Annotated in this window: 48 protein-coding genes, 1 tRNA gene and 1 pseudogene (1 of these 50 only partly in view); 34 read left to right on the forward strand and 16 right to left on the reverse strand. The window is 37.6% G+C overall.

Going from position 1 to position 57,671, the window contains the following annotated elements:
• The 4 genes from G631_RS18765 to surE form a co-directional block, all read right to left on the reverse strand.
• Nucleotides 1-583 carry the start of an endo-1,4-beta-xylanase gene (locus G631_RS18765; protein ID WP_051197106.1) on the reverse strand. The gene continues 3,089 nt to the left of window position 1, outside the view, so the window shows 583 of its 3,672 coding nt (coding positions 1-583); its start codon is at nt 581-583; its stop codon lies beyond the left edge, outside the window.
• Between the two features lie 177 nt (nt 584-760).
• Nucleotides 761-2,209, reverse strand: a complete 1,449-nt coding sequence (locus G631_RS20250; RefSeq protein WP_026489242.1) for a CapA family protein — start codon at nt 2,207-2,209, stop codon at nt 761-763.
• Nucleotides 2,206-4,470, reverse strand: coding sequence for a DUF3160 domain-containing protein (locus tag G631_RS18775; RefSeq protein WP_051197108.1), 2,265 nt, complete (start codon nt 4,468-4,470; stop codon nt 2,206-2,208). The genes G631_RS20250 and G631_RS18775 overlap by 4 nt, the downstream gene beginning before the upstream one ends.
• 53 nt (nt 4,471-4,523) lie before the next feature.
• Nucleotides 4,524-5,234 carry a 5'/3'-nucleotidase SurE gene (surE, locus tag G631_RS0109555; protein ID WP_026489243.1) on the reverse strand — a complete coding sequence of 237 codons (711 nt, stop codon included), beginning with the start codon at nt 5,232-5,234 and terminating at the stop codon, nt 4,524-4,526.
• 34 nt (nt 5,235-5,268) lie between these two features.
• Between surE and G631_RS0109560 the strand changes: the two genes are divergently transcribed.
• Complete coding sequence (locus G631_RS0109560) at nt 5,269-6,813, forward strand: Y-family DNA polymerase (protein ID WP_026489244.1); 1,545 nt, start codon at nt 5,269-5,271, stop codon at nt 6,811-6,813.
• 20 nt (nt 6,814-6,833) lie between these two features.
• Nucleotides 6,834-7,253, forward strand: coding sequence for a hypothetical protein (locus tag G631_RS0109565; protein ID WP_035789605.1), 420 nt, complete (start codon nt 6,834-6,836; stop codon nt 7,251-7,253).
• Here G631_RS0109565 and G631_RS0109570 read toward each other — a convergent pair whose 3' ends face one another.
• Nucleotides 7,254-8,603, reverse strand: a complete 1,350-nt coding sequence (locus G631_RS0109570; protein WP_035789606.1) for an MATE family efflux transporter — start codon at nt 8,601-8,603, stop codon at nt 7,254-7,256.
• 125 nt (nt 8,604-8,728) lie between these two features.
• Between G631_RS0109570 and G631_RS20665 the strand changes: the two genes are divergently transcribed.
• On the forward strand, nt 8,729-9,304 hold the full coding sequence (locus G631_RS20665; protein WP_035789607.1) for a DUF4234 domain-containing protein: 576 nt from the start codon (nt 8,729-8,731) through the stop codon (nt 9,302-9,304).
• 73 nt (nt 9,305-9,377) lie between these two features.
• On the opposite strand, the gene G631_RS0109580 is transcribed toward G631_RS20665, so the two are convergent.
• Complete coding sequence (locus G631_RS0109580; protein ID WP_026489248.1) at nt 9,378-10,559, reverse strand: aldo/keto reductase; 1,182 nt, start codon at nt 10,557-10,559, stop codon at nt 9,378-9,380.
• A gap of 239 nt (nt 10,560-10,798) precedes the next feature.
• Nucleotides 10,799-12,316: an arabinosylfuranosidase ArfA gene (arfA, locus tag G631_RS0109585; protein WP_026489249.1), complete on the reverse strand. Its 1,518-nt coding sequence runs from the start codon at nt 12,314-12,316 to the stop codon at nt 10,799-10,801.
• A gap of 140 nt (nt 12,317-12,456) precedes the next feature.
• Here arfA and G631_RS0109590 point away from each other — a divergent pair, with 140 nt between their 5' ends.
• Nucleotides 12,457-13,383 carry an alpha/beta hydrolase gene (locus G631_RS0109590; RefSeq protein WP_026489250.1) on the forward strand — a complete coding sequence of 309 codons (927 nt, stop codon included), beginning with the start codon at nt 12,457-12,459 and terminating at the stop codon, nt 13,381-13,383.
• 54 nt (nt 13,384-13,437) lie between these two features.
• Here G631_RS0109590 and G631_RS0109595 read toward each other — a convergent pair whose 3' ends face one another.
• A complete protein-coding gene (locus tag G631_RS0109595; RefSeq protein WP_026489251.1) occupies nt 13,438-14,430 on the reverse strand; it encodes an AEC family transporter in 993 nt (330 codons plus the stop codon).
• A 496-nt stretch (nt 14,431-14,926) separates the two neighbouring features.
• On the opposite strand from G631_RS0109595, the gene G631_RS0109600 reads away from it, so the two are divergent.
• The 7 genes from G631_RS0109600 (at nt 14,927) to trpA (ending at nt 23,515) form a co-directional block, all read left to right on the forward strand.
• Nucleotides 14,927-16,660: an ABC transporter ATP-binding protein gene (locus tag G631_RS0109600; protein ID WP_026489252.1), complete on the forward strand. Its 1,734-nt coding sequence runs from the start codon at nt 14,927-14,929 to the stop codon at nt 16,658-16,660.
• Nucleotides 16,660-18,441, forward strand: a complete 1,782-nt coding sequence (locus G631_RS0109605) for an ABC transporter ATP-binding protein (protein WP_026489253.1) — start codon at nt 16,660-16,662, stop codon at nt 18,439-18,441. Before G631_RS0109600 ends, G631_RS0109605 begins: the two co-directional genes overlap by 1 nt.
• 445 nt (nt 18,442-18,886) lie before the next feature.
• Nucleotides 18,887-19,924, forward strand: a complete 1,038-nt coding sequence (gene trpD / locus G631_RS0109610; protein WP_026489254.1) for an anthranilate phosphoribosyltransferase — start codon at nt 18,887-18,889, stop codon at nt 19,922-19,924.
• A 71-nt stretch (nt 19,925-19,995) separates the two neighbouring features.
• On the forward strand, nt 19,996-20,775 hold the full coding sequence (trpC, locus tag G631_RS0109615; protein ID WP_026489255.1) for an indole-3-glycerol phosphate synthase TrpC: 780 nt from the start codon (nt 19,996-19,998) through the stop codon (nt 20,773-20,775).
• A gap of 29 nt (nt 20,776-20,804) precedes the next feature.
• On the forward strand, nt 20,805-21,455 hold the full coding sequence (locus tag G631_RS0109620) for a phosphoribosylanthranilate isomerase (RefSeq protein WP_026489256.1): 651 nt from the start codon (nt 20,805-20,807) through the stop codon (nt 21,453-21,455).
• 45 nt (nt 21,456-21,500) lie between these two features.
• Nucleotides 21,501-22,691 (forward strand): tryptophan synthase subunit beta, encoded by a 1,191-nt coding sequence (trpB, locus tag G631_RS0109625; RefSeq protein ID WP_026489257.1) that lies wholly within the window; start codon nt 21,501-21,503, stop codon nt 22,689-22,691.
• Between the two features lie 56 nt (nt 22,692-22,747).
• Nucleotides 22,748-23,515 carry a tryptophan synthase subunit alpha gene (gene trpA / locus G631_RS0109630; RefSeq protein WP_026489258.1) on the forward strand — a complete coding sequence of 256 codons (768 nt, stop codon included), beginning with the start codon at nt 22,748-22,750 and terminating at the stop codon, nt 23,513-23,515.
• 47 nt (nt 23,516-23,562) lie between these two features.
• Here the strand turns inward: trpA and G631_RS0109635 are convergent, their stop codons facing one another.
• The 7 genes from G631_RS0109635 to dnaA form a co-directional block, all read right to left on the reverse strand.
• Nucleotides 23,563-25,014: a GGDEF domain-containing protein gene (locus G631_RS0109635; RefSeq protein ID WP_026489259.1), complete on the reverse strand. Its 1,452-nt coding sequence runs from the start codon at nt 25,012-25,014 to the stop codon at nt 23,563-23,565.
• A gap of 33 nt (nt 25,015-25,047) precedes the next feature.
• Nucleotides 25,048-27,600: a DNA gyrase subunit A gene (gene gyrA, locus G631_RS0109640; RefSeq protein WP_035789629.1), complete on the reverse strand. Its 2,553-nt coding sequence runs from the start codon at nt 27,598-27,600 to the stop codon at nt 25,048-25,050.
• Nucleotides 27,601-27,700: 100 nt separating this feature from the next.
• Nucleotides 27,701-29,641 carry a DNA topoisomerase (ATP-hydrolyzing) subunit B gene (gene gyrB / locus G631_RS0109645; protein ID WP_026489261.1) on the reverse strand — a complete coding sequence of 647 codons (1,941 nt, stop codon included), beginning with the start codon at nt 29,639-29,641 and terminating at the stop codon, nt 27,701-27,703.
• Nucleotides 29,642-29,695: 54 nt separating this feature from the next.
• Nucleotides 29,696-30,814 carry a DNA replication/repair protein RecF gene (recF, locus tag G631_RS0109650; RefSeq protein ID WP_026489262.1) on the reverse strand — a complete coding sequence of 373 codons (1,119 nt, stop codon included), beginning with the start codon at nt 30,812-30,814 and terminating at the stop codon, nt 29,696-29,698.
• Complete coding sequence (locus G631_RS0109655) at nt 30,811-31,026, reverse strand: RNA-binding S4 domain-containing protein (RefSeq protein ID WP_026489263.1); 216 nt, start codon at nt 31,024-31,026, stop codon at nt 30,811-30,813. The genes recF and G631_RS0109655 overlap by 4 nt, the downstream gene beginning before the upstream one ends.
• 40 nt (nt 31,027-31,066) lie before the next feature.
• The gene (dnaN, locus tag G631_RS0109660) at nt 31,067-32,176 is read right to left on the reverse strand and encodes a DNA polymerase III subunit beta (protein WP_026489264.1); all 1,110 of its coding nucleotides are present in this window, start codon (nt 32,174-32,176) and stop codon (nt 31,067-31,069) included.
• A gap of 316 nt (nt 32,177-32,492) precedes the next feature.
• On the reverse strand, nt 32,493-33,893 hold the full coding sequence (dnaA, locus tag G631_RS0109665; protein ID WP_026489265.1) for a chromosomal replication initiator protein DnaA: 1,401 nt from the start codon (nt 33,891-33,893) through the stop codon (nt 32,493-32,495).
• A gap of 572 nt (nt 33,894-34,465) precedes the next feature.
• On the opposite strand from dnaA, the gene rpmH reads away from it, so the two are divergent.
• The 23 genes and pseudogenes from rpmH to G631_RS0109780 all read left to right on the forward strand — a co-directional run bounded on the left by rpmH (nt 34,466) and on the right by G631_RS0109780 (nt 57,103).
• On the forward strand, nt 34,466-34,600 hold the full coding sequence (gene rpmH / locus G631_RS0109670; RefSeq protein ID WP_013282343.1) for a 50S ribosomal protein L34: 135 nt from the start codon (nt 34,466-34,468) through the stop codon (nt 34,598-34,600).
• A gap of 57 nt (nt 34,601-34,657) precedes the next feature.
• The gene (gene rnpA / locus G631_RS0109675) at nt 34,658-35,008 is read left to right on the forward strand and encodes a ribonuclease P protein component (RefSeq protein WP_026489266.1); all 351 of its coding nucleotides are present in this window, start codon (nt 34,658-34,660) and stop codon (nt 35,006-35,008) included.
• Entirely contained in the window at nt 35,005-35,214 is a 210-nt protein-coding gene (yidD, locus tag G631_RS0109680; RefSeq protein WP_026489267.1) for a membrane protein insertion efficiency factor YidD, read from the forward strand. Before rnpA ends, yidD begins: the two co-directional genes overlap by 4 nt.
• A 20-nt stretch (nt 35,215-35,234) precedes the next feature.
• Nucleotides 35,235-36,548 (forward strand): YidC/Oxa1 family membrane protein insertase, encoded by a 1,314-nt coding sequence (locus G631_RS0109685; RefSeq protein WP_026489268.1) that lies wholly within the window; start codon nt 35,235-35,237, stop codon nt 36,546-36,548.
• 15 nt (nt 36,549-36,563) lie between these two features.
• Nucleotides 36,564-37,340, forward strand: coding sequence for an RNA-binding cell elongation regulator Jag/EloR (gene jag / locus G631_RS0109690; protein WP_026489269.1), 777 nt, complete (start codon nt 36,564-36,566; stop codon nt 37,338-37,340).
• Nucleotides 37,341-37,465: 125 nt separating this feature from the next.
• On the forward strand, nt 37,466-38,902 hold the full coding sequence (gene mnmE, locus G631_RS0109695) for a tRNA uridine-5-carboxymethylaminomethyl(34) synthesis GTPase MnmE (protein ID WP_026489270.1): 1,437 nt from the start codon (nt 37,466-37,468) through the stop codon (nt 38,900-38,902).
• Nucleotides 38,903-38,905: 3 nt separating this feature from the next.
• Nucleotides 38,906-40,834: pseudogene (mnmG, locus tag G631_RS0109700) on the forward strand (tRNA uridine-5-carboxymethylaminomethyl(34) synthesis enzyme MnmG); the annotation flags it as partial.
• Nucleotides 40,824-41,561 (forward strand): 16S rRNA (guanine(527)-N(7))-methyltransferase RsmG, encoded by a 738-nt coding sequence (gene rsmG, locus G631_RS0109705; protein ID WP_026489272.1) that lies wholly within the window; start codon nt 40,824-40,826, stop codon nt 41,559-41,561. The pseudogene mnmG and the gene rsmG, both read left to right, overlap by 11 nt.
• A gap of 340 nt (nt 41,562-41,901) precedes the next feature.
• Nucleotides 41,902-42,666 carry a ParA family protein gene (locus tag G631_RS0109710; RefSeq protein ID WP_026489273.1) on the forward strand — a complete coding sequence of 255 codons (765 nt, stop codon included), beginning with the start codon at nt 41,902-41,904 and terminating at the stop codon, nt 42,664-42,666.
• Between the two features lie 49 nt (nt 42,667-42,715).
• A complete protein-coding gene (locus G631_RS0109715; protein ID WP_026489274.1) occupies nt 42,716-43,615 on the forward strand; it encodes a ParB/RepB/Spo0J family partition protein in 900 nt (299 codons plus the stop codon).
• Nucleotides 43,616-43,636: 21 nt separating this feature from the next.
• Entirely contained in the window at nt 43,637-44,158 is a 522-nt protein-coding gene (locus tag G631_RS0109720; RefSeq protein ID WP_026489275.1) for a DUF4446 family protein, read from the forward strand.
• 117 nt (nt 44,159-44,275) lie between these two features.
• Nucleotides 44,276-45,568 (forward strand): serine--tRNA ligase, encoded by a 1,293-nt coding sequence (gene serS / locus G631_RS0109725; RefSeq protein ID WP_026489276.1) that lies wholly within the window; start codon nt 44,276-44,278, stop codon nt 45,566-45,568.
• A 38-nt stretch (nt 45,569-45,606) separates the two neighbouring features.
• Complete coding sequence (locus tag G631_RS0109730) at nt 45,607-46,494, forward strand: DUF3881 family protein (protein ID WP_026489277.1); 888 nt, start codon at nt 45,607-45,609, stop codon at nt 46,492-46,494.
• Nucleotides 46,495-46,607: 113 nt separating this feature from the next.
• Nucleotides 46,608-47,318, forward strand: a complete 711-nt coding sequence (gene deoD / locus G631_RS0109735) for a purine-nucleoside phosphorylase (RefSeq protein ID WP_026489278.1) — start codon at nt 46,608-46,610, stop codon at nt 47,316-47,318.
• Between the two features lie 62 nt (nt 47,319-47,380).
• Complete coding sequence (locus tag G631_RS0109740; protein WP_026489279.1) at nt 47,381-47,971, forward strand: CDP-archaeol synthase; 591 nt, start codon at nt 47,381-47,383, stop codon at nt 47,969-47,971.
• 10 nt (nt 47,972-47,981) lie between these two features.
• Nucleotides 47,982-50,492 carry a PEP/pyruvate-binding domain-containing protein gene (locus G631_RS0109745; RefSeq protein WP_026489280.1) on the forward strand — a complete coding sequence of 837 codons (2,511 nt, stop codon included), beginning with the start codon at nt 47,982-47,984 and terminating at the stop codon, nt 50,490-50,492.
• Between the two features lie 20 nt (nt 50,493-50,512).
• Nucleotides 50,513-51,124: a CDP-alcohol phosphatidyltransferase family protein gene (locus G631_RS0109750; RefSeq protein ID WP_026489281.1), complete on the forward strand. Its 612-nt coding sequence runs from the start codon at nt 50,513-50,515 to the stop codon at nt 51,122-51,124.
• Nucleotides 51,121-51,984 (forward strand): phosphatidylserine decarboxylase, encoded by an 864-nt coding sequence (locus G631_RS0109755; RefSeq protein ID WP_026489282.1) that lies wholly within the window; start codon nt 51,121-51,123, stop codon nt 51,982-51,984. The genes G631_RS0109750 and G631_RS0109755 overlap by 4 nt, the downstream gene beginning before the upstream one ends.
• Entirely contained in the window at nt 51,978-52,877 is a 900-nt protein-coding gene (locus G631_RS0109760) for a UbiA family prenyltransferase (RefSeq protein WP_026489283.1), read from the forward strand. The genes G631_RS0109755 and G631_RS0109760 overlap by 7 nt, the downstream gene beginning before the upstream one ends.
• Nucleotides 52,878-52,884: 7 nt before the next feature.
• On the forward strand, nt 52,885-55,266 hold the full coding sequence (locus tag G631_RS18780; RefSeq protein WP_035789612.1) for a PEP/pyruvate-binding domain-containing protein: 2,382 nt from the start codon (nt 52,885-52,887) through the stop codon (nt 55,264-55,266).
• Nucleotides 55,253-56,341 (forward strand): hypothetical protein, encoded by a 1,089-nt coding sequence (locus G631_RS0109770; protein ID WP_026489284.1) that lies wholly within the window; start codon nt 55,253-55,255, stop codon nt 56,339-56,341. The genes G631_RS18780 and G631_RS0109770 overlap by 14 nt, the downstream gene beginning before the upstream one ends.
• Before the next feature lie 68 nt (nt 56,342-56,409).
• Nucleotides 56,410-56,483 (forward strand) — tRNA-Arg (locus tag G631_RS0109775).
• Nucleotides 56,484-56,692: 209 nt separating this feature from the next.
• Nucleotides 56,693-57,103, forward strand: a complete 411-nt coding sequence (locus G631_RS0109780) for a peptide deformylase (protein WP_026489285.1) — start codon at nt 56,693-56,695, stop codon at nt 57,101-57,103.
• A gap of 119 nt (nt 57,104-57,222) precedes the next feature.
• Here G631_RS0109780 and G631_RS0109785 read toward each other — a convergent pair whose 3' ends face one another.
• On the reverse strand, nt 57,223-57,597 hold the full coding sequence (locus G631_RS0109785; protein WP_026489286.1) for a YccF domain-containing protein: 375 nt from the start codon (nt 57,595-57,597) through the stop codon (nt 57,223-57,225).
• Between the last annotated feature and the right edge of the window lie 74 nt (nt 57,598-57,671).

Here is a 57,671-nt window from a genome sequence, read left to right on the forward strand (position 1 = left end):
ACATAACACCGATGTATCTTACTGTTCCATCGTATGTAGGAACCATTGTGTACTCGTTATTTCCATTGCAGCCATAATTAGCCTGCTTTTCAGTCATGTCAGCATCATAAAACTTGATGCATACATTGTTCTGCTGGTTAGAAACCTTTACTGTAACTCCCTTTACATTAGCTGAATCAAATGTGTTACCAAGGTCGTAAACAAACTCCTGATACTGCTTGGTAAATGTAAGCTTGCCAGAACTTGTAACGCTTGAATTCCATCTGTCATGGAAAACAAGATCATTCTTATCTGCCTCCTCAATTTCAGGTTCTTCAATTACAGGTGCATCGATTCCAGGTGTTTCTTCCTCTTTTGTTTCGTCGGAAGATCCTGCTGTTGCAGACTCATCAATTACCTCTTCTTCAGAAGATCCCGCTGTTGCAGCTTCTTCTGAAGCCTCTTCTGCCGCAGCTTCCACTACTGGTAATTCCCCAGGTTCAGTAGCGTAAACCGTTGTAACTCCGGCACCAACACTAGTTACTGACAACATTCCTGCCATAACAAGTGATGATAGCCCCAACCACTTTTTGTGCATACTCATGCTTCCTCCTTTTATTAGTCTTTTGTGCAATATCCCCATGCACTACTGCGCTAATATAGATTATTTAGTATTTTCGCATAGTACGCTTATCAAAAAATGCTATCCTGTTGCTAAATTTTGCAATTTTACCTATAAATTTGCATTATTTTTTGACAATTTTAGTAAGTCTAATGTTAATTATTTCCAAAAAGCGCTTATAAGCTCTAATTCATGACTCTTTATAGTAACTCCGTCCCAGGTATGGCTTATAACTACTTTTGCTTTTCCTCCAGTTCTTGTTTCCTCATTCATTCCCTGGTTTGCCCTGAAATTACCAAGAGAATAGTAAATAAGAGTTTCTCCGCCATCATCTCTTTTTATTGTCTCTGTTTCCTGTACAACATGAGGATGGCTTCCAATAACAAGGTCCGCACCTGCTTTTGCAAAAAGAGCTGCCATTTCTCTCTGCTGTTTTGTCACTTCTTTTTTGTACTCTTCTCCCCAGTGAGCAAAAACCACAATGAAGTCCGCTTCTTTTCTGGCTTTTTCAAAATCTCTCAAAAGCTCTTTTTCCTGAGCCTCGCTCTGGGGAAGGTAATGAACTGCATATGGATAAACTTTTGAAATGTCCCCTACATTAGTCCCATAGGTATAAGAAAAAACAGCAAACCTGATTCCATTCCTGCTGATAAGTTCATAAGGCCTATAGCTTGTGTCGCTACTTTTCTGAATTCCCGGACATAAAATATCTTTGGACTGATAGAAATCATAGGTATAATCAAGAGCTGATATCCCCTTATCCATAATATGGTTATTGGCGCAGGCTGCTATATCAAAGCCAGCATCAGAAATAGCTTCCCCTACTTCCTTAGGAGAGCCGAATTGAGGATATCCGCTTACCAGTTTTGCATTATCTACAAGCGGCGTCTCAGCATTAAGAGCTGCTAAATCTGCGTCTTTTATCTCATCTTTAAATGGTTCATACAGAAAATCAAATTTCCCATTTTTTTCATGTTCTGCATATTCATAAATCTCAGTGTGTATCAGGTTATCCCCAAAGGCTACGAAGCTGACATCGCTCTTTTCTCGCCTAAGCCCCCAATTATCCCATCCCCAGAGGCTTACATCTTTTTCTATAGATTCACACATTATAATGTGCGGATTTTTGTGGTATGTCTTTAGTCGATTTATTAAAATACCGGTTTCTGAGGCTCCCCACATTGACACTATATTCCCGGATTTATCAAATCTATAGATAAACAGATGCTGAGAAAAGTTCTCTTCATCTGTTTTTTTCCAGAAGGGTCTGTGTTTGCCGTATATTCCCCTTTTCCAGAGAACTGCTAGAATCTCTTCTTGACCGTCTTTATCTATATCTGCAGCTATAACATCCTGGATTTTGAAAGCTTTATCCGACCTAAATATTTCCTCGCCCTGGCTGTCATAAACTGCAAAGGCCTTTTTATCCAGGATCAGATTTGCCTTCTCATCATCACTTTTTATAATGCTGATCTGCTTATTTTGCCATTTTACCCAGGAGGGAATAGTATTTCCCCTGATTATCAATACAACGCAAATAGCTACTACTATTCCGAAGAATAGCAGTAGCCATCTAAGTTTTTTACTTTTTAGAAAAAGCTTTCTCATTTCTTTCCAATTCTGTAGCTCTGTGTCCACTCTGGCTGTGTGATTGGGTTTTCTACTTCTATCCAGTTATAGTCATCATCATAATAGCCACCTGCAAGCATGCCTCTCCACTGGCTATCAGTAAGTCTGTCTGAGATGCCTGTCTCAAACTGGTAGAAACTATATACGCTTCCCTTACCTACGTGAAGTTCTCCATCTATCGGAAATACTACGTATACCGCATCTGCTTCTCCTGTACCAACTTCCAAAACTGTTCCATTTGGATCTGTGGCAATATCTGCGATTATTGGACATGGGGCCTGATAACTATAAACAAGTGCTTCATCAAAATTCTCTTCATTTACTTCGCTCCAGAAGTGCTCTATATATCCGCCATAGCATCTGATAAACTCGTAATCTTCATCTGAAAGAGCCTCATTTTTAAGCTCTTTTTCTGAAATTGACAAAAGTGTTCCTGCAATCTCAGAGAGCTTATCCAGATCTTCCTTGCCAGAATCGCTGAGCATTCCATAGCCTTCAAGACCTTCCTTGGTTTTCTCAGAAAGGAATTTGAATCTGCTGTAGACAACAGGCTGTGGATCAACATATCCTCTATCGTCCAGAATCTCCTGTTCCCCATCACCCATTTCGGCCATTACCTGTTTTGCATAGAGAATTGTGTCATGCTTGAGCTCAGCAAAAGAGCCAGTAAAGGTCTCAAGGTTTTTCTTGGTCCACTCCTTACTAGTCATATATGATGGATATCCCTCACCCTTTTCTTCAAGAAGTGGTCTAAGTGTGTTGAGCCAGCCAGCATAAAGACTAGCATTCCAGAACTTGGGATCACTGTTATTGAACTTATCTGACACAATTGTCAGGTTGTCTGTATAGTTCTTATAATCAGTTGCTCCCTGGTCAGTTAAGATTTCAAGAGCTGTCTCTGAGCCAAGTGCGGCTGGTGTATCCAATGCATCTGGAAGATAACGCCTATCACCATTTGAATTTTCTTCTACAGAGCTGTAAACGAGCCTTTGCATGATTGCTGCATCAATAGTAAATCTCTGTCCCATGAATCTGAAGGAAGGGATGATTGGGTCATCTCCATCCTTTACAGGGATTGAATTGATTTCAGGAATCTTTAGCTCTTTTACTGCAGCAAGGACCTTATCAAAAGCATCCTTGTTATCTGCAAGCTTGGAAACATCTGCTCCTGCTCCATAACTAAGAGTTACTATATCAGACATTTCTGTGTATCCAGGATCATCAGAAGCTCCCGCAAAGAAGCTTGTTATCTTGTAGATACTCTCCCAGGAGTTTCCGCTTTCAGAAATTGCTATTGTCTGCAGAATAGCACTCTTTACCATGTCTTCATTATCAAGAGCATATGGAATTCTTCCATACCACATCATGGCTCTGAAGTATTTCTCGAGGATTTCATCTCCCTCATAGTATCCACGTGGCTTGTACTGGGAATAATCCTCATTAAGGCTAGTGAGCGAGCAGACAGCAATTCCCTCAGCACTCATAATCTTGTTGTATTCATCATTTACCACGCTGTCAAAAGAACTGTCACTTATAGGTGCTGCAACGCTCTCATCAAGCAGCTTATTTCCTATGAAGAAGAACTCCAAATTGCGAAGTGCTGCGCTTTCCCAGTCACTTCCCTTAAGAGCCTCGTATTGATTCTTGGAGTTTTCAAGCATTGCTGTACTAAGCTTTTGAAGTTCACCAGATAGGTAGTCCTTTTCTGAATGCTTCATAAGATAAGCAAAGTAAAGATGATATGTATGCATCAGGGAATCTACTGTGACAAAGCTTGGAAGCTGGCTATACCTGTTTCCTTCATATACATCAAAAAACTCACTATAGCCGCCGTCATGTACAACGGCAAAGTTTTTTTCTATAAGGGCATTTCTAAGGCTCTGCACATCATTATATTCACTTTGATATTCCAGATCCAAAGTCCACTTCTGATTATCATTGTAGACAACATTAGAAAAATCAGGATTTACACTATAACCTGGGACAGAAGGAACAAGATCAGGATCATAATAGATTACTTCCTCACCACCTAAAAGACTTGTCCTTCCTGATGTTGATACAGGTACTACCTCTGTATCTGTCTTGGTTTCGTCCTCTTTCTCATTGCCAGTAGACACATCTGTGCTGCTTACTGTCTCTGAATTCTCCGCATCAGCACTAGTATCTGGCTCTTTGGGAGTGAGACTACAGCCTGTAACCATGGTTACGGCAAGTAACATTGCTAATACTCTTTTTTTCATAACAACCTCCTATTAACGCTACAACATGATGTCACTTGTAAATGAAACTTACTTCAGCTAATGTTTTTAACTACTCCAATAGAAATATAATTATCCAGTACGGCGCCTATATCTGTACCTTCCTCAGTTGTGGGACTAAAAATGCCATCAACCATAAGGCTTACACCGCCATTTGAAAACTCCTCTACAGCCTTGTATCTATCTGTATAAAAAGATTTCCTTGAAACCTTTCTGTCTCTAAGTATTCCCTTGCACTCGCCAGCCTTACAATGAGGGAAGTTTACGTTCCATATCTGGCCAGGAACATAGGGCTTATCAATAAGCTCAGCCATTATCTCTTTAAGGTATTTATCCGTAACCTCATGGCAGCCATTCATACCCTCAGAAAACGCAATTGATAGTATTCCCTGAAACTCTCCTTCAAATGCGGCGCCGGCAGTAGCTGAATACTGGATATCTGATGCTACATTGTAGCCAAAATTAATTCCAGACATAATTATATCAGGTTTTTCTGGCATTATGTTAAGTATCCCAACTCTGACGCAATCCCCCGGAGTTCCTGTGCATGAAAAGGCACGGACTCCCTCCATAAGCTGAAAAGGATGTACGTCAATTGGATGTCTTAAGGTTATGCTGTGGGAAGCGGCGCTTCTCTGGCTCTCAGGAGCTACTACCCAGACCTCCCCAAACTCTTTTGCCATCTCAGCAAGTCTCCTTATTCCATCGGATTCTATTCCATCATCATTAGTGATTAGTATTCTCATAATGGTTCTCCTACAGTAAAATGTATATATGACAATGGTAGCAAAAAAAAATCAAAAATACTATATAGCCATAGATCTGAAGTCTTTTTATGCATCTGTTGAATGTCAGGATCTTCACAGAAATCCGCTAACTACAAACCTGGTAGTGGCTGACAGGAGCAGAACTGAAAAGACTATTTGTCTTGCAGTCTCTCCATCTCTTAAAAAGTATGGAATTCCAGGAAGAGCAAGGCTTTTCGAAGTTACTCAAAGGGTAAAAGAGGTTAATATCGAGAGGCTGCGCTATGCTCCAGGACGCAAGTTCACGGGTGAATCAGATGATGCAGAGCTCCTTTCCAAGGATCCATCTCTAAAGCTTTCCTTTATAGCTGCGGTTCCCAGGATGGCCAGATACATGGAGATCAGTACCAGTATCTATCAGATATATCTTCGCTATATTGCTCCAGAGGATATCCATGTTTATTCAATAGACGAGGTCTTCATGGATGTGACCAAGTATCTTAAGATTTATGGCAAAACGCCTAAAGAGCTTGCCATTACTATGATAAAAGATGTTATGAATGCAACTGGGATCACTGCTACCGCTGGGATTGGTACAAATCTCTATTTGGCCAAGGTTGCCATGGATATTGTGGCCAAGCATGTTGATGCAGATGAAAACGGTGTCAGGATTGCAGAACTTGATGAGTACAGATACAGAGAGCTTTTGTGGGATCATACTCCCATAACAGATTTTTGGAGAGTGGGACGGGGCTACGCTAAGAGGCTAGCTTCCATGGGCATATACACAATGGGAGATATCGCCAGATGCAGCATCGGCTCAGACAGAGATTTTTATAACGAGGAAATCCTCTACAAGGCTTTTGGAATAAATGCAGAACTGCTTATAGATCATGCCTGGGGATACGAGCCTTGCACCATGGAAATGGTAAAGGCCTATAAGCCTGATAACAATAGCGTAAGTCAGGGGCAGGTCCTTCATTGTCCATACACCTTCGATAAGGGGCGGATCATTGTAAAAGAAATGGCAGAGGCTCTGGCAATGGATCTTATGGAGGATGGAAAGGTAACTGATCAGATAGTTCTTTCTATAGGCTATGACATTGATTGCCTAAAAGATCCGGAAATCAGAAAAAAGTACAAAGGTGAAGTAACAAGAGATTACTATGGGCGCGGTCTTGTTCCTGTCCATGCCCATGGGAGCGCCAATCTTGAAGAATTTACCTGCCTTTCACGTGATATTATAGATGCAGCCCTTAGTATCTACGATTCTGAAGTCAACGAGGCCCTACTCATAAGGCGCGTCACTATCGTAGCAAATCACGTCTTATCCGAAGGGGATGCAACAAAGGCCCGGGAAGAAAACTTTGAACAGATGTCTCTTTTTGTTGATTATGAGCAAAAAGAAAAGGCAGCAAAAGAGAAAGAGAAGAAGAACGCAAAAGAAAAGGCCCTGCAAAAGGCTACATTAGAAATCCAAAAGAAGTTTGGAAAAACTGCCATAGCAAGAGGAACCTCCTTTGAAGAGGGTGCTACAGGCCTCGACAGGGCAAGGCAGATTGGCGGTCACAAGGCCTAAACGCGATATAGGATATTATTATGGGAATAGAGAAGTATCAAGACATGTTATATATGGAAAGGCCTGTATCCAAGCGGCATACACCTATGTCTCTCGAAAATAGAGCTGCTCAATTTGCGCCCTTTGCTGCACTTACAGGCTATGATGAAGCAGTAGAAGAGACGGCAAGACTTACAACAGAAAAAATCGAGCTCAGCGAAGAAAAGAAGGCTGAACTCGATCTTGCATTATCAAATCTTTTATCAGTTATTTCATCATCTGGATCAGCCAGAGTTCAAGTAACTTTTTTTGTGCCAGATAACTTAAAATCTGGTGGTGAATATGTAACCAAGGGCGTCAATGTCAAAAGAGTCGACAATATCAAAAAGGTCCTTATTCTTGAAGATAAGTCTACAATTGATATTTCAGACATTTTGAACTTAGAGATTGATCTTAACTGATCATCTCGTAAGGTCTTTTACCCACTTATATTTTCTGAAGCGGTACATTACCCATGGAATCTTTCCCACTTCATCAAGGCAGGTGCAGGCATATACTAAAAGAGGAGACCAGTGGAATACAAAGGCTCCAGCCAGAGCAAGCGGAATTGCGATACACCACATGGTCACTATAAGGCTGTACATATCAAAAAGAGTATCTCCACCTCCATCAAGCACACCATTTATAGTAACTGTGTTCACAGCCCTTCCTATCATGTAAATAGACATTATTATCATCATTCCAACAAGATAGTTTCTGGCAGCATCAGTAAGTATGACTCCATTTACAACAATTGGTGTCACTAATAAAACCAGAGCTGTAGAAGCAAATCCTATAACGTAGGATATATTCTTTAGCTTAATTCCATAAGCTTTACCTACGTCCAGTTTTCCAGCTCCAAGCTCGTTTCCAACTATGATTCCTGCGGCGCTTCCGACACCGTTACACATGCAGCAGGTTAGGTCTCTTACTACAGCTGCAATGGAGTTTGCTGCAGCAGCATCAACTCCAAGATGTCCCATGATCGCAGTATAAGAAGTAAAGCCTATTCCCCAACATAGAGATCCTCCAAGAAGCGGAAGATACTGCTTCATAAAGTCCCCTGTCAGATTAAGTGGAATGGCAAAGAGTCTTGAAAGAGCTGGCCTTATATAGGATGGCTTGAATGAGATCACTATGCAGAAGACTAGTTCTATAACTCTTGAAATGGTTGTTGCAAGAGCGGCTCCTCTTGCCTCCATTCTAGGCGCTCCAAGAAGCCCAAAAATAAATACCGCATTGAGAATAATATTTATTATTACTACACTGGAGCTGATGAATGCCCCTTCTTTTATGTTCTCTGTAACTTTCATTATGGACAGGTAGCTCTGAGATATTCCAACAAGAAGGTATGACCAGCCCGCAATCCTAAGATAGCTTGTTCCAATAGCAATAAGCTGCGGGTCAGATGCAAATATATGCATGAGTTTTCCTGGGATAAATTCGCACATTAAAAAGAAAATAATACATATTATTTCACTTGAAACCAGCATCAGATTAAAGATGTTCTGAAGTGTCTTTTTGTCACCCTTTCCCCAGTATTGAGCTCCCAAAATGGCTCCTGCTGTAGTAGAAGAGAAGATGAACATATTTTGCACAAACTGCACCTGAGTAGCAAGTGACACTGCTGTCATCTGTTCCTGGGTAACTCGCCCCAACATAAGTGCATCTGCTGCAGCTACCATAGCTAGCATCAGACTCTGAAGTGCTATAGGAAGTGCTATTCTAAGCAGATTTTTATAAAACTTTCTATTGTCTATCTTTATATCCACAGATAAAACTCCTATCTTATTTCACAATATCAGCAATTTTTCAAGTTTCCAATTTGATATATTATTAGTATATGATAAAATTAACAAGACATTTTTATAGTTTCTAGAGAAGAGGAGATATTGATATGATTTGTCCAAATTGTGGAAAAGAAGTAACAAATGGCGCAAAGTTCTGTCCTGAGTGCGGTGCTGCTATTTCTGATAACAATACTGCTACTAACAGCTTTAGTCAGGAACAGCCAAAGGGGTTTGAGTACAATAACAACCAGCAGGCTGGAGCAGGCTTCCAGAATAATGGATTCCAGAACAACGGATTTCAGGGTAATTACCAGAACAATTCTTACCTGTTAAATGTAAGTGGTATCCAGAAAAGAGATCTGGTAGTTGCAATTCTTCTTACTATCGTAACCTGCGGTATATACGCCATTTACTGGTTTATTGTTCTTACAGATGAAACAAACCAGATTACAAACCAGCCAGAAGCTACTTCCGGTGGTCTTGCATTTGTATTTTCACTTATTACTTGTGGAATCTATTATTTCTACTGGTCTTACAAGATGGGAGAGAAGGTTGATATCATTAAGGGCAACCCAAATGGAAGCACTTCAATTCTTTTCCTCGTTCTTAGTATCGTTGGCTTTGGTATTGTAAATTATTTCATTGCTCAGGATGCTATCAATAACCTTGTAGGTGCAAACTGATCAGATTTTAAAGAATTTAAGAAAGGTATGATTTGTCTATAAAAGACATCTCATACCTTTTTTATTTCTTTAATTACTTTCTGAGCATAAATTTCCTAACGACATTAATACCGATTTTGTAAGGGAGTGGACGAACTACTTTGTCTGCTTCCTTTATCATTTTACGGATTGGTATATTCTGCGGGCAGTGCTGTTCGCATTTTCCGCATTCAATACACTGAGTGGCAAATGCTGGATCTTTTTTTAGTCCCACAGTCTGGGCATATCCAAATCTTGCTTCAAATTTACCCTCAAGAGCTGTCATATTGTAGCTTCTAAAAAGTGCCGGAATATCAACGCCTTTAGGACATGGCATGCAATATCTGCATCCAGTACAGCCTACAAGCTCTGTCTCCCTAATGATTTCCTTTACCTTTTCAATTACTTCAAAATCCTCTTTTGTAAATGAACCTGCCTCTGCATTTGAAGCTATACGGCAGTTTTCTTCTACCATTTCTATCGAATTCATTCCAGAAAGTACACAGGTTACTTCAGGCTGATTCCATAGCCATCTAAGACCATACTCTGCTGGTGTATAACCAGTAGGAGCCGCAGCAATCAGGTCTTTTGCCTTCTGGGGAAGGAGATTAACCAGTTTGCCTCCACGAAGTGGCTCCATTATCACTACTGGAATGCCTTTTTCTGCGGCGTGATCAAGTCCTCTTTTGCCTGCCTGTGTGTGCTCATCAACGTAGTTATACTGTATCTGACAAAAGTCCCAGTCATAGGCATCAAGAATACCTATAAAGTCCTCTGTATTTCCATGGTAGGAAAAGCCTATATTCCTGATCTGTCCGGACTTTTTCTTTTCCTCTATCCATTCTCTTATTCCGACGGCTTCAAGTTTATCCCACTGATTCATAGCGGTCATGTGGTGCATCAGGTAATAATCTACATAGGTGGTGCGAAGCCTTTTAAGTTCCTCTTCAAAGTACTTATCAAGGGCAGCTCTGCTTCCTACAAGATACTGAGGAAGCTTGGTTGCTATGTTGACCTTTTCTCGTATACCGTTTCTTTCAAGGATTTCTCCCAGAGCAGCCTCACTTCCAGGATATACATAGGCAGTATCGTAGTAGTTAACACCCATCTCGTAGGCTTTCATAATTTCTTTTTCTGTCTTATCTATATCGATTCCGCGTCCGCTTGTAGAAAAGCGCATACAGCCATATCCGAGAATTGAAATTGGTTCTCCATTTCGATTTTTTCTATACTCCATTGTAGCCTCTCAAATAAAACAAATTATCATTATTCCGTTAATATTATTTTGCATAATTATTGGTATTTTCACAAGTAATTATAGGATGTTTTATTTGTTTTGTAAAATTAAATTTTGTAAAATTTTAATTAAATGAATTTGTATGCAAGCATCCATTCGCTTGCCGGTCTTGTGCAACAAAAAGAGATGGCTCTCTTTTTGAATTAAAAAGAAAACCATCTCTCCAGAGTTATAATATTTTATTTTGAAAGACGGATAACATTCCAGCTGCGTGCAGGAAGTGTGCTTGTAAGGATTCCCTTTGTAGTCTTGGAATTCTTGGTAGCATCAACAGGCTTTACATTGTCTGGATTTTCCTCTGTGTTAACAGCCTCAAGATCCTTGTGTGTGAGTACGCTGTGCTCAACAACCTTGTAATCTGCAAACTGTCTAAGATCGCAGGTAAGTTCGAAGTCATCTTCAAGATTCTTGTTAACTGCAAAGAGTGTAAGTGTTTCATTCTCTTCATCAGCAACTACTACGCAGTCAACGTAAGGTGCATCGCCGTGCTTGGACTCATAGGTTGGAACCTTAACTACTGTATTGAGAACTTCTCCACGTCCATATACACTTGTCTGCATGTAAGGATAGAAGATTGTCTGTCTCCAAGCGCCTGTATCAGATGTCATGATAGGAGCGATAACATTTACAAGCTGAGCAAGACATGCAATCTTTACTCTGTCTGCATGACGGAGCATTGTGATCAGCATAGAGCCAACAAGGAGTGCATCCTCAAAGTTATATACATCCTCGAGCTGGTGTGGATGTTCAACCCACTTCTCAAGCTTCTTGTCCTGTTCATTAGAATGATACCATACGTTCCACTCGTCGAATGAAAGGTTGATATCTTTCTTTTTTCTCTTAACAGCCTTAACATAATCGCAAATGCTGACAACCTGGCTGATAAACTGATCCATAGCTACGCTGTTTGCAAGGAAGTTTGGTGTATCATGCTCTGCATTACCATAGTACTGATGGAGTGAGAGATAATCGATGTTGTCATAGGCACACTCAAGAACTGTTCTCTCCCAGTTACCAAAGGTTGGCATTGTAAGGTTAGATGAACCACATGCAACAGTCTCGATTGTAGGATCAACAAGTTTCATGATCTGTCCAGCAAGATCAGCCTTACGACCGTATTCCTCGGCTGTAAGATGTCCTGTCTGCCATGGGCCATCCATCTCATTGCCAAGGCACCAGAGCTTGATTCCATAAGGATCCTTGGCTCCGTTCTTGATTCTCATGTCTGCATACTTGGTGCCACCCTTGCTGTTACAATATTCTACAACATTCTTGGCATCCTCAATTCCTCTTGTTCCAAGGTTTACTGCATACATAGGCTGTGTCTTGCACTTTTTGCACCAGTCCATGAACTCATCAAGTCCAAACTGGTTTGTTTCTACAACGCCCCATGCAAGCTCTATTCTACGAGGTCTGTCTTTCTTGGGACCAACGCTGTCTTCCCAGTTAAAAGATGATACAAAGTTACCACCTGGATATCTGACGATAGGAACATTAATCTCCTGAATAAGCTTCATAACGTCCTTACGATAACCGTTTTTGTCTGCGAATTTATTGCCTGGCTGATAAATACCCTCATATACTGCGCGTCCAAGATGCTCAATAAAAGAGCCATAGATACGCTCGTCAACCTTACTGATAGTAAAGTCACGGTCAATACAAACCTGTACTTTATTTTCTACTTTTCCCTTTTTCATTTTAAATACCTCTAAAATAATTTAATGTTACATGAATAATATAATACAATCTTTAGAAAAAGAAAATGGAAAAACCACATTATTTTCTAAAAAAAATGATAATATATAATACAGTATCAATGATTGGAGTATATTTTTTTATGAGTAAAAAGAACACACTGCTAAGGCTTGGAATAATCTCTGCACTTTTCGGTGGAGCATATGCTTTTAGCAATTATATTTACAAGATTTCTTCCGTTCCGCACCAGCACACAGATGATGACAAGGACTTTGATCCATCTATAACAGATGGGCGCATGTTTGTCAGAAATCATCCAGACAGACAGGACATGTACATCGATGCTTTGGATCAGATAAAGCTCCATGCATCATACATCCCAGCAGCTTCAGAAAGCCACAGATATGCGATCATAATCCATGGTATTTGGGACAATCACGAAACTAACGGTATTTATGCAAGACACTACCTTGATAAGGGTATAAACTGTCTACTTCCTGATCTTAGGGGCTTTGGTAAGAGTGAAGGCAAGTATATTGGTTATGGCTATGATGACAGACTTGATATTATGGAATGGATCCATTGGATTATCAAAAGAGATCCAAAAGCCAGAATCTTACTTCATGGAATGAGCATGGGCTCTGCCACAACTCTTATGACTACAGGTGAACATCTTCCAGAGAATGTTAAGGCTGCAATTGCTGATAGTTCCTATACAACTCTTCGTGAACAGTTTGCTCATACTTACAAGATGTTTAAGGGTTCCTTTGTTCCTGTTCCTATAGCTCTTTTCCTATCAAGGATCATCATAAGGCTTAGAGCTGGCTATGATATCAACGAGGTTAATCCTATTGAAGCTGTGCAGAATTCAAAGACACCAACTCTTTTTATTCACGGAGATGATGACACATTTATCGATCCACATATGTGTTCAAGACTTTATGAGGCGGCAAACTGCCCCAAGCAGTATTGCATGATCTTAGGAGCTGGCCATATTGAAGGAGTGGTGAAAGATCCTGTTAACTACTGGAACAAGATTGACAGCTTCCTTGCTAAGGTTGAATTTTGAATATTTAAAGATAGTTAATCCCACTGAGGTTTCGACCGCAGTGGGATTTTTCGTTTATATGATATTTAGAGTTTTTAGTACAAAAAGCCAGAATGTCAGAGAAAATGAGCATCCAAAGGTAGTCATCATAACAATGCTGCTACTAAGTGTTCCTTCATGTCCCATATTTTTGGCCATTACAAAGCTTGATACAGTGGTAGCTGATCCAAGCATTACAAGAAGTACGATCACTTGCTCATTTCTAAATCCTATCTTGATCGCTACAAGCATGAACAGACCAACTAAAACAAATAATTTGATAAAGCTTGCCGCAATGGTTGGCTTTATTTTTTTAGCTGCCTTTTTAAATTCAAAGGTTGCCCCCATGGACATGAGTCCCATTGGTGTGGCCAGTGCGCCTATATCTTTTACCATAACTCCCATGATCTTAAGCATAGGAAGCTTTATGAGTGACCAGATAAGGCCACAGAATATACCAATGAGTATGGGATTTTTTAGTATTCCAAGCAGTGTTTTCCTGATAAGTTCCCTTCGCACAGTTTCCGAATCATTGTCCTCACTTGTGTATCTTCCAATGACGACAGATTTTGGCGCAGTCAGCATTAGTATCGTAACTGCAAAGATATTGTAAAGAGGCACACTTCCAATGATCATAAGTGGCGCCATTCCTACGCTTGCTTCTCCATATATGTTGTGGATAAAGGCAATACCAAGTAAAGCAGCACTACTGCGGTAGGAGCCTTGTATGAACTCTCCGCGCTCAGACTTATTTTTTACCAGCAGTTTGGAAATAAGGGTTATGAGGAAAATGCTGCAGAGCGTTGCAATTACGCAGAATAGAACGAATTTTCCATCCCAGGTTCCAGCAAAATCCTGCTCTGCCAAATCCTCAAATAAAAGAACTGGAAGTGCTATCTTAAATACAAATCTGTTCATCCAGGAAGCGGCTTTTTCATTGATTATATCCAGTTTATTAAATACGTAGCCCAATACCATCAGTAAGAATATTGGCAGAGTGGCATTGAGACTAAAGATCAGGTTGTCCATGCTTTCTTTTGCTTAATTATGTCCTTTCTGTAAGAGGTAAATACAAAAATATTAAAGCGCAATTGTTTGCACTACGCAAGGTTTTACATGGTTTTTGGCTATTTGCATATATTAGAAATATATTAAATTTCAAAAAATTTCGTTGACAATGAAATTTAATTGTGTAATCATTGGCATATCAACTTAGCTACGAGTTGATAAATATTAAAGAAAGCGAGGTAAGGAACTATGACAAACAGAGTGGCGAATTTATTTTTTGCAAAAGCGACATTTTTTGCTATCACTTTACCTCGGGCTGCGGTTTTTAGATAAAGGCTACTTTGTAGTAACTTAATCTGAATACTTTTTGTGACGTGTGTTCCCAGGTAAATGTGAATTGTTTACCTGGGATTTTTTTATGCATTTTAGAAACTAAATTTGAAACACACATCACTAAATTGCACCTGAGGAGAGATTGAAGAAACTATTAACTGTTTTTAGCAACAAGGGAGGGAAAATGACAACACTTGGAAGTTATGTGCGAAAGCACTGGGCAACATACACAATGGCAATACTTTTTATGATCATTGCTATTGCCCTTGACATGATGTTCCCTAAAGTAACAGAACGTATCGTTAACGAAGTAATTATTGGCCAGAATTTTACTTATTTCCCATTTCTGCTCTTAGCCATAATCCTTATCGGCGTTGGCAGAAGTGTATTTGGCTATTTTAAAGAATTTACCTTTGACAAAAACTGCATCACTATTGGAACTGAGATGAGAAAAGATCTCTTTGATCACATTCAGAGCCTTTCTCTTGACTATTTCGATGATTCCAGTACTGGTGAACTTATGGCCAGGGTAAAAGATGATATAGATAAAATTTTTCAGCTGGTTGGAATGGTGGCTATGAGAGGAATGGAGGTAACGCTCAACTCAGTGCTTATCCTCTACTTCATGTTCTCTATAAATGTGCCTCTGACTTTTTTGCCATTAACCTTTATGGTAATCTGCGGAACAACAGCTATTGTTATGGAGAAAAAGCTTGATAAGGTCTATGACGCTATAAGTGAAGAGAATGCCGAGATGACCACCACAGCAGAAGAAAATCTTGCTGGAGTAAGGACTGTTAAGGCCTTTGCAAGAGAAGACTACGAGATCAAGAAGTTTTTTAAGCATAACAAGAAGTACTATGACCTCAACATGGATGAGGCTAAGGCGCTTATAAAGTTTTACCCTGTATTTATGCTGGCTGGAACTCTTCTTCCAGTAGCCTGCGCTGTGCTGGGCGGAATAGCTGTTATCAATGGTCATATGACTCTTGGTGCTCTTACTGCCTATGTTATTTATGCCAGAAACTGCACCTGGCCTATGGAAGAACTTGGCTGGATCACTAACGAGTTTTCTAGCTCACTTGCATCCATGAAGAAGATCAAAAAGATCTATAGCGAGCATTCAACACTTAATATCACAGAAAAACCTGTTCACGTAGATACTGTAAAGGGCGCAGTGGAGTTTGATCATGTATCTTTGACTCTTGGCGAAAAAGAGATTCTTTCAGATATCAGCTTTAAGCTTGAGCCGGGAAAGACTCTTGGAATCATGGGGCAGACTGGTTCTGGTAAGTCTACTATCATAAATCTTCTCCAGAGATTCTATGATCCTACGGAAGGAAATATCAGACTAGATGGTAACAACATAGAAAAAATGGAGCTTGAACAGGTCCGCGAGGCAACTGCTGTTGTAATGCAGGATGTATTTCTTTTCTCTGATACCATCGAGGAAAATATCCGCATGGGTAGGCGGGATGACATGACAATGGAAGAGATCAAAGATGCAGCTGATAAGGCCAAGGCCAGTGATTTCATTGAAAAGCTTGATGATACTTACAAGACAGTTATTGGAGAGAGAGGTGTTGGTCTTTCTGGCGGACAGAAGCAGAGGATCAGCATTGCAAGAGCTATCTCCAAGAACGCACCTATTCTTGTGCTTGATGATTCAACTTCTGCACTTGATATGGAGACAGAATCTGAAATCCAGAAGACTCTTGATGAAATCGAGAGTACTACCAGGGTTATCGTAGCCCACAGAATATCAGCTGTAAGAAATGCTGATGAGATTATCTATCTTGATAATGGTCGCATCGCAGAGCGCGGTACTCATGAAGAATTACTAAAAATGAAGGGGCTCTACTACAACACGTATATCGCACAATATGGAGCTCCCGCTGAAATGGAGGTGAGTGCGTAATGGCAGCTAACTCATTTCGTGAAGATGAGAAAATGTCAAACACAGACAGGCGTAAGATATTTGCCCGCCTTATCCGTTATCTTAGACCGCATATTCCAGAGATCATACCAGTTCTTATTTCGCTGGCAGTTACTGTTTTTATCAGCCTTGTCAGCCCTCTTCTCATTGAATATGCAATTGATATACATGTTGCAAACAAGAATATTCCTGGACTCTTAACAATTGCCGGAATTATAGTAATTCTGGGAGTTGTCTATATTCTTTTTGTAAAAGTACGTATGTACATGATGAACAAAGTTGCAAATAAGGTTCTTTTGGACATCCGTCAGGAGTTGTATGAACACATCCAGACCTTGTCTTTTACCTTTTTTGACAACAGACCTACAGGTAAGATTCTTGCCCGTATAATTGGTGATGTTAATTCAATGAAAGATGTAATGGCCAATACCATTACAAATCTCATTCCAAATTTTCTTACAGTATTTGGCGTAGTCATCATCATGCTGATTAAAGATTGGAGACTTGCACTTGGATGCTTTGCATCACTCCCTGTGATGGTCGTAAGTATCTTTTGGATTCGTAATGTTAACCACAAGAGATGGCAGGATGTACGTAAGAAATCATCAAATATGAATGCTTATGTTCACGAGGACATAGCAGGTATCTCTGTTGTACAGAGCTTTCATGCAGAGGATGAGACCAAGAAGACCTTTAGAGAACTGGCTAATGCTCACAGAGATGCCTATATATCTGCCTGCAGAGCTGCAGATCTTTTTGGTCCATCAATTGATATGAGCTGGGCGATCAGTAGCATGGTTTTATATCTTGTTGCAGTTAAGTTTCTTGGCTATACATCTGCATCCATAGGACTTATCACTGCTTTTGCGAGCTATTCCAGTATGTTCTGGAGTCCTATCATGGGTCTATCCAATTACTATAATCAGCTGATCACTAATATCACAGCAGCTGAAAGGGTATTTGATATTCTTGATACTAAGGCTGAAATAGTAGATAAAGAAAATGCGACAGAACTGCCCGAAATTGAAGGGCAGGTAAGCTTTGAGAATGTTGGATTTACCTACGACGAAGGCACAGAAACTGAGACTAAGGTTCTTAATAATGTGAACTTTACCGTTAACCCTGGTGAAACTATTGCTCTTGTTGGTCCTACTGGTGCTGGCAAGACAACAATAGTAAACCTTATCAGCAGATTTTATGATATTCAAAAGGGTAAGATCAAGGTTGATGGTCATGACCTTACTGATGTTACAATAAACAGCCTTAGAAAGCAGATGGGTATCATGACTCAGGATAACTTTATTTTCCACGGAACTGTTCGTGAGAATATTATGTACGGAAATCTTGATGCCACTGAAGAGGATATGATTGCAGCAGCTAAGGCAGTTAACGCCCATGACTTTATCATGAAGCTTGAAAAGGGCTATGATACTGAGTTAAAAGAGCGTGGTGCTGGCCTTTCAATTGGTCAGAGACAGCTCCTTGCCTTTGCAAGAACTATGATCTCTATGCCTAAGATTCTCATTCTTGATGAGGCCACAAGTAGTATAGATACTCATACTGAGCTTCTTGTTCAAAAGGGTATCCAGGCTCTTTTAAAGGGCAGGACCAGCTTTGTCATTGCTCACCGTCTTTCTACTATCAAGAATGCAGACCGCATCTTTGTTATAAACAATGGTGGCATTATGGAAAGTGGTAATCACGACCAACTTATAGCAAAGCGTGGTGCCTACTACGATCTTTATATGGCTCAGTTTGCGTAAATATAATTGTTGACAATTTAAATTTTGCGTAGTAGTATTTTTAATAACTTAATACTTTAAACCAATGAAGCGGAGATAACGTCTATGATGCCTTCACAGAGAGCCTGATAAGCTGAGAACAGGTAAGAAACACATATTCAAATGGACCGCCGAGGGTGCAGTCAAATGTGCATCTTTTCGCACAGAGTATTCTGCAACGGAAGACTCCCGTTAGTAGTCAGAGATATGATGAAGTCTGATATATTCAGAATCTGTATCTTAAATAAGCGCGTAGTTTTCTACGAATTCAAGGTGGCACCGCGGATAGTATAATTGTACATTCGTCCTTGACAGAAGATTATTCTGTCAGGGACTTTTCTTTAAAAAAAGCGTTGAAAAGCGTTCTGGCAGATAGTCAGAACGCTTTTTCATTTACCTAAAAATCACAGAGAAAAGGAGAATTACAATGATCAAAGAAGCAATCGTAAAAATCGTAAACAAAGAGGATCTTACTTATGATGAGGCCTACACAGTAATGAATGAGATCATGAGTGGAGAAACCACACCTACTCAGAATGCGGCATTTCTTTCAGCTCTCTCAACAAAAAGCGCCAGAGCTGAGACAACAGATGAGATTGCAGGCTGCGCTACAGCTATGAGAGAGCATGCTACACAGGTAAATACTGGAATGGATGTGTTTGAAATCGTAGGAACAGGCGGAGACAATGCACACAGCTTCAATATTTCTACAACATCTGCTCTTGTAGCAGCTGCTGGTGGAATGAAGGTTGCAAAGCACGGTAACAGAGCAGCTTCTTCAAAATGCGGAACTGCTGACTGCCTGGAGGCTCTCGGTGTAAATATAGATCAGAGTCCTGAAAAGTGTGTTGAACTACTTGAAAAGGCTGGAATGTGTTTCTTCTTTGCTCAGAAATATCACACTTCCATGAAGTATGTAGGTGCCATCAGAAAAGAGCTTGGCTTTAGAACAGTATTTAATATTCTTGGACCTCTTACAAATCCTGGAAGACCTTCTATGCAGCTTCTTGGCGTTTATGATGATTATCTTATAATTCCACTTGCTCAGGTTCTTATTAGCCTTGGAGTAAAGCGCGGAATGGTTGTATATGGCCAGGATAAACTCGATGAAATATCCATGAGTTCTCCAACTTCTATCTGCGAGATCAAGGATGGCTGGTACAAATCTTACACCATCTGTCCAGAAGATTTTGGTTTTAAGACCTGCAAAAAAGAAGAACTTGTTGGTGGAACTCCTGAAGAGAACGCAAAAATCACAAGGGATATCCTCTCTGGCAAGGAGAGAGGTCCAAAGCGTGAAGCTGTTCTTTTAAATGCTGGTGCTTCTCTTTATATCGGAGGAAAGGCTGATAGCTTTGCAGATGGTGTTAAACTTGCCGCAGAAATCATTGATTCCGGCAAAGCTACTGAAACACTTGAAAAGCTGATTGAGATAAGCAATACAGAAAACGCAGCAATTGCCTGAATTTGATACATGATCAGATTTATATATAAGCAACTAGCTATGCCAAATACTTTAGAAAGAAAACAGACATTATGACAATTCTTGATGAACTGGCTTCTTACGCAAGCTTTAGAGTATCCGAGGCCAAGAAAAAAATATCAACTGAAGAAATGAGAAGAATGGCTGAAGAAATGCCAAAGGGAACTTTTGAGTTTGAGAAAGCTCTTTCTACACCAGGTATTTCTTTTATCTGCGAATGCAAAAAGGCATCTCCTTCAAAAGGTATAATTGCTCAGGATTTCCCATATCTTGACATTGCAAAAGAGTATGATGAGGCCGGCGCAGAATGTATATCAGTTTTAACTGAGCCTAAGTGGTTTCTAGGCGCTGATTCCTATCTTAAGAAAATTGCTGAAGCTGTGAATACTCCATGTATCAGAAAGGATTTTACAGTTGATGAGTACATGATTTTCGAAGCCAAGGCCCTTGGAGCAAAGGCGGTTCTCCTTATCTGTTCTATTCTTGATGAATGTCAGATAAGAGAATACTTAAATATATGCGATGATCTTGGCCTATCTGCTCTTGTGGAGGCTCATGATGAAAAAGAAATAGAGACAGCGCTCAGGGCATCTGCAAGAATTATCGGTGTTAATAACCGCAATTTAAAGGATTTTCATGTTGATACAAATAATAGCAAAAGGCTTAGAAGTTTAGTTCCAAGAGATGTTCTCTTTGTCTCCGAAAGCGGGGTAAAATCTGCAGAAGACATTAAAAATATCAAAGCTTTTGGAGCTGACGCGGTGCTTATAGGTGAAGCGCTTATGAAAGCTTCGGATAAAAAGAGCTTTCTACAAATGCTTAGATACGCTTAACCTTATATAAACAAAAAAGGAGGTGTATCGTGACAAAAGTTAAGATGTGCGGGTTTTTCAGGGACGAAGATATTCAGTTTGCAAATGAAGTTAAACCTGATTTCATCGGATTTGTCTTTTACAAAAAAAGTAGTCGCTACGTTGATAAAGAGACTGCAAAGCGCCTTAGATCAAGTCTTGATTCCAAGATAACTGTTGTAGGCGTTTTTGTTGATGAAGATATTTCTTTTATCAAGAAGCTTGTTGAAGAAAATATTATCGATAATATTCAGCTTCATGGTCATGAAAATGGCGATTACATCCGGCAGTTAAGAAAGAGTTTTGTACTAAACTCACCACTTATCATAAAAGCTGAAATAATAAAAACAAGTGAAGATATTGTAAGACTCCATGAGCAGAGCAGTTTTTATGATGCCAGCAACGGCTCAGATTCTGAACTTTCGCTGCCAGATTATTATCTTCTTGATTCAGGAATGGGTAGCGGTAGTTCTTTTGACTGGAATCTGTTAAAAGAGCTAAATAGGCCTATATTTCTTGCTGGAGGCCTTACTCCTGAAAATGTAAAAGAGGCAATATACATAGCCAAGCCTTTTGCCGTGGATGTAAGCTCTGGTATTGAGACAAACAAAGTTAAAGATATAGCTAAAATGAAGCGGTTTATAGAAAATGTCAGGTTATAAATTTGTTTTTGAGAATAATAGATTTATCAGAAAGTAGGAAAGAATATGAGTAATTCAAAGGGTAGATTTGGTGTTCATGGCGGACAATACATTCCAGAAACACTGATGAATGCAGTAATTGAACTGGAGGAAGCATATAATCATTACAAAAATGATTCTGAGTTTAACAGAGAACTCACAGGGCTTTTGAATGAATATGCAGGTCGTCCTTCTCGTCTTTATTATGCAGAGAAAATGACTAAGGATCTTGGTGGTGCCAAGATTTATCTAAAGAGAGAGGATTTGAACCACACTGGTGCCCATAAGATCAACAATGTTCTCGGTCAGGCTCTTTTAGCCAAAAAGATGGGTAAGACAAGGCTTATAGCTGAGACAGGTGCTGGACAACATGGTGTTGCAACTGCTACAGCAGCAGCTCTTATGGGAATGGAATGTGTTGTCTTCATGGGAGAAGAGGATACTAAAAGGCAGGCTCTTAATGTTTACAAAATGAAGCTTTTAGGAGCAGAAGTTATTCCAGTAACTTCCGGAACAGCGACTCTAAAGGACGCTGTATCTGAGGCTATGAGAGAGTGGACTTCCAGAATTGATGACACTCATTACTGCCTTGGCTCTGTTATGGGGCCTCACCCTTTCCCTACTATTGTTCGTGATTTCCAGGCTGTTATATCCAAGGAAATTAAAGAGCAGATGCTTGAGAAAGAAGGTCGTCTTCCCGATGCTGTAATAGCCTGCGTTGGTGGTGGTTCAAATGCAATTGGTACTTTCTACAATTTTATTGAAGATAAATCTGTGGCACTAATTGGGTGCGAAGCTGCAGGACGAGGCATAGATACTTTTGAAACAGCAGCTACTATCAATACTGGTCGTCTTGGAATATTCCATGGAATGAAATCCTACTTCTGTCAGGATAAGTACGGTCAGATTGCTCCTGTTTATTCTATTTCTGCAGGCCTTGATTATCCTGGAATAGGGCCAGAGCATGCATATCTGCACGACATTCATAGGGCTGAATACGTGGCAATAACTGATGATGAGGCCGTTAATGCTTTTGAATATCTTTCCAGAACTGAAGGTATCATACCTGCAATTGAGTCATCACATGCTCTTGCACATGCAATGAAGATTGCTCCAACAATGGATAAGGACAAGATTATTGTTGTGACCATCTCAGGAAGAGGAGATAAGGATTGTGCAGCAATTGCAAGATATCGTGGTGAAAATATTTCAGAGTAATCAAATCTTTATATATAAACAATTCGTATGCTAATTGAATTTAACAGGAGAACGTTATGAGTAATATAAAAAAAGCTTTTGAAAATGGTAAGGCCTTCATCGCTTTTATAACCTGCGGTGATCCAGATCTAAATACAACAAAAGAAGCCGTAAAAGCAGCCGTAAAAGGCGGTGCTGATCTTATAGAACTTGGTATCCCTTTTTCTGATCCAACAGCAGAAGGCCCAGTAATCCAGGGTGCTAATCTAAGGGCATTAAAAGGTGGCATAACTACTGATAAGATCTTTGATTTTGTAGTTGATCTTAGAAAAGAAGTCTCTGTTCCTATGGTATTTATGACTTATGCAAATGTTGTTTATTCCTATGGTTCAGAGGATTTTATAAAAAAGTGCAACGAGATAGGCATAGATGGGCTTATTCTTCCAGATCTTCCATTTGAAGAAAAAGAGGAATTTGAAGATATCTGCAATAAATATGATGTTGATCTGGTCTCACTTATTGCGCCAACTTCTGCAAATCGTATTGCTATGATTGCAAAGGAAGCAAAAGGTTTTATCTACGTTGTTTCAAGCCTTGGGGTAACTGGTACAAGAAGCTCAATTACAACAGATCTTGATTCCATCGTAAAAGTCATTCGCGAAAATACAGATGTTCCCTGCGCTATAGGCTTTGGAATCTCAACTCCAGAACAGGCTTCTAAAATGTCCTCTATATCAGACGGTGCAATTGTAGGTTCCGCAATCATAAAACTTCTTGAAAAACATGGAAAATCAGCACCTTCCTACATAGAAGATTATGTCAAATCTATGAAAACGGCTATGTAATGTAAAAATCCCTCCCTTTTGTAATCCAAAAGAGAGGGATTTTTATATTACTGCATCTGTTTTATTCTCTGCAAGTTCTCATCTGTTTCTTTTAACATCTCGCGAAGAGATAAATCTTCATCATATCCAAACTCGCAAATAGAATACTGAAGGTGATTTATGTATCTGTTGGTGTCAGATAAAAGCTTGGCATTCTGTGTAGACATTTCCTGTCTAAAGCTCTCTGCCTTGCCTTCTTCATCAGTAATCTCTAATACTGCAAATTCATTGCCGCGAATTCTGCCATATATGCATTCTTCAAATACGCTTTCAAGAATATCTGCCACTTTTTTGACAGCTCTGTCACCTTCTTCATGACCATACATATCGTTGATTCTCTTAAGAGATTCCATATGTATATAGGCTACTATAGCGTACTTGCCTGGTTTGAAGTTATCCTTTAAAAGATCATATGCCTTTCCAAAGAATCCTCGCCTATTAAGTCCTCCTGTAAGATAGTCCTGATCCCCAATATGATCAAGAACGGAATCATCTCTGGCAAGTTCTTCTTGTACTTCATACAGCTCTTCATTAGTTTTCTTTAGCTCTTTTTCAAGATAGGATATTCTTGAAACTCCAGTTACAACGCTGAGCAAACTCTCAAAATAATAGTCTGTAAGCATATTAGCAGTAAATTCTGTTATAAAAAGACCTAGTTGATATTCACCTACAAATAAAGGTCCAGCAATATATATACCAGGCTTTCCCCTTGATATACTTTCTATTATCTTGTTTGTTTCTGTAACTCTTTCATTTGGTTCAAACTCTGTTAATATGCCATTTACAAGCCTGGTTTTACAACTTATTTTTTCAGGCTTTTCCCACCAGTATTTAACAGAATTTCTAATCTTCTTGTCATAAAGAAGTACTGAACAGCCCTTTATTCCTTCTTTCAGGAGAATATCAGAAAAAATATCATAAGATTTTTCTGAAGGATATTTTCTATGGAGGAGAGCATAGCTTACTTTTGAAAGAACACTAAGCGCATCCGATGCCTCTTTTTCCACAAAGTTAAAAGCCTTCACATTTTCAGGTGCTGGAAGCTTTTTATTCTGTACATAATAAATTGCATCACATATTGCTTCGTAGCCTAACTGTTCATGCTGATCATGGTCTGTCTCAACACAGTTAACTGAATCAAAGCCTTCCTGCTCAGTTAAAGTGAGCATTGGTATGTCACCAAACTTTTTTAGGAATGACTCTTTTTTTAAGATTGGAGCATTTCTACCGATCCTGTCTATATCTATTATCAGGACATCAAAAGCAAAATCCGTTGCATAGTCATAAATAGCAGAGTGCTGATACTCGTACGGATTGTCTTTTTCATTTTCTGGTATCAGGTACTTGCCTGGCATTATGCAGAGAATTGCCTTTTTATCTCTGGCTGCCTGGCTAGCACCTATACATATTTTCTTAACTTCCTGATCTTCTAATTCTGATATTAACAGTCCGATATTCATAGGCCCCTCATCCCTTGAAATCAAAATACTGTATTACTCTTCGTCGTCATCCTGTACTGTTTCTGTTTTTTCGTCTACTTCTTCTGGAACATCATCGATATTATCTATATCGTGATCTCCATCAGAAATCTTTTCACGTACCTTGGCAATCTGAGCTACAGTAACTCCCTTATCAAGATTGATCATCTTAACACCTGAAGTTACACGGCCGTGGATAGTTATTTCATCCATGCGAAGCTGTATAATAGTGCCTGCATTTGTGATCATCATGATCTCGTTATCATCATTAACAGCCTTAACACCGATTACATTACCAGTCTTCTCAGTGATCTTATAGCACTTTACTCCCTTACCACCTCTAAACTGGCTATGGAATTCATCAAGAGTTGTTCTCTTTCCGTAACCTTTTTCGGAGACGATAAGAAGTGAATCACCCTGTGTATTGAGCTGCATTCCAACAATTTCATCTGTGTCATCCAGCATCATACCACGCACACCTATTGAAGATCTCCCTGTTGAACGAACATCCTCTTCATCAAAGTGGATACACATACCATTCTTGGTTACAAGGAATACTTCTGCATTCTTGGTTACTGTCTTAACTTCGATAAGTTCATCATCATCACGAAGACTGATAGCTGCAAGACCTGTCTTTCTTACATTTGAGAAGTCTGTGATAGGAGTCTTCTTAACAGTACCTTTCTTGGTTACCATAAATAAGCTCTTATCCTCGTCCTCAAAGCCCTTTACAGGAATCATAGCTGATATCTTTTCACCTGGGGCAAGCTGAAGGAGGTTAACAATTGCCATACCTCTTGATGTTCTGGATGCCTCAGGAATCTGATATGCCTTGAGTCTGTATACTCTACCTGTGTTAGTAAAGAACATGACGTAATTATGAGTCGTTGTCATGAGGATATCTTCTACAAAGTCATTGTCAATTGTACTAATTCCCTTGATTCCCTTACCACCACGGTTCTGTGACTTAAAATTATCAATTGACATTCTCTTGATATATCCAAGATTTGTCATGGCTATTACTGTATTAACATTAGGGATAAGATCCTCTGTATCAATATCTGAATCATCTTGACCAATCTGAGACTTTCTGTCATCGCCATATTTAGCAGCAATTTCTGTAATCTCTGTTCTGATAACGCCAAGAAGAACCTTTCTATCTGCAAGAATAGCTTTTAATTCCTCGATTCTCTTTAAGAGTTCTGCGTGCTCCTGCTCAAGCTTGTCTCTTTCCAAGCCTGTGAGAGTACGAAGCCTCATATCTACAATAGCCTGCGCCTGAACATCAGTAAGACCAAATCTTCCCATCAACTGTTCTTTTGCAAGAGCTACAGTTTCACTACCTCTAATGATCTTGATTACTTCATCGATATTATCAAGAGCGATTAGTAATCCCTCTAAGATATGATTTCTTTCTTCTGCCTTGTTAAGATCATACTTGGTTCTTCTTGTTACTACTTCTTCCTGATGCTTGATGTAGTACTTGAGCATCTCTGTTATACTAAGAACCTTAGGCTCATTATTAACAAGAGCAAGCATGATGATACCGAAGGAGTCCTGCATCTGTGTATGCTTGTACAGCTTATTAAGCATGATGTTAGGATTTACATCATTACGGAGCTCAATAACAACTCGCATACCTTCTCTATCTGATTCATCTCGAAGAGCAGTGATTCCATCAAGCTTTTTAAGCTTAACAAGTTCAGCAATCTTAGAAATCATGTTAGCTTTGTTTACAAGATATGGAAGCTCTGTTACAACGATTCTGTTCTTGCCATTCTGCATAGGCTCTATATTTGTAACAGCTCTTACAATAACCTTACCACGGCCTGTTCTATAGGCTTCCTCAGCTCCTCTTGTACCAAGAATGATACCACCAGTAGGGAAATCAGGAGCCTTGATGATTTCAAGGATTTCTTCAATCTCAGTCTCTCTATCTTCAAGAACTCTGTTATCAATCATCTTAACAACAGCATTTACAACTTCTCTAAGATTATGAGGAGGAATGTTAGTAGCCATACCAACCGCAATACCTGTAGTACCGTTAACCAATAGGTTAGGGTATCTACTTGGAAGGATAGAAGGCTCTTTTTCTGTCTCATCAAAGTTTGGTACAAAGTCTACTGTATCCTTGTTGATGTCGGCAATCATTTCCATTGAGATTTTGGTAAGTCTTGCCTCTGTATATCGCATAGCAGCAGCGCCATCACCGTCAACGGAACCAAAATTTCCGTGTCCGTCAACAAGGCAGTATCTCATGGACCATGGCTGAGCCATATTTACCAATGCGCCATAAATAGAGCTATCACCGTGCGGATGATATTTACCCATTGTATCACCTACGATACGAGCACACTTACGATGTGGCTTATCAGGACCATTGTTCAGTTCAATCATAGAGTAAAGAATTCTTCTCTGAACAGGCTTAAGACCATCCCTTACATCCGGAAGAGCACGAGATGCAATAACACTCATAGCGTAGTCAATATAATCTGACTCCATGGTCTTTTGGAGATCAACCTCTTTAATTCTGTCAGTGGTTGTTTTATCAAAAACGTCATCTGGCATTTCGTTGTTGATATTATTATTATCTGCCATTATCTTTTCCTTTTTTCTTCATGATGCTTTGTGAGCCACCATTTATTTTTTATTACTGTTTGCCTTTTTATCAGAATATATCAATATTCTTAACAAACTTTGCATTCTTCTCTATAAATTCTCTTCTAGGTTCTACCTTGTCACCCATGAGAGTAGTAAATGTTACATCAATATCTGATGATGATTCCTCATCCATGTTTACTCTCAAAAGAACTCGTCTCTCAGGATCCATAGTTGTTTCCCAGAGCTGTTCTGGATCCATCTCACCAAGTCCCTTATAACGCTGGATCTTGTTGTTCTGATCACGTCCAACATCTGTAAGGATCTTATCTAGTTCTTCGTCTGAGTATGCATACCAGACCTTTTTATTTTTCTCAAGCTTATAAAGTGGTGGCTGGGCAAGATAAACATGTCCCTGCTTGATAAGCTCAGGCATAAATCTATAAAGGAATGTGAGCATAAGTGTAGAAATATGCGCACCATCAACATCGGCATCGGTCATGATAATGATTTTGTCATATCTTAGCTTGCTGATATCAAAATCATCATGGATACCTGTTCCAAATGCTGTGATCATAGCTTTGATCTCAGCATTTCCGTATATTCTGTCTACTCTGGCTTTTTCTACATTCAGAATCTTACCACGAAGTGGAAGAATAGCCTGTGTAGCACGGCTTCTTGCTGTCTTAGCAGATCCACCGGCAGAATCTCCCTCAACTATGAAGATTTCACAGTTCTTAGGATCTTTATCTGAGCAATCTGCAAGTTTTCCTGGAAGTCCCATTCCATCAAGAGCTGACTTACGTCTTGTAAGATCTCTTGCCTTTCTTGCAGCATCTCTTGCTCTCTGAGCAAGAATTGCCTTTTCAAGAATCTGCTTGGCAACATTAGGATTCTGCTCAAGATAATATGTTAGCTGTTCACCAACTATACTAGCTACGGCACCTCTTGCCTCAGAGTTTCCAAGCTTTTGCTTGGTCTGTCCTTCAAACTGAGGGTCCTCAATCTTTACAGAAATGATTGCTGTAAGACCTTCTCTGATATCTTCACCAGTGAGGTTTTCCTCGTTGTCTTTTAACATCTTGTTAGCTCTGGCATAGTCATTGAATGTCTTGGTAAGAGCAGCCTTAAATCCCTCAAGGTGTGTACCACCTTCAGGAGTATTAATGTTATTAACAAATGTATAGATACTCTCGTTGTAAGAATCATTATGCTGGAAAGATACTTCTACCTGAACATTGTTCTTATTTCCTTCAAAGTACATGATTTCATCATAGAGAGATGTCTTACTCTTATTCAGGTACTGAACGAACTCCTTGATACCGCCTTCGTAGTGGAAGGTCTGTTCAATAGGTTCCTCACCTTCCTCTACACGCATATCTGTAAGTGTTATCTTCAGTCCCTTTGTAAGGAACGCCATTTCACGAAGTCTCTGTTTGAGAATGTTGTATTCAAAAACAGTTGTTTCTCTGAAAATCTCAGCATCTGGCTTAAAGTATACTCTTGTACCTGTTACTGATTCTGGAGCTGTGCCAACTTCCTTAAGAGGGTAGCATACTTTACCTCTTTCGTATCTCTGCTGATAAACCTTACCACCTCTTGTAACCTGTACTTCAAGCCACTCAGAAAGAGCATTAACTACAGATGCACCAACTCCGTGCAATCCACCAGAAACCTTGTATCCTCCACCGCCAAACTTTCCGCCAGCGTGAAGAATAGTAAATACAACTTCTACACCAGTAAGTCCTGATTTATGATTGACATCTACAGGTATTCCACGACCATTATCCTGAACAATAATTGTATTGTCTTCGTTGATAGTTACTTCGATGTGATCACAAAATCCTGCAAGCGCCTCGTCAACTGAGTTATCAACTATCTCGTATACGAGATGATGAAGACCTCTGCTGGCAGTAGTACCAATGTACATACCTGGTCTTTTTCTTACAGCCTCAAGTCCCTCAAGAATCTGGATTTGATCGGCACCATAGTTTACTGCTTCTTCGCTCATTGTTTGCTCCATTTCTTTTTATTTCTAAATTCCTGGCAATTATCAGTATTTCTACTAATTCTCGCTACTTACTGTTCCTTCTGTAACCTTGAACAGCTTATCTATTTCAAATCTGTTATTAACAAATTCATCAAGTCCAGTACATGTAATTATAGTCTGTATATCTCCGATGGTATTTAAGAGATAATTCTGTCTGTTACTATCAAGCTCAGACAATACATCATCGAGAAGTAGTACTGGATTTTCCTTCTTGGCTTTTTTTACTATCTCAATCTCAGAAAGTTTGAGTGAGAGAGAAGCAGTTCTCTGCTGTCCCTGTGAACCGTACTTTCTGATGTCTATTCCATCTCCGTATCCTTCTGATTCTGCATTTTTCTTTTGTATCACAAAAGAAAAATCATCCTTGTGAGGACCTGTTGTGGTCTGCTTGGCATACATATCTTTTTGCCTTGCACTTTTTAATTTTCTTTCAAATTCATCAGCACTGACATTTGGCTCATAATAAACTGACAGGAGTTCTTTCTGTCCTGTTAACTTTTCATGTATAGGTCTTATTATTTCATTAAGATCTCTGATGAATTTTTCTCTTGTCTTGATAATGACAGATCCATATTCGCATAATTGCTTATCCTGAACATCAAGTAAAACGTTATTTTCAGGGTGCTCATACAAATCTTTAAGAACTTTGTTACGCTCTACAACAAGTTTGTTGTATTTTGAAAGACTATTAAGATATATCTGATCCAACTGACATAGCTCCATATCCATGAATCTACGCCTTTCTGAAGGACCATTTTTTATGATACTAAGATCTTCAGGCGAGAAAAAAACTACATTGAGCATTCCAATCAGGTCTGATGCCCTTTTTATCTTTTGTCCGTCTATTGCAATTCCCTTGGATTTACTGCTGCGAAGATGCATATCTACGCGATATTCTGCATTATCCTTTTCAAGAATTGTCCTGACATGAGCTTCTTCTTTTCCAAACTTTATTATTTCTTTGTCTTTGCTACCTTTATGCGATTTGGTAGTAGCCGAAACAAATATAGCCTCAAGAATGTTAGTCTTACCTTGGGCATTATCTCCATAAAGTATGTTTGTACCGCTGCTGAAATCAATCTTTAGATTTTCATAATTCCTAAAATCAGCTAGTTCAAGTGATTTGATTATCATTTCTCAACTTTAACCTGTGTGCCATCATACTCAAAAATGTCACCATCATATAGTTTACGGCCACGTCTTTCTTCTATTTCTCCGTTAACCTTAACTAGTCCGGCTTGGATGTCATTCTTGGCATCCACTCCAGACCCCTCAAGTCCTGCCTTTTTAAGGGCCTGACCAAGTTTTATAAAATCATCATTTTCACGTAATTTGATTATTTCCATTACAAAATCCTTATATCTTATTTATGCCTTGAAACCTGTATTAGTCTACAGTTGTGAAGTTTACAGGAAGAACAAGGTAAATATATGTTGATTCCTTGTCTCTTATAAAGCATGGAGCCTTAGGATTAACAAGATAAATATCAACTATCTCATCCTCAATTACTCTGAGGGCATCAATAAGAAACTTAGGATTGAAGCCAATCATAAGATCCTTACCCTGTTTATCTATTTCAATTTCTTCATCCATGCTACCAATTGCTGAATTGATCTTAAGTTCGATATTCGAATCTGTAACAGAGATTATAACAGGCTTTTTATCACCCTCTTTAACAAGAAGAGTAGCACGATCAATACACTCTAGAAACTCTTTCCTGTTGATACTGATCTTTGTCTCATAATCACTAGAGAGCATCTGATCAATACTAAAGTATTCGCCCTCTATAAGTCTTGAAACAACAGTAGTATTATCAAACTCAAATAAAACATGTTTGTCTGTAAAATATATATTTACTATTTTCTCGATACTATCTCCAAGAATTTTACTTATTTCACCAAGTGTCTTACCTGGAACAATAACTTTCTTGTATGGATAGTTGCCATTAAGCTTAACTTTTCTGATAGAAATTCTATGTCCATCAAGAGAAACAAGCTTAAGATTCTCGCCATCTACTTCAAATAATTCGCCAGCCATCATCTTATTGGCATCATTCTCAGCAATAGAGAAGATAGTCTGCTGTATAACGTTTCTAAGCGTGTACTGTGAAACAGATACTCCATCAATCTTTTCAATAGATGGAAGATAAGTAAAGTCATCACCCTTCCTACCGATAAGATTGAATTTGGCTCTTTCACAACTAATAGTTACCTTATTGCTGCTATCAGATTCAATTGTTACTGCATTATCTGGAAGCTTTCTTACAATATCTACAAAGATCTTGGCATCTATAGCAATATAACCTCTCTCGACTATATCACCTTCTACTATAGTCTGAATACCAAGTTCCATATCGTTGGCAATAAATTTGATGACTCCTTCAGTTGCATCTACTAATATACACTCGAGAATGGACATTGTTGTTTTAGAAGGAACTGCTTTTGATACAATCTGTAATCCACTAACGAGGTTGGATTTAGAACAAACGAATTTCATTTAACCACATACTCCCTTCGCTGGCTAAAGTATAAAATTAATATTAATTAATAATAAAAACATTAATAATAGCTGTTGATAAGTGTAAAACCTATTCTATTATACAATTTATGCGGCTTTTTTACAAATTTTTGATTGTTGAAAACAAAAAAATTGATGTTGAAAATTAAAAAGTTATAAACAAGCCAAATTTTGACAAATAAGCTATAAAAAACTTAATCCACCTTAAATCACAATTAATCCCCAGCTAAATCACAAGTTATCAAGAAAGTTATCCACAATTGTGTATAACTTTTTAGTTTTTGTGAATTACCTATTATAAAGAAGGGTTTATTTTTTTCATTATTATATCCAGGTTTTTATTAAGCTCTTCATCGAAAGTCATCTGTTTCTTAATTTTGTTGATACCACTCATTACTGTAGTGTGATCTTTTTTACCAAGAAGCTTACCTATTTCCTCTAGTGAAGCATCTGTGTGTTCTCTGCAAAGATACATTATAACCTGTCTTGGAAGAACTATTTCTGAGTTTCTTCTCTTGGAGAAAATATCTTCCTTCTTGGATCCATACTGCTCACATACTGTATCAATAATAAGCTGTGGTGTAATAACCTTAGATTTATCTGGATAGATGATATCTTTAAGAGCTTCCATTGCGTTCTCAAGAGTAATATCTACATTATTAAGTCTTGAGTAGGCGATTATCTTATTGTATGCTCCTTCGAGCTCTCTGATATTTGATTTAATATTAGTAGCAATATAGTTGATAACTTCATCATCTATATGCTTGCCATAGTTTTCAGCATTTTTACGAAGAATTGCCATCCTTGTCTCATAGTCAGGTGACTGAATATCTGCTATAAGACCCATTTCGAATCTGGATCTGAATCTCTCTTCCAGGGTTTCCATTTCTTTTGGTGGTTTATCTGAAGAAAGAATAATTTGTTTTCCTGCTTGATGAAGCTCATTGAAAGTATGGAAGAATTCTTCCTGAGTTGACTCTTTTCCTATAATAAACTGAACATCATCGACCATGAGAACGTCTACTGTTCTATATTTCTCACGAAGCTTGGACATACTCTCTGCCTTACCACTTCTGATTGATTCAATAACTTCATTTGTAAACTGCTCAGAAGTTACATACAGAACCTTGGCCTGGTGATTATGTTCCATAACAAAGTGACCTATTGAGTGCATAAGGTGTGTCTTTCCAAGACCTGGTCCTCCATAAAGGAAAAGAGGATTGTAAGAAATTCCTGGAGACTCAGCAACAGCAAGAGCAGCTGAGTGAGCAAACTTGTTATTACTACCTACAACAAAAGTATCAAATCTATATTTTGGATTAAGATTTGAATGATCAATGTTAGAATTGCCTGAATACTGGCCTTGCTCATTGTCTGTATTTTTATTTTCATGAGTTTCTTCATTATTAATAATATCTTTATTAAGTATAAAAGATATTTCTACCATTTCTTCTAAGAACTCGGATACTGTTACTTTGAAAAAGTCCATATAGTTCTTACTGATATACTGAAGAGCCACAGGATTATCCTGTGGAATAAGAATCATTACAGTATTATTCTCTATTTTATATACTGTAAGAGGTTCAATCCATGTTCTATAAGAGATATCAGTTATACCTGACTCTATTCTTATATTTTTTTTGATTTCATCCCAATTGGATTTTAGTTTATTTGTGATTTCTACTGATGATTGCATGAAAAAACTCCCAACAAAGCATAATTTTAGACTTTAACTATTTTATATTATTCCGGTTTAAATATCAAACCACATAGGTTAAGTTGTGGGAAAGTGGAAAACACAATTTTTTAGGTATAAAAACACCCAATAAAAAATGCGGTGTGGAAAAAGTCCTGTTTTTCCACTATTAATAATCTACAGTCACAAAGCGCATAAAATGGCCATTCTCATTAATTTATCAACCATTAATTAACTGGGTTATCCACAAAAATTTAAAAAAATGTGGATAAATTTGTAGGTAAAATATTAATCAACATGTTATCCACAAAATCAACATTTTGATGTGGAAAACTTTTTTCAGCACCACATATTGTTGAAAATTAATTGAAAATTTTTTTTACTATTTTGTAACGTAATTTAGGGGAGTTTATGGCTTGACTGTCGTGTTTTTATTTATTATAATTATAAAGATTTTTTCCACACATGGATGCAATCATTAATCATTTAAATGGAACTAGATGTTTTATTTGGGTGGTTACGTACTTTAAATTTGAGATTTTCTAGTTTGAATAAGAAGGAGGTGTTTCCATATGAAGATGACATTCCAGCCTCATAAGCTCCAGAGAGCCAGAGTACACGGCTTCAGAGCAAGAATGGCTACTAAGGGCGGCAGAAAAGTTCTTGCTGCTAGAAGAGCAAAGGGAAGAAAGAGATTATCAGCATGATTTAAAGGCCGCAGTTAATGTGGCCTTTTTTCTTCAAAAAATTAAGGGATAATAAAAATGCTTTTTTCAGAATCAATGAAAAAAACAACTGATTTCCGTAATGTTTATGAGAATGGCAAGAGTTATGCTAATAAATTTATTGTTCTATATGTGTGGGAAAATGGCCGTTCAGACAATAAACTTGGGATTTCATGTAGTAAAAAAATAGGGAACAGTGTTGTAAGGCACAGATTTGCAAGACTTGTTCGAGAATCATACCGACTACAGGAAAGTGTATTCAATAGTGGTTTGGATATGGTAGTCGTAGCCAGGGCCTGTGCGAGAGATGCCAGCTTTTTTGATATTCAGGATTCTCTTTTGTACCTGGCAGGTAAGGCCCGCATAAAGAAAAATGGCGGTATTCAATGAAAAAAATACTTATCTTTTTAATTAAATTTTATAGAAAGTATTTGTCTCCATTAAAGAGAACAAAATGTCCATATATTCCAACCTGTTCGGAGTATGGACTAGAAGCAATAGAAAAGTACGGAGCAATCAAAGGGGGACTTTTGGCTGTTTGGAGGATATTAAGATGTAATCCTTTTTCAAGCGGTGGTTATGATCCTGTTCCGTGAACTTTCAGAGGAGGTATAATTTGTTAGGAGTTTTGTTAACCAAGGATAACGGTAAGATCGTTGGTCCAGTAGCGTGGCTGCTTGGTCACGTAATGAATGGTATATTTAATGTACTTAATGCTATTGGAATACCAAACATTGGTCTTGCTATTATCATTTTTACTATTGTTATTTATTTATGTCTTCTTCCACTTACTTATAAACAGCAGAAGTTTTCTAAGCTTCAGGCTAAGATGAGTCCTGAACTCAAGGCTATTCAGGAGAAGTATAAAGGAAAAAAAGATAATGATTCTATGCTTGCTATGCAGGCTGAAACCAAGGAACTTTATGCCAAGTATGGTGTATCTCAGACTGGTAGCTGCCTTCAGCTTATCATTCAGATGCCTATTCTTTTTGCTCTTTATAGAGTAATCAGCAATGTTCCAGCTTACGTTACTATAGTTAGAAATGCTTTTTATCCTCTTGTTGAGGAACTTAGACTTGCAGATGGAGCTGCTGATTTCATTTCAACTTTGAAGAGTGCTGCTTCATTTTCAAGTAGATTTTCAAATGAACAGTTTACTTCTGGTAATGTAGAATTTATTGAGAATACTTACATTGATATTCTTAATAAGACTTCAACATCTGATTGGGCAAGTATTTCTGAGCATTTTACAAGTCTTTCATCTTCTGTAGATAAGACTCATACAGCTCTTAATGCATTTAACTCATTTCTTGGTCTTAACATAGCAGACAGTCCTATGTATATGATCCAGACTGCATTTGCTAATAGAAATTTCCTTCTTTTCTTTGGAGGAGTTATAGTTCCTGTTCTTGCTGCATTTACTCAGTGGGTTAACACTAAGTTAATGCCTCAGAATGTAGATCCTAATGCCAAGATTGATCCTAATGATCCAGCTGCTCAGATGCAGCAGTCTATGAAGACTATGAATATTATGATGCCTTTGATGTCTGCATTCTTCTGTTTGAGTCTTCCTGCAGGTATGGGTGTTTACTGGATTGCTGGTGCTGTTATTAGATCAATTCAGCAGATCGTGATCAATAAGCATATCGATAAGACTGATATTGATGCTGAGATTGCCAAGAATACTGAGAAATACAAAAAGAAAATGGAGAAAATGAAATCTTCTCCTCAGATGAATATGTATGCAAATATGTCTACCAGAAATATCACTAATGTAGCTAAGAGTGCTTCTACAGAGGTTTCTGGTGACGTTGAGGCTAAGGTTGCCAATTCAAGGAAGGTTTACGAGAATAATAAGATTCGTAAGGATTCTCTTCTTGCTAAGGCTAACATGGTAAAAGATTATAACGAAAACTATAATAAAGATTGATGAGGGGTGTGAACGATGGAGTTTAAGGAGTTTACAGCAAAAAATATAGATGATGCTATCACTGAAGCTTGCGAAGAACTCATGGTTACAAGTGATAGATTAGAGTATGAAGTTGTTTCAAGTGGTTCTGCAGGTTTTCTTGGTATCAATGCAAAGCCTGCTGTTATCAAGGCTAGAATTAAAGAAGAAAAGCCTGTTGAAGTAGAAGCTCCTAAGGCTGAATCTACTGATAGTAAACAGTTTTCTAAAAAGGATGATTCCAAAAAGAAAAATACTAACGCTGATTCAGATAATAAGCCTGAAGCAGAAGATAAGAAGACATCTAGCATTGATGGTGATGATCTTGTAAAAAAGGCAAATGATTTCCTCAAAGATGTTTTTGAAGCAATGAAAATGGAAGTTGTTGTAAATGCTAAGTTTAATTCTCAAGATAATATTCTTGATGTTGAGCTTAGTGGTGCTGAGATGGGTGTTCTTATAGGTAAGAGAGGACAGACACTTGATTCTCTTCAGTATCTTATTTCTCTTGTTGTTAATAAGGAATCTTCTGATTACATTCATGTTAAGGTTGATACAGAGAACTATAGAGAGAGAAGAAAGGCAACTCTTGAAAATCTTGCCAAGAATATTTCTTATAAGGTTAGAAAGACAAGACAGTCAGTTGCTCTTGAGCCAATGAATCCTTACGAGAGAAGAATAATTCACTCAGCTCTTCAGAACGACAGATATGTAACAACTCACAGTGAAGGTGATGAGCCTTTCAGACGCGTTGTAGTTACACTTAAGAAATAATTTCTAAAACTATAAAGTCGAGAGGGGATAACCTCTCGACTTTTTTCTTTAAGTTGAAAGTATTGTTTGTTCTTCTTGTGTTATAGTTATTGTGATAATGTTCAAATGTTTATAGGAAGATGACTATGGGTTCTGTACTTAATAATTTCAGTGGAGATACTATTTGTGCTATTGCCACAGCTATGTCTGATGCTGGTATTGGTATCATTAGAGTAAGTGGTCCTGATGCAATCAGTATCTGTAATAAAATTTATGTTTCAGCAAAAAAAGAGCATAATTTGTCTGAGCATAAACCTAACAGCATTACTTATGGATATATTGTTGATGAATCAATGAATCGTGACTTATGTGTAATAGACGAAGTTATGATCTCATTTATGAAAGCGCCACACAGCTATACCAGAGAGGATGTTATCGAGATTAATTCTCATGGCGGAATGCTAGTGATGAATCAAATACTAGAACTACTTATAAAAAGTGGTTGCAGAATGGCTGAGCCTGGTGAGTTTACAAAGAGAGCCTTTTTAAATGGTCGAATTGATCTAACGAAGGCGGAAGCTATCATGGATGTTATTAGTGCGCAGAACAATTTTGCACTTGAGTCCTCAAGAAGTCAGCTTCAAGGAAAAATATCTGAAAAAGTAAAAGAAATTCGTCAAAAGATAATTTACCAGATGGCTTTTATCGAGTCTGCGTTAGATGATCCCGAAAACTATGATCTAACTGGTTTTTCTGATAATTTAATTAATATAATAAACCCTATAATTTCAGAAATAGAATCTTTAATAGCTACTTCTGATGAAGGGAAAATCAGAAAAGATGGCATTAAGACGGTGATCATTGGTAAACCAAATGCTGGAAAATCATCTCTTTTAAACGCTCTTACAGGTGATGAAAGAGCCATAGTTACTGATATAGCAGGTACTACTAGAGATATCATTGAAGAAACAGTAAGACTTGGTGATATAATTTTGCATCTTATTGATACTGCTGGTATTAGAAACACCGAGGATGTAATTGAAAAAATTGGTGTGGATAAAGCAAAAGCAATGGTTAATGATGCTGAACTTGTACTATACATTCTCGATTCAACTTCTGAAATTGATGGTGAGGATAAAGAGATAATAAGTCTTTGTAAAAATAAGAAGACTATCGTGTTACTTAATAAAGATGACTTAAGTAGCAATATTAAAATTTCAGAAGAAATTGTTCGTAATCTTTTTTCAGAATCAGAAAATGAATCAGTTCCCGTTATCAAAACTTCTATGTTGAAGGGAAATGGTATTGAAGATTTAAAGTCTGCAGTTACTGATTTGTTTTTAAATGGACAGCTTGTTCCAAAGCAGGAACTGTATATTACTAATTTAAGGCACAAGAATCTTCTTCAAAAAACTCTGAATAGTTTAAAACTTGTAATTGATAGTATTGAAAAAGGGTTGTCTGAAGATTTTTATACAGTTGATCTTAATGATGCCTATGTAAGTTTAGGCGAAATAATAGGTGAAGAAGTTGGAGATGATCTTGTAGAGGAAATTTTCTCCAAGTTCTGTATGGGAAAATAAATTATGTTAGATATTAGAGAAAAATATGATGTTGCCGTAATAGGTGCTGGCCATGCTGGATGTGAAGCTGCTCTTGCTTGTGCCAGGTTAGGACTTGAAACTATTATATTTACAATGAGTGCTGACAATATAGCATTCATGCCCTGTAATCCCCATATTGGTGGGTCTTCCAAGGGACATCTTGTTAGAGAGATAGATGCTCTTGGCGGAGAGATGGGAAAAGTTATTGATAAAACTTTTTTACAATCCAAGATGCTCAATACTTCCAAAGGACCAGCTGTTCATTCACTTAGATGTCAGGCTGATAAGATGGAATATTCCAAAGAAATGAAAAGAGTTTTGGAGCATCAGGAACATCTTACAATTAAGCAGGCTGAAGTTTCTGAAATTATAGTAGAAGATTATAAGGTAGATAATTCTGAGGAAGAATATAGCAAGAAGATTGTCGGAATCAAGATTTTTTCTGGCATTATTTATGATGTTAAATCAGTTATTCTTTGTACTGGAACTTATCTTAAAAGCCGATGTCTTACAGGTGAAGCTATTACATACAGTGGTCCTAATGGTTTACAGCCTTCGAATCTTTTATCCCAGTCTCTTATAAATGCTGGTATTGAGCTTCGAAGATTTAAGACAGGTACACCTGCTCGTATGGACGGCAATTCTATTGATTATTCAAAAATGTCAGAGCAGTTTGGTGACACACCTGTCATTCCTTTTTCTTTTGACACTGATCCAGAAGATGTTCAAAGACCTCAGGTATCTTGTTGGTTGACATATACCAATGAAAAAACACATGAAATAATACGAAATAACATAGATAGATCACCTATTTATGCTGGTATTATTGAAGGCATTGGTCCTAGATATTGCCCTTCTATTGAGGATAAAGTTGTTAAATTCCCTGATCATGAAAGACATCAGGTTTTTGTAGAACCTGAAGGTACATATACTAATGAAATGTATATTGATGGAATGAGTTCTTCTCTTCCTGAAGATGTACAGATTGCAATGTATAGAACTGTTCCTGGTTTGGAAAATTGCAAGATTGTTAAGAGTGCGTATGCAATTGAATATGACTGCCTTTGTCCAGGTCAGCTTAATCCTACTCTTGAGATAAAAAATATTCGTGGTTTATTTAGCGCTGGCCAGTTTAATGGAAGTAGTGGTTATGAAGAAGCTGCTGCGCAAGGTCTTTATGCCGGAATTAATGCTTCTATGCAGATTCTTGGTAAGCCTTACATTTCTATTGATCGTTCAGAGGGATATATTGGAGTTCTTGTTGATGATCTTGTAACAAAAGAAAACTTGGAGCCATATAGAATGATGACTTCCAGAGCAGAGTATCGTCTTTTGTTGAGACAGGATAATGCTGACATTAGACTTAGAAAGAAAGGTCATGATGTTGGTCTTATTAGTGATGAAAAATACAATAAACTTATCAATAAAATAGATAGCATAAATTTGGAAGTTGAAAGATTAAAGAAAACTTCCGTTGGTGCTAATGCTACTATTCAGAAATTTATGGAGGAGAGCGGTAGCACACCATTAAAGACTGCGACTTCTCTTGCAGAACTTTTATGTAGACCAGAGTTCTCCTATGAAAAATTGGCCCCTATTGATTCTGATAGACCTTCATTAACTAAAGATATTATTGAGCAGGTTGAGATAACTATTAGATATGAAGGGTACATTAATAGGCAGGAAAGACAAGTTGAGCAATTTAAAAAACTTGAAAAAAGATTAATTCCTGCTGATATAGATTATGATGATGTCTCTAGTTTAAGACTTGAAGCTCGACAAAAATTAAAAAAATTCAGACCTGCTAATATAGGACAGGCTTCAAGAATAGGTGGAGTTAATCCTGCTGATGTATCTGTTTTATTAATATATCTAGATACTTTGAATAGAGGAAATAATGATGAGAGATAAATATGCAAGTATGATTGCTGATTTGAATACTTTTGGTGTTGAGATTAGTGATAAACAACTTCAACAGTTCAATACATATTATGAATTACTTGTAAAATGGAATGAAGTTATGAATCTGACTGCTATTACAGACTTTGAAGATGTATGTAAATTACATTTCGTCGATAGTATTTCAGCATGTCAGTTTTTTGATTTTTCTTCAGATGATTATTCACTCATAGATATTGGAACTGGTGCTGGCTTTCCAGGTATTCCTCTTAAGATAGTTTTTCCAAATCTTAAGATCACATTATTTGATTCTTTAAATAAAAGACTAAATTTCTTAAATGAAGTTATTGATAAACTTGATCTTAATAATCAAGGATCTATTGTTACTCTTCATGGTAGAGCAGAAGATTTTGCTTCAACTAAAAAAGACTCATTGAGGGAGACTTTTGATATTGCCGTTTCTCGTGCAGTAGCTAATATGTCAACTCTTTGTGAATATTGTCTTCCTTATGTGAAGGTAGGAGGAAATTTTATAGCTTTTAAAAGTGAGAAAGCTTCTGAGGAGTTAGTTAAGGCTAAAGGTGCTATTCATTTACTTGGTGGTAAGCTTACAAGTTCTAATGAATTTATTCTTCCGGAGTCTGATTATAGTAGAACAATATGTATTGTAAATAAAGTAGAACCTACCTCAAAAAAGTATCCACGTAAAGCTGGTGTTCCATCCAAAACTCCGCTTTAATATATCTTGTGTTTTACTTTTATTTGTTATTAAATGTTTCACGTGAAACATTAATATTTGAATTTGTTTATTATACAAAAAATTGTTTCACGTGAAACATTGAAACACAAAATCTAGTATAAATAACTGTGAAACATTAATCCGTGCAAGTAATTGTGTAATTAAGTCAGAAAATTATTCATACTAGATGTAGTTATCCAAAATAGTAAATGCTAAAAATAACTTATTTCGAAATATTTTTTTGGATAAAAGAGAAAAATAAGTAAGTTTTATAAAATGTATCAACCGCAAAAACTAATTTGTGATAAAATCATATTAGTGTTTAAATTGTGGAGGAAAAATGGGTAGAGTAATAGCGATAGCAAACCAAAAGGGAGGAGTCGGTAAAACAACGACTTCTATTAATTTGTCTGCAGCTCTGGCAGAAAAAGGAAAAAGAGTCTTAGTAATTGATACAGATCCACAGGGAAATACAACAAGCGGATTTGGTCTTGATAAGAATGAGTTAGAAAATACTATCTATGAGTTAATGATTGGAGAGTGTGATACAGAAGAAGCTATCCATAAAGAAATCTTTGAGAGAATAGATATTATTCCATCTAATGTAAATCTAGCAGCAGTAGAAATTGAGCTAATCGATGCTGATCAAAAAGAATATATCTTAAGAGAAGCAATCAGTAAAGTTAAAGATAACTACGATTTTATTGTTATAGATTGTCCGCCTTCACTCAGCATGCTGACAATTAATGCTATGACTACAGCTAATACTGTATTAGTACCTATCCAATGTGAGTATTATGCGTTGGAAGGACTTAGTCAGTTAGTACACACAGTAAACCTTGTAAAAGAAAGACTGAATCCAGAACTTGAAATGGAAGGCGTTGTCTTCACAATGTTTGATTCAAGAACGAACCTTTCTCTTCAGGTAGTAGAAAATGTTAAGGAACATATACAGGAAAATGTGTATAAGACAATAATTCCAAGAAACATAAGATTAGCAGAAGCCCCAAGCTATGGTCTACCTATAAATATATATGAACCAAAGTCTGCAGGTGCAGAAGCTTATAGACTTCTTGCTGATGAAGTTGTTGAGAGAGAGTTTTAATTGAATTAAGTGCGATTATTATAGTAATGATAAATGTTGGAGGAGACAAATGGCAGTTAAAAATGCGAAAAGAGGTCTTGGGAAGGGCCTTGATACTTTAATACCTGCAAAGGTAAGTACTACAAAAGAAACTAAGATTGAAGAAAAACATATTGAAGGTCAGATAGTTAATCTTAGCACTACCAAGATAGAACCAAATAAGAATCAGCCAAGAAGAACATTTGATGAGGATGCTCTTTTAGAATTGGCTGATTCAATCAAGCAGCATGGAATGATAAATCCACTTATTGTAACACCTAGAAAAAATGGTGGTTACATGATAGTGGCCGGAGAGAGAAGATGGCGTGCTGCAAAAAAATTAGAGTTAAAAGAAGTACCTGTAATAATCAAAGATCTTTCAGATGAAGAGATTGCTGAGCTTTCTATAATTGATAACTTACAGAGAGAAGATATCAATTCTATTGACGAAGCATTTGCATTTAAGCAGCTTATTGATGCGTATTCATATACACAGGACCAGCTTGCTGCAATAGTATCAAAGAGTAGAGTATATGTAACAAACTCTCTCAGATTATTAAAACTATGTAGCAGAGTTCAAGAAATGGTAATACAGGAACTGATATCTACAGGTCATGCAAGAGCACTTATCTCAATTGAAGATCCAAAGGAACAGGCTGAGATAGCTCAAAAAGTATTTGATGAGAATTTAAGTGTTAGAGAAACAGAAAAGCTTGTAAAGGGATTAGGAAAAACTTCCAAGAAAAAAGTTTCTAAGACTAATCCAAGTATCGAAGCTGTATATAGCGATGTTGCTGAAAAATGTAAACAGGCTCTTGGAACAAAGGTTGAAATTTCATCTAAAGGCGATGGAGTTGGCCTTATTCAGATTGAGTTTTATAACAATGATGATTTAGAAAAAATCATTGGAAGAATATGTAAAGAAAACTAAATACATAGTCGGGGGACAATAATGGAAAGCAATATATTCAGTGCATTAGGAATGGCAGGTTTAGATCCAGCGATATTATTCCTGGTGTTATTAGTTCTTTTGATCGGAGCATTTGTAATCATTATTCTTCAAGGGAAAAGACTTAAGAACCTGGAAAGAAAGTATTCCAAGTTCATGCAGGGAAAAGAAGCTGAGTCTCTGGAAGAAGAAATTGTGGGTCTGTTCCATGACAATAGAATGATCAGAAGTGAAAACGAAAAAAATAGAAAAGACATTATCAATATAAACAAAAGACTTAATAACTCTTTCCAGAAAATTGGATTAGAGAAATATGATGCATTTAGCCAAAATGGTGGTAAACTTAGTTTTGCACTTTGCATGTTAGATGAAAATGATAATGGATTTCTTTTAAATTCAGTTCACAATTCAGATGGAATGAACTACTCTTATTCAAAAGAAATAAAAGCAGGAATATCTGATGTAGAATTAAGCAAAGATGAAAAAAGAGCATTAGATAAGGCGTTAGAAAGTACAAACAGATAATATAATAACAAACGATATTTTAAATATATAGATATCATAAAGAAGCTAGGTAAAGATATCAACTCTATAAGGATAAAAAGATATCTTCAAATAAAAAATAACTTGGAGGAGATCAAGATGATCGACATTAAATTTTTACGTGAGAATCCAGATGTTGTAAGAGAAAACATCAAGAAAAAATTCCAGGATGAGAAGCTTCCTCTTGTAGATGAAGTAATCAAATTGGATGAGCAGAGAAGATCAAACCAGCAGGAAGCTGATGAAATTAGAGCTCACAAGAATAAGATTTCAAAAGAAATTGGTGCTCTCATGGCTCAGGGCAAAAAAGATGAGGCAATGGCACTTAAAGAAGAAGTTGCCAAGGAAGCCAAGAGACTTGAGGAACTTGAGGAAAACCAGAAGAAACTTGATGAAGAAGTTACAAATAAGATGATGATCATTCCTCAGATCATTGACGAGTCTGTACCAATCGGAAAAGACGATTCACAGAATGTTGAGATTGAGAAGTTTGGTGAGCCTGTAGTTCCTGATTTCGAGATTCCTTACCACACAGATATCATGGAGAGCTTTGATGGTATTGATCTTGATGCAGCTAGAAGAGTAGCTGGTAATGGTTTCTATTATCTGATGGGAGATATTGCAAGACTTCACTCTGCAGTTATCTCATATGCTAGAGACTTCATGATTGATAGAGGCTTTACATACTGTGTCCCACCTTTCATGATTCATGGAAACGTTGTAGCAGGCGTTATGAGTTTCCCAGAGATGGAAGCTATGATGTACAAGATTGAAGGCGAAGACCTTTATCTTATCGGAACAAGTGAGCATTCAATGATTGGTAAGTTCATTGATCAGATCATCCCTGAAGAGGAAATGCCAAAGGCTCTTACAAGTTATTCACCATGCTTTAGAAAAGAAAAAGGTGCTCACGGTATTGAAGAAAGAGGTGTATACAGAATTCACCAGTTCGAGAAACAGGAAATGGTAGTAATCTGTAAGCCAGAAGAATCAAAGACTTGGTATGACAAGCTTTGGAAGAATACAGTAGATCTTTTCAGATCAATGGATATTCCTGTTAGAACTCTTGAATGCTGTTCTGGAGATCTTGCAGATCTTAAGTGCAAATCATGTGACGTTGAAGCTTGGTCACCAAGACAGAAGAAATACTTCGAAGTAGGAAGCTGCTCAAATCTTGGAGATGCTCAGGCTAGACGTCTTAAGATCAGAATCAAGGGCAAAGATGGCAACTATCTTGCACACACTCTTAACAATACAGTAGTTGCACCACCAAGAATGCTTATCGCATTCCTTGAGAACAATCTTCAGGCTGATGGAAGTGTTAGAATTCCTGAAGTTCTTCGTCCATACATGGGTGGAAAAGAAGTTCTTGTACCAACAAAAAATAAATAATCGTGTGAAAATATAGAGATAAAAGAGGTAGAATCCCTGTGCATAAGTTCCTAAGAGCCGTGGGCTTTTCTAAAATTAAAAACAGAAAAGAGTTAAACGCTCTGATTACAGCCACAATTCAGGATGCCACAAGAAGAAATTATGTGACTACACCTGAGGATGGTATGATTGCGGAATTTACCAGGGATTTTGCTGATTATATAGGGCTGGCAGTATGCGGTGAATTTGATGAAGAAGATAAATTCATCTATGAATATTACTATCCATATCTCATTCCAACAAATGTCAGCACAGAGGAAGATATAAATATTGAAAGACATGCAGCAACTATCTCCTATGAGGGTGTTTGCAATGAACCAAGAGTAGGAGTGACACTTATTTTTTATCTTCAGAACATGATTCCTTATATCAAATATGAGAACGAGAAGAAATTTCCTATAAGGGGAACAACGTTAAGTTTGTCTGCTCTATCTACTAAGGGACAGATAATGATGCCCATTGCCAAGACCGAAGAAGAAAAAGAAGTCGCTAAAAAGAAAATGGGTTACCGCAACAAGCTCATTAACAATGCAAGAAAAGGCGATGAGACAGCAATAGAATCGCTGACGCTTGAAGACATGGACCTTTATACAACTCTTTCAAAAAAGATAAGAAAGCAGGATGTATATAGTCTTGTGGATTCTTATTTTATGCCTTATGGAGTAGAGTGTGATCACTACTCAGTTTTGGGAGAAATTACTGAGACTAAAAAAGTTAAAAACAGATTCACAGATGAGACAGTTCATATCATGCGTATTAATTGCAATGAACTGGAATTAGATGTGGCTATCAATGAAGTAGATCTTCTCGGAGAGCCAGCAGTTGGACGTAGATTTAAGGGAAATATTTGGATGCAGGGGGCAATTAATTATCCTGAATCCAAATGATTGTAGAACAACATACATAGTAGCCAACGTCGTGAGACTGCAGACTATAGCAATAAGGAAATATAATAAATAAATATTGATTAAAAAATCAAAATATGAAAGGAGACAAAGATATGTCAACACCACACAATAGTGCAGAAAAAGGCGATTTTGCCAAGACAGTCTTGATGCCGGGAGATCCACTAAGAGCAAAATTTATAGCAGAGAATTTCCTTACAGATGTTAAATGTGTTAACCAGGTAAGAGGAATGCTGGGCTTTACAGGTAAATATGAAGGAAAAGAGGTGTCTGTAATGGGACACGGAATGGGAATTCCTTCAATTGGTATATATACCTACGAGCTTTATAATTTCTATGATGTAGATAATATCATTAGAGTTGGTAGTGCAGGCGGAATGCAGGATGATGTTAATGTTAGAGATATCATTTTTGCAATGGGAGCGCATACAGATTCAAACTACGGATTCCAGTTTGGACTTCCAGGAACCTTCTGCCCAACAGCAACTTACGATATTCTTGAGAAAGCCGTAAATATCGCAAGAGATAAGAAAGTAAGATACCATGTAGGTAATGTACTTGCTTCAGATGCTTTCTACAAGAAGAACTGTGATGAGGCAGATCGTTACAGAAATCTTGGATGTCTTGCAGTAGAAATGGAAACTGTAGCTCTTTATATGAATGCTGCAGAAGCAAAAAAGAACGCGCTTACAATTCTTACTGTTTCTGATCATCTTTATAAGACAGAGGAACTTTCTGCTGAAGAGAGACAGAACAGCTTCACAGATATGATGGAAATAGCACTAAAGACAGCAATTCAGTTATAATAACCAGTTTTCGAAACGAGGTGTATAACGCACCTCGTTTTTTTTATGGTATAGGGGAAAAAATGGTAACAACTATTATAAAAATGTATATTACGCTCATTCCGCCAATTTTATCAGGCATGGCAAATATGGCATTTTGTAAATCTGATCTTTTAAAAAGCTTCAAAAAGCCTATAGATGGTGGACGAAAGTTTGTGGATGGAAAGAGAATATTTGGAGAAAATAAAACCTGGAAAGGTGTGATAGGCTATCTGCTTTTTAATATGATTTTTTATGTTATATGGGGGATGATCTGCAATATATTAAAGATTGAGCATCTAAATTTCTTTTATTATCAGCATAAAAATACGCAACAATTCAATATTTTGATAGGTTTATTACTTGGAATAGCATATTCTTTATTCGAACTTCCTAATAGTTTTATGAAGAGAAGAATGGATATTGTTCCAGGAAAAACAATGAATGGACCACAGAAGGTCTTTTTTATTTTTTTAGATCAGGCAGATTCAATATTTGGGCTGGCTTTAGTGGTATGGATGTTCTATGATCTAGGGATTGCCATGTATATAGCCTACGTTCTCATAGGAGCTTTTACCCATATAATAGTTAATATATTTTTATACAAAATAAAATTAAGAAAAAATATGTTTTAAGGTAAATAAAGTGGTAGTAGAATTATCAGATTTTAGTGAAATAAACAATAAACTTGGGAATAAAGGTAAATCACTGATAGAACTAAAAAAACAGGGATTCAATGTTCCATCTGGCTTTATTCTTGATACAGATATTTACGATAAGACAATCAGAGAAAGTCAAATAAGTATAGAGATAGACAGGCAGCTAAAAAATCTTAGCATGTCAAATGTAAGGGAAATCTCTGAAAATATACGTTGTCTATTCGACAAAGTAGCGCTTTCAAAGATAGTTAAAGAAAAGATATCTCTTTTGCTGGAAACAGATAAAAAGTATGCAGTCAGGAGTAGTGCTTCAAAAGAAGATTTGAAGGGATATTCATTTGCTGGGCAGTACGATACTTTTTTAAATGTTACAACAGATAAGATTGAAGAAAATATAATAAATTGCTACAGGTCAATGTTTTCAGAGAACACCCTCAAATATCTTCTTGATAACAACATGGATGCAAAAGATCTGAAGATGTCAGTTATAGTGCAGGAGATGGTTGATTCAGAGTTAAGTGGAATCTGTTTTACCATAAATCCTCAGACCGGCAAGGATACTGAGATGCTGATAGAAGTGTCAAAAGGTCTTGGCGAGAATATCGTAAGTGGGAAAAACAGGCCACAACAATACCATTATGATTGGTATGAAAGTAAGCAGGTGGGAGAAAAAGAAAAAAATCCGCTTATCAGCACAGAAAAACTTAAGGAATATGCAAAAGAGTTCCTGAATATTCAGCTCTTTTACGGATACCCCTGTGATATTGAATTTGCCATAAAAGATGATGAACTCTATATTCTACAGGCCAGGGCCATAACGAGCATCAAATATTCTGGATTAGAAGCAAACTGGACTACAGCCAATTTCAAGGACGGAGGAGTATCTGCAAGAGTAAGCCGCCCATATATGTACAGTTTGTACGAATACATTTGGGAATATACCCTTAGAAAATACCTTATTGATAGCAGGATCCTTATCAAGGACGAAATTGATAAGAAGCTTATAAACAGATTTTACGGAAGATGTTATTGGAATACATCAACTGTAAAAAGAGCTATGAGCCAGGTAATTGGCTATAAAGAAAGAGATTTTGATAATGAATACGGAATTAAGGGTGAGTATGAGGGTGATGGCAAAACCACAAAACTCACACCCAAAACCGGAATCAAAATGCTGAGGATTGCTCTAGGCCATATAAAAGTAAAAAAAGAACGCGCAAAGAGCTATGACAAACTCAAGGAAGAGCTTTTAGCAGATTATTATAAATACAAGAAAAAATACGATGAGCATAGCATAAAAGATATAAAGGCAGAATATATTGATATAACAAAGTCCGCGTATCTTAAAAGCGAGTCAACATACTTTTGGCAAGTGTTCCTGAATACAGTGCAGGAGGCGGTTTTCAAAAGTCAGCTACTTAAGATCATATCTGAAAGTGAGTATTTGACACTTCTTGGAAACCTTGAGGACGTATCTCATATGAGACCTTTTTATGAGATATGGGAGTTATCAAGATTCATAAGATTAGACCCAGAAGCTATGAGTGTATGGAAAGACTCATCAGATGAAGAACTATTAAATAAGTTTCATGAAAAAGAAGACAAATACATGAAACAGGCCGCCAAAATAATAGACAGATATGGTTATCATTCAGGCAGAGAACTGGATGTGACATACCCCTGCTATTATGAGGATCCGCTTCCAGTCCTTAAGATGATAAAGGATACAATAGGTCTGGATGACACTTATTCTCCAGTTAGTGATAAGGAAAAAGTTGAGCAGGAATACTTAAGGATCCTTCAGATAATCAAATTAAAAGTTGGAGAAAGAAAGTATAAAAAACTCTACAAGAAAATCCGTAAAATGAAGGAAATGCTCTGGTGGAGAGAAGAGTATAAGGATATTTCAACCAGGTATTACTATTTGATCCGCTGCTATACTATGGAACTGGCAAAAGAACTATATAAGCAGGAAGTAATTGCAGATGAGGAAGACATATGGTACTTGAAAGTCCAGCAGGTATGGGATTATTTGGAAGGTCACAGTACAAAAGAAATTCTTTCAGACATCATCAGTAAGAATAAGATATACTATCAGGCCTATAGAAACTATATGAGTGATAATGAGATAGGTCAGGAAATATCTTTTGACAGAGCAAGGTATTACGAGGATAAAGATGCAAGACATTTAAAGGGCCTTGGAACAGGCTGCGGTGTGGTTACAGGAACAGCAAGAGTAATAGAAGATATAGGTGATATCGACAAGTTAAAAACTGGAGACATACTTATAACAAAATTTACTGATACAGGCTGGACTCCGAAGTTCGCAATGCTGTCAGGAATAATAACAGAGTATGGCGGAGTTTTGTGTCATGCCGCTGTAGTATCAAGAGAATATGGAATTCCAGCAGTAGTCTGCTGTTACGGGGCCCTTGACAGGATCAGAGACGGCCAGGAAATAACAATTGATGGCACAAATGGAATTGTAGCATATTAGTGTAAATTGGGAGAAAAGAAATGTTTATAGGAAAATGGAATAAGGCAGTAATACTTACTTATATTGGACTTTCAATAGCAGTGACAGGAATGGCACTGGCTATAAGCGGAGCTGACATAAAATACGCATTTTTATGTCTTATGCTCTCAGGAATATGTGATCTTTTTGATGGAGCAGTAGCAAGAAAAGTTGAAAGAGATGATGAGGAAAAAGCCTTTGGTGTTGAACAAGACTCATTGTGCGATGTCATAAGCTTTGTGGCATTTCCAATAGTGATCCTTACATCTATGGGATTTAATAGAATATGGCACATTGCAGCATACGCTGTATTTGCAATATGCGGAGTAGCAAGACTCGGCTATTTTAACATTAAGACAGCTGATATCAATAAGCCAGCCAAGTACTTCACAGGCGTTCCGGTAACATATTCAGCACTGATATTTCCTGTGTTATACCTGGTCAGCTTTGTGATGCCTAAAAATATATTTGAAGTATTTGTAGTTTTATTTGTTCTGACAAAAGCATTTTTTGAAATCCTGAACATAAAGGTTCCAAAGCCAGGAAAAATCTCATATGTTGTCTTTTCTGTTCTTGGAATCGCCATGATGTCAGTATATTTGGTGGTACTATGAAATACTATGACAGAAAAAAAGGACAATATGTCGAGGAAAAAGAATCAGGGCAGAAGGCACTTGATTTTTTGTATAAAAACCCTTTTGGAAGGCTAATCCTAAAACTAACAATAAATCCTACTATTTCAAAAGCCTATGGAGTCTATAACAATAGCTCTTTTAGCGCAAAAAAGATAGAGAAATTCATCGCTGATAATGGCATAGACATGAGGGATTTTGAAAAAAGAAAATTCACATCCTTCAATGATTTTTTTACCAGAAAACTATCTGACGGGGCAAGAGAAATCTGCATGGAAAAAGAAAGCTTTATTTCTCCATGTGACTCAAAACTCCTTGCTTATAAGATCACAGAAGATTTAATGGTGGACATAAAGGGAAGTACATATAATCTTGTTGAACTTGTAGGAAATAAAGTAGACACCAGTTCTTTTAACGGGGGATGGTGCCTGATATTCAGATTATGCGTGGATGATTATCACAGATATATCTATCTTGATGATGGAAGACTTGATAAAACCCTGGAAATCCAAGGTAAGCTTCATACTGTAAGATCAATATCCAAAGATTACAGAATATATAAAGAAAATTCGAGAACTGTCAGTCTTTTGCAAACAGAGAATTTCGGGGAAATAATTCAGATTGAAGTTGGGGCCATGTTTATTGGCAAGGTAACAAATAACAACAAAGAAAACTTCAAAAAAGGCGATGAAAAGGGATTTTTCGAGTTTGGTGGATCCACAATAGCTGTACTTGTACAGGATAAAAAGATAGAACTCCACCAGGACATCCTTGATAACAGCAGAAAGGATATAGAATTAAAAGTTCGTTGTGGTGAAGTGATAGGGAGGAAGATATGTTAAAAAGGCTGAACATTTATTTTAAGGAAAGATATCCAATCATTCCAAGACTGATCCTTGGATTCATTGTGTTTATGGAGATTCATTTTATTATTCTCCTGAACGAAGGAATAACTACCTTTAACATAGGAATTCAGGAATTTGTTGGAGCATATACGGTATTTGCTTTCTTGTTATGGCTTAGAATTGCCGATGATCTCAAGGATTTTGAGACAGACAGCGTCCTTTTTCCAGACAGGCCGCTTCCCTCAGGAAGAGTAAAAAGAAAAGATGTAATGATCATCTGCACAATAGTTGAGGCAATAGCTGTTATTTTAAATGTACTGTTTATGAATAACCTTTTATTCTTTGTGATCCTGTATTTTTATGGATACCTTATGAGCAAATGGTTTTTCCAGAAAGCCAAGATACAGCCATGTCTGCCACTTGCTCTTGTGACACATAATCCGGTGCAGATGTTCATAAACCTATACATTATTTCTTTTACCGTACTCAAATATAATGTAAGAGCCATCAGTATCTATACGATAATGACGCTATGGACCCTGTATTTTCCTGCACTTATCTGGGAAATTGCCAGAAAAATACGAGCACCCAAGGACGAAACAGGTTACGTTACTTATTCAAAGCTTTTTGGCTACAAAAAGAGCACAAAATTTATCCTTATTCTGACAATTGTCGATATTATCACAAATATTATTTTGGTATTTAATTTGAATAAGATTTCTGTTATAGTACTAATAATTTTAGTTTCATGGATGACATTAAAATTTATTCAGTTCATGCGTGATCCAGAACAGTTCAAGGTTGTTGATAAAGTAGAGAGATATACATACTTGCAGGAATCAACTATGCTGATCACCGTTGCTGTATTTTTAATTATCGGAAGGATCTGATCGACATATGCTGAGCAAAAAGGCGGCAAATTTAATCACACTGAGGGAGAGGAATATCAATGTTCCTCCCTTTGTTGTGGTTTCATATGACGAGGTAATGAAGGCTGGAGGAGTAGAGAAATATCACTTCAAAAATCCATTTCTCGAAAATGCAGAGGGCGAGTATTACGCTGTCAGAAGCGCTTGTTCCTTGGAAGATAATAAGGATGCGAGCTTTGCAGGCCAGTTTGACACTTACCTCAACGTGGCTTGGAATGACATAGATGCAATGATCACCAAGTGCTACAAGTCACTTACAAATGATTGTGTAAAGAGCTATCTAAAGAGCAAAAAGATATCTGCATCAAACATAAAGATGGATGTAATAGTCCAGAAAATGGTTGATGCTGATTTTGCAGGAGTTATCTTTACAGCAAATCCACAGGGAATACTAAACGAAACCGTTATAAGTGTTTCAAGAGGACTTGGTGAGGGTGTTGTCGCCGATAAAGCTGATAGTGTGACCTATTACTACAATTTAACCGATAAGATTTATTATTCTGAGGGAAAAGAGAATCTTTTATCCTATGACTTTGTAACAAGACTCATAGATATAACTAGCCAGATAAAAGATATATTTGGAGACTATCTTGATATAGAGTTTGCCATAAAAGATGGAGAAATATATATTCTTCAAACCCGCGATATAACTACTGTAAAAGGGGAAAAGCCTCTTATTTTTGACAATAGTAATATCGTGGAAAGTTATCCGGGATTATCACTGCCCCTGACAGAGTCTTTCGTTGACGTGGTTTACAGCGGAGTATTTAGAGGCGTCTGCAATAGAATTCTCAAAGACGACAGGGAATTATCCAAATTTGAAGAAAACGTAAACAACATGGTAGGCCATGTAAATGGAAGAGTGTACTACAAAATCAGCAATTGGTATGCTCTATTAAAGAGCCTTCCATTTAATAGCTTTATTATCCCTGTCTGGCAGGAAATGCTGGGAGTAAAAAATAAAAGCTACGATAAGAGCTATGTGAGACAGTCGCTGCTTGTGAGAGCAAGGATCTATAGAAATATTTTTTCGGAACTTAGAAAAGTTCCTCAGCAAATGGAGGCACTTGCAGCAGAGTTTGAGAAAATAAACAAAAGCTTTTATGAAAAAGATATCGATAATCTGTCATCAAAAGAACTGAAAGCTATATATGAAGACTTAAAGATCAAACTCTTGGATATATGGGATATAACTCTTTTGAATGATCTTTATGCTTTTGTATATACAGGACTTTTGAAAAAGAGATTAAAAAGAAAATATAAGAAAAATGATGACAGTGTAAATGCCTATATTTCAGGCATTTCAAATATTGAAAGCCTTAAACCAATAAAAGAAATGATTGCTCTTGCAATGAATAAAAGCTGGATGGAGCCTTCTCAGTATGAGATGGCCAAGCAGGCTTATATTTCTGAATATGGTGACAGAAATCTCGAGGAATTAAAGCTTGAAAGTAAGACCTTTAGGACTAATCCTGAGCTTCTTGATAAGAGAATTGACGAATATAGAGAAGATTTAGATAAACTATCCGAAGTATATCAGGATATGAATGGGAAAAAACAAGGGGCTGAAACGGAAAAATTTGATGAGTATACAACAAAACTCATAAGACGCTGCACCCTTGGTATCGTAAACAGGGAGGCTTCAAGACTTAACAGGACTAGAATTTTTGGTATCGTAAGAACAATCTTTTTACTGATTGGTAAAAATTTTGCTGATAGAGGTATTATTGAGAGCCAAAGAGATATCTTTTACCTTACAATCGATGAAATCTGGGATCTTGTTGAAAGAAATTCTGATACATCATCTGAAGAATGTGACACAGAGAAGAATTTGACAAGGAACGCTGGAAATACAGAAACTAGCGCAGATATCAAGTACCTGATCCATAACCGCAAAGAGGATTATAAATTCTTTGAAAAATTACCGGCCTACACCAGGATTATTTTTGAGGGAAAAGAGTTTGATAAAAAGTGTGCCAGAGTTTCTCTTCACAAGAACTCTTTTGACGGAAAAAAACTCCAGGGAGTGCCTTGCTCAAATGGCGTTGTAACGGGAGAAGCTCTGGTTGTTACAGACGTAAATGCAAGACAGGATGTTAAGGATAAGATACTGATAACGGCAATGACAGATCCTGGCTGGGTTTTCCTTCTTGCAACAGCCAAGGGAGTTATTGCGCAGAAAGGATCGATCCTCTCGCATACAGCTATTATTTCAAGAGAGCTGGGGATTCCTTCAATTGTGGGCGTTGACAATGTCCTTAGCGCCATTCATTCAGGGGACATGATCACGATGAACGGAAATACTGGAGAAATACAGATTCTGAAGGAAGTTAAAGATGTCGCAAGTTAAGGAATTTGAACTTGTTAAATTTGAAAAAGAAAAAAAGTATGTTAATGATTTTATAAGGCTTCCCAGGAAGCTTTATTCTGGCAGGGATAACATGGAAGACCCAGAGCAGATGAGGAAAATACTGCTGGGAGAGCATCCACTTAGCAAGGATTTCAGGCTGGCTAAGTTTCTCGTATATGAAAAGTCTCTTGGCAAGGTAGTTGGCCGTTTTGCTATAACAGTATATGATAACGATGATAATGCATATATAGGTTTTTTTGAGTGTGTAGATGATGATCAGGTAGCAGCTTTTCTGTTTAAATCAGCAGATGCCTTCTGTACAGAGCATGGATACCACAGGATCATTGGCCCTGTAGATGGCTCTTTTTGGATCAAGTACAGACTTAAGGTTAATAGATTTGAAGGCAGCCCCTACACTGGGGAGCCCTACAATAAGGATTATTACTTAAGACTCTTTATGAACAATGGCTATCAGGTGGCGGAGCGGTATGTTTCAAGTGATTATGAAGTCGTAAAAAAGGACTACGAAAGTCCCAAGCTTAAAAAAAGATATGATGAATTTAAGGCTAAAGGATATGAGATTATTAGTCCCACCAGGGAAACCTATGACGAGATAATCGGCGATGTTTACAGACTGATCACAGAGCTATATAGCTCTTTTCCCGTGTACAAGCATATTGATGAAGATGTCTTCAGGGAAATGTTCAAATCCTATAAGTCAATCATGTACATGGATGTGACCAAGATTGTTTACTACAAGGGCAAGGCGGTAGCCTTCTATGTCAACATTCCAGACTACGGAAATACAGTGTATCACCTGAATCTGCCTAATATTCTAAAAGTACTCAGAAACAGGAAAAAGCCCAAGAGAATTATCCTGCTATATATGGGAGTTGATAAAGAGCACCTGGGGCTTGGCGCAGCACTGATCCATGCTATACAGGAAGAACTAAAAAAGCTGCAAACACCAAGTATCGGAGCCCTCTGTAGACAAGGCAAAATAACACAGTTTTACGAAAGTAATCTAATGACAGACACTTACGAGTATGTGCTATTAACCAAGGATATTGTATAAAGCAAGTTGAACATTAAAGATGACTGTGTTAAAATAACTAGGCGCGCATATATGCGCGCTATATATTTGTTTCCGTAGCTCAGCAGGATAGAGCGTTCGCCTCCTAAGCGAAAGGTCGTGCGTTCGAATCGCATCGGGAACACTCGCGAAGGCTACAAGCCATGCAAAAAATAGATAATCCGACTCGTGGGAGTTTACTCACAAACGAGTCGAGTTATCTATTTTTTTATAGGGCGACAGCCCGCGGAGAAGGGAGCTCTGCTTCCTTCGTCGCGCATGGCTTGCTGCCCAAAAAAGTGGGTGACACAGGGTGACAATTTCTCATTCTGCCTGTATGGAGGATAGTGAGTAGTGGTAAAAATGATTGTTAGAGATCCGATGTTTCTGCAACAGAAATCAGAGCCTGCCACAGAGGCTGACAAGCAGGTTATTGTAGATCTTCTTGATACGTTAAGAGCCAATCAGGAGCGCTGCGTTGGAATGGCAGCCAACATGATTGGAGTGAAGAAAAGAATTATCGTGGTGGCTATGGGACCTTTCCATTTTGCTATGGTGAATCCGGTGATTACTAAGAAGAACGGTGAGTATCAGACAGAGGAGAGTTGCCTTTCTCTTGAGGGAGTACGGCCTTGTACCAGATATAAAGAGATCGAGGTGGATTATCTTGATCAGGACTTCAAGCCTCAGCATGGAAAGTACAAGGATTTTACTGCGCAGATAATTCAGCATGAGATCGACCACTTTGATGGGATATTGATCTGAGTAATATGACTACAACGAAACAAGAGCCCATCCTATCGGACAGGCTCTTGTAACGCATCTCTTGGCTTGAATAAAGCATTCGCTATTCTTGCTATAGATATACTAGTGATACATCTGAGTTATGCGAAATGTACTCTGTGTACTGTTGCGCCAAAAGGCATGAGTGAAATTGCTGCGATCTTGAAGAATTGCATTCCAAATGGAATTCCTACAATAGTGATGCTAAGAAGGCATCCAAGTACGAAGTTTATAAATGCAAGTTCAATACCGCCTGCGAAAAACCAGATCACATTCAAAAGGAATGAGAAACATCCTGGGTTAGATTCAATTTCTTTTCCAAAAGGATTAAGTGAGATTGATGCAAGCTTGAAGCATTGCAATCCAACAGGAATTCCAACGATTGTTATGCACCACAAACATCCTGTAATGATCCATGAAAGCCAGCTGATAAAGCCACCACATATTATCCAAAGTATATTTCCTAAAATTCTCATGATTTTAATCTCCTTTGCAATTTTTGTTTGCTGACTATATATACGAATAAGAATTGTTGTGTGGCAAAAATATT

It is taken from the genome of Butyrivibrio sp. XBB1001 (assembly GCF_000424505.1).
Lineage (GTDB): Bacteria > Bacillota > Clostridia > Lachnospirales > Lachnospiraceae > Butyrivibrio.

What these genes read in the sequence shown, in the direction of transcription:
- G631_RS20250 (WP_026489242.1), bottom strand. Translation starts at nt 2,209, where the DNA reads ATGAGAAAGCTTTTTCTAAAAAGTAAAAAACTTAGATGGCTACTGCTA.
- G631_RS18775 (WP_051197108.1), bottom strand. Translation starts at nt 4,470, where the DNA reads ATGAAAAAAAGAGTATTAGCAATGTTACTTGCCGTAACCATGGTTACA.
- surE (WP_026489243.1), bottom strand. Translation starts at nt 5,234, where the DNA reads ATGAGAATACTAATCACTAATGATGATGGAATAGAATCCGATGGAATA.
- G631_RS0109560 (WP_026489244.1), top strand. Translation starts at nt 5,269, where the DNA reads ATGGTAGCAAAAAAAAATCAAAAATACTATATAGCCATAGATCTGAAG.
- G631_RS0109565 (WP_035789605.1), top strand. Translation starts at nt 6,834, where the DNA reads ATGGGAATAGAGAAGTATCAAGACATGTTATATATGGAAAGGCCTGTA.
- G631_RS20665 (WP_035789607.1), top strand. Translation starts at nt 8,729, where the DNA reads ATGATTTGTCCAAATTGTGGAAAAGAAGTAACAAATGGCGCAAAGTTC.
- G631_RS0109580 (WP_026489248.1), bottom strand. Translation starts at nt 10,559, where the DNA reads ATGGAGTATAGAAAAAATCGAAATGGAGAACCAATTTCAATTCTCGGA.
- arfA (WP_026489249.1), bottom strand. Translation starts at nt 12,316, where the DNA reads ATGAAAAAGGGAAAAGTAGAAAATAAAGTACAGGTTTGTATTGACCGT.
- G631_RS0109590 (WP_026489250.1), top strand. Translation starts at nt 12,457, where the DNA reads ATGAGTAAAAAGAACACACTGCTAAGGCTTGGAATAATCTCTGCACTT.
- G631_RS0109595 (WP_026489251.1), bottom strand. Translation starts at nt 14,430, where the DNA reads ATGGACAACCTGATCTTTAGTCTCAATGCCACTCTGCCAATATTCTTA.
- G631_RS0109600 (WP_026489252.1), top strand. Translation starts at nt 14,927, where the DNA reads ATGACAACACTTGGAAGTTATGTGCGAAAGCACTGGGCAACATACACA.
- G631_RS0109605 (WP_026489253.1), top strand. Translation starts at nt 16,660, where the DNA reads ATGGCAGCTAACTCATTTCGTGAAGATGAGAAAATGTCAAACACAGAC.
- trpD (WP_026489254.1), top strand. Translation starts at nt 18,887, where the DNA reads ATGATCAAAGAAGCAATCGTAAAAATCGTAAACAAAGAGGATCTTACT.
- trpC (WP_026489255.1), top strand. Translation starts at nt 19,996, where the DNA reads ATGACAATTCTTGATGAACTGGCTTCTTACGCAAGCTTTAGAGTATCC.
- trpB (WP_026489257.1), top strand. Translation starts at nt 21,501, where the DNA reads ATGAGTAATTCAAAGGGTAGATTTGGTGTTCATGGCGGACAATACATT.
- trpA (WP_026489258.1), top strand. Translation starts at nt 22,748, where the DNA reads ATGAGTAATATAAAAAAAGCTTTTGAAAATGGTAAGGCCTTCATCGCT.
- G631_RS0109635 (WP_026489259.1), bottom strand. Translation starts at nt 25,014, where the DNA reads ATGAATATCGGACTGTTAATATCAGAATTAGAAGATCAGGAAGTTAAG.
- gyrA (WP_035789629.1), bottom strand. Translation starts at nt 27,600, where the DNA reads ATGCCAGATGACGTTTTTGATAAAACAACCACTGACAGAATTAAAGAG.
- gyrB (WP_026489261.1), bottom strand. Translation starts at nt 29,641, where the DNA reads ATGAGCGAAGAAGCAGTAAACTATGGTGCCGATCAAATCCAGATTCTT.
- recF (WP_026489262.1), bottom strand. Translation starts at nt 30,814, where the DNA reads ATGATAATCAAATCACTTGAACTAGCTGATTTTAGGAATTATGAAAAT.
- G631_RS0109655 (WP_026489263.1), bottom strand. Translation starts at nt 31,026, where the DNA reads ATGGAAATAATCAAATTACGTGAAAATGATGATTTTATAAAACTTGGT.
- dnaN (WP_026489264.1), bottom strand. Translation starts at nt 32,176, where the DNA reads ATGAAATTCGTTTGTTCTAAATCCAACCTCGTTAGTGGATTACAGATT.
- dnaA (WP_026489265.1), bottom strand. Translation starts at nt 33,893, where the DNA reads ATGCAATCATCAGTAGAAATCACAAATAAACTAAAATCCAATTGGGAT.
- rpmH (WP_013282343.1), top strand. Translation starts at nt 34,466, where the DNA reads ATGAAGATGACATTCCAGCCTCATAAGCTCCAGAGAGCCAGAGTACAC.
- rnpA (WP_026489266.1), top strand. Translation starts at nt 34,658, where the DNA reads ATGCTTTTTTCAGAATCAATGAAAAAAACAACTGATTTCCGTAATGTT.
- yidD (WP_026489267.1), top strand. Translation starts at nt 35,005, where the DNA reads ATGAAAAAAATACTTATCTTTTTAATTAAATTTTATAGAAAGTATTTG.
- jag (WP_026489269.1), top strand. Translation starts at nt 36,564, where the DNA reads ATGGAGTTTAAGGAGTTTACAGCAAAAAATATAGATGATGCTATCACT.
- mnmE (WP_026489270.1), top strand. Translation starts at nt 37,466, where the DNA reads ATGGGTTCTGTACTTAATAATTTCAGTGGAGATACTATTTGTGCTATT.
- rsmG (WP_026489272.1), top strand. Translation starts at nt 40,824, where the DNA reads ATGAGAGATAAATATGCAAGTATGATTGCTGATTTGAATACTTTTGGT.
- G631_RS0109710 (WP_026489273.1), top strand. Translation starts at nt 41,902, where the DNA reads ATGGGTAGAGTAATAGCGATAGCAAACCAAAAGGGAGGAGTCGGTAAA.
- G631_RS0109715 (WP_026489274.1), top strand. Translation starts at nt 42,716, where the DNA reads ATGGCAGTTAAAAATGCGAAAAGAGGTCTTGGGAAGGGCCTTGATACT.
- G631_RS0109720 (WP_026489275.1), top strand. Translation starts at nt 43,637, where the DNA reads ATGGAAAGCAATATATTCAGTGCATTAGGAATGGCAGGTTTAGATCCA.
- serS (WP_026489276.1), top strand. Translation starts at nt 44,276, where the DNA reads ATGATCGACATTAAATTTTTACGTGAGAATCCAGATGTTGTAAGAGAA.
- deoD (WP_026489278.1), top strand. Translation starts at nt 46,608, where the DNA reads ATGTCAACACCACACAATAGTGCAGAAAAAGGCGATTTTGCCAAGACA.
- G631_RS0109740 (WP_026489279.1), top strand. Translation starts at nt 47,381, where the DNA reads ATGGTAACAACTATTATAAAAATGTATATTACGCTCATTCCGCCAATT.
- G631_RS0109750 (WP_026489281.1), top strand. Translation starts at nt 50,513, where the DNA reads ATGTTTATAGGAAAATGGAATAAGGCAGTAATACTTACTTATATTGGA.
- G631_RS0109755 (WP_026489282.1), top strand. Translation starts at nt 51,121, where the DNA reads ATGAAATACTATGACAGAAAAAAAGGACAATATGTCGAGGAAAAAGAA.
- G631_RS0109760 (WP_026489283.1), top strand. Translation starts at nt 51,978, where the DNA reads ATGTTAAAAAGGCTGAACATTTATTTTAAGGAAAGATATCCAATCATT.
- G631_RS18780 (WP_035789612.1), top strand. Translation starts at nt 52,885, where the DNA reads ATGCTGAGCAAAAAGGCGGCAAATTTAATCACACTGAGGGAGAGGAAT.
- G631_RS0109770 (WP_026489284.1), top strand. Translation starts at nt 55,253, where the DNA reads ATGTCGCAAGTTAAGGAATTTGAACTTGTTAAATTTGAAAAAGAAAAA.
- G631_RS0109785 (WP_026489286.1), bottom strand. Translation starts at nt 57,597, where the DNA reads ATGAGAATTTTAGGAAATATACTTTGGATAATATGTGGTGGCTTTATC.